Below are 57,671 nucleotides of genomic sequence, written 5' to 3' on the forward strand. Positions count from 1 at the left end.
GAAAATGATTGGGTGAAAATATCTGACAAGTGGTACTATGCCACAGCTTCAGGCAAGATTTCCCGCAATAAATGGGAAAAAATCAAAGGAACATGGTACTATTTCAATAGCGATGGTGTGATGGCAAGTAGCCAGTGGAAAAGTGACTACTATCTGAAAGATAGTGGCGCTATGGCGGAAAAAGAGTGGATTTTTGATAAATCCTACAATAGCTGGTTCTACTTGAAATCAGGTGGGGCCTATGCTTCCCGTGAATGGATTGGATCTTACTACCTTAAATCTGGTGGCTATATGGCCAAAAATGAATGGATTTTTGACAAAGATTACGATGCTTGGTACTATCTAAAAGATGATGGTCGATATGTAACAGGTACTTTTACGATCAAAGGTAAAGAGTATTCCTTCCAGAATAATGGGAAGTGGATCTCAGAGGCAAAATATTACAAAGTAAAACCGATTACTGCTTATGTTTATAGTGCTTCTGGTGAAAGATTGAGTTATGTATCACAGGGAACCATAGTTTCACTTGGGGATGCCCAATCTAAAAAAGATAGTCAAATACCAGTCAATATTTCTGGTTTATCCGGCTTCATGAATAAAAGTGATTTAGTAGCTATTGATAAAGATAGTGAATTTGTCCCTCATTATACAAGTGATGGCAAGTATTTTTACCATGAGTTGTCACCTTATGTAAGTCTCCGTGTTGCGCCACATAGCTCAGCTATGACTATTGGTAAGAAATATTATTCAACTGATGGAATTCATTTTGATGGCTTTACCATTGAAAACCCCTTCCTCTTTAGAAATTTGACTAAACCAAGTAATTACAGCGCAGCTGAATTGGATAAAGTTTATTCTTTGATGAATATTCGGGATAGTCGTCTCGCTGGTAAGGGTGCTATTTTTAAGGAAGCTGAGAAACGCTATGGTGTAAATGCTCTTTACTTGATGGCGCATAGTGCACTCGAGAGTGCTTGGGGACGGAGCCAGATTGCCAAGGATAAGAATAACTTCTTTGGAATTGCGGCTTATGATTCGAGCCCATATGCCTCGGCCAAGAAATTTGATGATGTGGACAAGGGGATTCTCGGTGCGGCTAAGTGGATTCGTGAAAATTACATTGACTATGGCAGAGACCACCTTGGAAACAAAGCGACAGGAATGAATGTTCGCTATGCTTCTGATCCATACTGGGGCGAGAAGATAGCCAGCATCATGATGACCATCAATAGCAAACTTGGTGGGAAAGACTAATCAAAAGAACTCAACGGTAACTACTGAAAAGTGGTTATCGTTTTGTTTTGGGCATTGAAGTGAAAATAGTATAATAACAGTCTCTTTAGTCTTGAATAATTAACAAAATGATAGTAGAATAAAAGAGGAGATGTTAATCTAATCACTATATAAAAATAAAGAAGATTTTTATGAAAAAGCTACTATCCTTCTCAATTGCCTTGTTTTCGATCACAACACTAGTTGCGTGTTATGGACATAAGGTAGAATCAAAGGTTCCAGAAGAAAAAGTCGAGCAGAAGCAAGTCAAGTTCGATGAAAAGTTGTTTAAAGAAGCTGGACTCTTGCCTTTTAAAAATGAGAAGCAACTAGAACTTGGGGAATTGGATTCTAAATCACGCGCAACGGGTGCTCATATTCAACTTAAGGACAGCGATAGAGTCTAAGTTGACTTATGATCCAGTTGGATGGCACAACTATAAATTCTTTTATGGTGATGGTAAAAAAGAAGCTTGGCTGATGAGTCAAGGGCATTTGATAGGGTATCAATTTAGTGGATTGAATGATGAAAAGAAAAACTTGGTTCCTATGACTAATTGGCTAAATGCTGGAACTTATTATGGTACAGATAATACTAATCAAGAAAGTATGCTTTACTATGAGAATCGATTGGACTCTTGGTTGGCCAATCATCCGAACTACTATCTTGACTACAAGGTGACCCCAATCTATCAAAAGGACGAATTGATCCCGAGACAGATTGAGTTGCAGTATGTGGGAATAGATGAAAAAGGCAAACTCTTGGAAATCAAGGTGGGTGGTAGTAAAGAAAAGGTTGATCAGTATTCAGTGACGCATGTCGTTTTAGACAATGTTTCAGCTAATGCGGAAATCAATTACTTGGACGGTACAGCTAAAAATACAGTTAAAAACAAAGAAGAAAAAGCTAAAAAAAGAAGCTGAAGAAAAGGCTAAGAAGGAAGCTGAGGAAAAAGCCAAAAAAGAGGGTGAAGAAAAAGAAGAAGCTGAAAAGAAAGAAATCAGAGAAGCCGGATTGCAGTGGTAGGATGAATTTAGTAGATATACAGTCCAAAAGCCGTTGAAAAACGGTATTTTGTTATAATTAAATTAAGAATGTAGAATTAAAGGAGAAAAATTTGATGAGATACATAACTCTTGGTCAAGATGACAAAGAATTATCAGAAATTGTTCTCGGAATGATGAGAATAAAAGATAAGCCTGTAAAAGAAGTTGAAGAGCTTGTAGAAACAACACTTTCTGTTGGAATCAATGCCTTTGACTTGGCAGATATCTATGGTGGAGGTCGTTGCGAAGAATTACTAGGTCAAGTGTTAAACAATCGTCCTGACCTGCGAGAAAAGATGTGGATTCAGTCCAAATGTGGCATTCGCATTGAAGAGTTTACTTATTTTGATTTTTCAAAAGAGTATATTTTAGAATCAGTAGATGGAATTTTAAAAAGATTGCAGGTTGACTATTTAGATAGCTTGCTTCTCCATCGACCAGATGCTCTGATGGAAGCTGATCAAGTAGCAGAAGCCTTTGATCTTCTTTATAAACAAGGTAAGGTCCGAGATTTTGGAGTTTCTAATCAAAATCCTATGATGATGGAGTTGCTTAAAAAAGATGTCAAGCAGCCGTTAGCTGTTAATCAGCTACAATTGAGTGCGGCTTTTACTCCAGGATTCGAATCAGGTTTTCATGTTAATATGGAAGATAGTCAAGCAACTATGCGAGATGGCAGCGTTTTTGAATATTGCAAATTACACGATGTGGTCATTCAAGCATGGTCTGTCTTACAATTCGGGTATTTTAAAGGGAACTTTGTTGGTAATGAGAAATTTCAAGCTTTGAATCAAGTACTTGATCGTCTAGCTTTTAAATATGGAGTAACCCCTTCAACTATTGCCATTTCTTGGATATTGCGTTATCCAGCAAAAATGCAGGCAGTCGTAGGTACAACAAATCCTAAGCATTTGAGAGAAGTTAGCCAAGCGGCAAACTTTAGCTTAACAAGAAAAGAATGGTATGAAATTTATCTTGCAGCAGGGAATAATTTGCCGTAAGTAGAAGCAGATTTAAATAAATCACAGTCAAAAAGCCGTTGGAAAACGGTTTTTTGTTATAATTAAATGAAGAATATAGAATTAAAGGAGAACATCATGACTTTTGAAGAAATTCTTCCTGGACTAAAGGCTAAGAAAAAATATGTACGAACTGGTTGGGGAGGGGCTGAAAACTACGTCCAACTTTTTGATACCATTGAGCAAAATGGTGTAGCTCTTGAGGTGACGCCCTATTTCCTAATCAACGTGTCTGGAGAAGGGGAAGGTTTTTCCATGTGGAGCCCGACACCTTGTGATGTTTTGGCAACGGATTGGGTAGAAGTGCATGACTAGACGTGTATTGATTACGGGAGTGAGTTCAGGTATCGGACTTGCTCAAGCTCGACTCTTTTTAGAGAATGGCTATCAAGTTTACGGTGTGGATCAAGTCGAAAAGCCAATCTTAGACGGTGATTTCCACTTTTTACAGATAGATTTAACTCTTGATTTAGATCCTGTTTTTGACTGGTGTCCTCAGGTGGATATTTTGTGCAATACTGCTGGAGTCTTGGATGATTACAAACCACTTTTGGAGCAAACAGCGCAGGAAATTCAAGAGATTTTTGAAATCAACTATGTGACTCCTGTTGAGTTGACTCGCTATTATTTGATGCAAATGCTGGAAAATAAAAAAGGAATTATTATCAATATGTGTTCGATTGCTTCGAGTCTGGCTGGCGGAGGTGGACACGCTTATACTTCTTCCAAACATGCCTTGGCTGGCTTCACCAAGCAGTTGGCTCTAGACTATGCAGAAGCTGGGATTCAGGTCTTTGGTATCGCTCCAGGAGCGGTCAAGACAGCTATGACTGCTTCGGACTTTGAACCAGGTGGATTGGCAGACTGGGTAGCTAGTGAAACGCCTATCAAGCGCTGGATTGAGCCAGAGGAAATAGCGGAGATTAGCCTTTTCCTAGCAAGTGGAAAAGCGAGCGCCATGCAAGGACAAATCTTGACAATAGATGGTGGCTGGTCTTTGAAGTAGGAGGAGTTGAATGGAAATCAAAAAACACTTTGGAGTCTATGGCATTTGCTTTGAAAATGGGAAGTTACTCTGCATTGAAAAAACGAGAGGCCCTTATCAACATCGTTATGATCTACCGGGCGGTAGTCAGCAACTTGGTGAAGGACTGACGGAAACGCTGATTAGAGAAGTTATGGAAGAGACAGGATATAAGCTTAAGGGTTACGCTAATCCTAGGATTTATGATGTGCTGGTTCAAGAAGATGGGCAAGACTTTGCAGTACATCATATCATGGCCTTTTATGATATAGTACTCGATTTTGAACACTCTCAAAATTCAATTTCTCAGGAGGTTCTTGATGGAAGTAATGATTCAGCAAATGTACTTTGGTTGAATTTGGAAGAAATTACTACAGAAAATGCATCGCCATTAGTTTTGAAGGTTAAGTCTGAATTATCAGGATTTCCAGAATTAGATATGACAAGCTATAGAAATTGGAAGGTGAAGTAGGGGGATAATGGAACTATTTAAAACATGGAAGAAAAATATGGTTCTCTATGGTCTTAAATCTCAAATCGGAACTGTCTACCGAAATAGTGATAGGACAACAAGCTTTTATGATGTTGGGAATTTTCTATACCTAGCAGGGGAGTTAGATTCTAGATTTTGGGAAGATTTTGTTAGAAAATATGGTTTAGATTATAAGATTATTATTTCAGAAAATACCAATTGGCAAGATTTTCTGCATCGGAAAGTAGGGCTAAATTCTTTTACTCGCTATTCTTTTAAAGATAAGGAAAATTTTCAAGTTGAATTTCTAAATGATCTAGTTACTGATTTAGAGAAAGGTTACAATATTGTGCCTATTGATAATCAGATTTATAACTGTTTTTCTGAGAAAGAATGGTCACAAGATTTACAGGGGGATTTTGAGTCCTATCAGGATTTTGTTTTAAAAGGTGGATTTGGCTTTGTGATTCTTAAAAATAATGAACTGATTGCTGGGATTTCCTCAGGCTTAGTCTACCGTGGAGCAGTTGAAGTGGAAGTTGCAACTAGACCAAACGAACAAGGAAATGGATTTGCTAAAAAGCTTGGTGCTACAATGATTCTAGAGAGTTTAAATAGAGATATGTTTCCACTTTGGGATGCTCATAACGAGGCTTCCAAAAAAGTAGCAGAATTTTTAGGATATGAGTTAGTTGAACCTTATGAAGCTTTTGAACTAGAGGAAAGTGTCATATAATGATATCTGATGTTGTATCTTTTAAGACGAGGTGAATGGCTATGAAAAACCAGCTAGCCCTTAGTGGCGAGAAAATCGCTGAAAAAGTTTACCCACAACTATTGCATCATGTTGGTATGATTCGTGGAGAATACTTACTGAGAGAGCTCAATCAAAGCATACTGTTATCAAGTTGTCAGCAATTTGTAAAAGATTATCTAGTTGCTATTTGCTCCTTGTACTCATATGAAGAAGTCTGGTATCGCTTTTCGGAATTAACGAATATAGAAGCTAATTATCTTGAGGGAACTGAAGAGCATTTTGATGAACGGCACCCCTTATTTGGGTATAGAGGAATCAGGCGTTCGTTGGCGTGTCCGAATGAATTTCAGGCTGAGGCACATGTCGTTACAGAAGTTTATCAAACAAATCCCAATCTGTCTGTTATTTTTCCTTTTGTCAATGATGCCGACCAATTAAAACAAGCTATTACAGTATTACGTCAGCATGGTTTTACTGGAAAAGTCGGCACAATGATTGAATTACCGTCAGCTTATTTTGACTTGGACAGAATAATAGAAACGGGTATTTCAAAGATTATAGTTGGAATGAATGATTTGACTTCTTTTGTTTTTGCGACTGTGAGAAACAGTCAATGGCATGATATGGAAAGTCCAATAATGTTAGATATGCTGAGAGATATGCAGGATAAAGCAAGTATGAAAAAGATTGACTTTGCTGTAGCAGGCTATCTGAATGCTTCTTTCATACAAAAAATGAATCAGATGGGTATCAAGTGTATTATCCACTACAGTTCTATTCCAGAGATTTTTAATTTAGAGATTGATCATCCAGACCATCTCAAACGTATAAAAGAAGTAAGTAAAAAATTACAAAGGAGCAACCCATGACACCGCAAGAAATGTGGAATGCGTATAAGCAAATTAACCCCGCGATTGGAGATGAGATAGATGCCTGGGCTTTTGGAGTGGAAGCCGATACCTTGGCAGATTTGGTTCTAAGAGGCGAAAAGACAGCAACCGCCTCAGCCTATGACCTCTATGCATTAGAAGACGAACCTCTTCCACAAGAAGGAACCTTCGATGTTATTTTAGACAGTCAAGATCAGGCTGTCTGCATTGTTGAAATAACAAAGGTTTCCGTTCAGCCCTTTCATCAAGTTTCTGCTGACCATGCCTACAAGGAAGGGGAGGGAGACAAATCTTTAGCCTATTGGCGTCAGGTTCATGAGGACTTTTTCACCGAGTGGATGAGGGAGGCTGGACTGACTTTTACACCTGACAGCAAGGTTGTTTTAGAAGAATTTCGCAAGGTCTATCCACAGTAGATTGCTAGAAGGAAGAAAGTTTTGGAAATCACCGTCCAATCCTTTTTTCTTAAGCAAAACATGATATAATAAGTTTGTTTGAAGAAGAGCAGCAGCTCTTAAACTTAGAATAGGAGAAAACTATGCAAGCAGTTGAACATTTTATTACGCAATTTGTTCCTGAACACTATGATTTATTTTTAGACTTGAGTCGTGAGACCAAGACATTTTCTGGGAAGGTGACCATCACTGGTCAAGCACAGAGTGACCGTATTTCCCTTCACCAAAAAGACTTGAAAATCGCTTCTGTAGAAGTTGCGGGTCAAGCTCGTCCATTTACAGTTGACCATGACAATGAAGCCCTTCATATCGAATTGGCTGAGGTTGGTCAAGTTGAATTGGTTATTGCTTTTTCAGGAAAAATCACAGATAACATGACAGGGATTTACCCTTCATACTACACAGTTGATGGAGTGAAGAAGGAAGTTTTGTCAACTCAGTTCGAGAGCCATTTTGCGCGTGAAGCCTTCCCATGTGTGGACGAGCCTGAAGCCAAAGCAACTTTTGACCTTTCTCTACGTTTTGACCAAGCAGAAGGTGAAGTGGCCTTGTCAAACATGCCTGAGATTGATGTTGAACACCGCAAGGAAACAGGTATCTGGAAGTTTGAGACAACACCTCGTATGTCTTCTTACTTGTTAGCCTTTGTAGCAGGTGATTTGCAAGGTGTGACCGCTAAAACTAAAAACGGTACCCTCGTAGGTGTCTACTCAACCAAAGCTCACCCACTATCTAACCTTGATTTCTCACTGGACATCGCCGTTCGCTCAATTGAGTTCTACGAAGATTACTACGGAGTTAAGTACCCAATTCCTCAATCGCTTCATATCGCCCTTCCTGACTTCTCAGCTGGTGCTATGGAAAACTGGGGTCTTGTGACCTACCGTGAAGTTTACTTGGTTGTGGATGAGAACTCTACCTTTGCCAGCCGTCAGCAAGTTGCCCTTGTTATCGCCCACGAGCTTGCCCACCAATGGTTTGGTAACCTCGTGACTATGAAATGGTGGGATGACCTTTGGCTCAATGAAAGCTTCGCCAACATGATGGAATACGTCTGTGTGGATGCCATCGAGCCAAGTTGGAATATCTTTGAGGACTTCCAAACAGGTGGTGTTCCAGCTGCGCTTAAACGTGATGCGACGGATGGTGTTCAGTCTGTTCACGTTGAAGTTAAACACCCAGATGAAATCAACACGCTCTTTGATGGCGCTATCGTCTATGCTAAAGGAAGCCGTCTCATGCACATGCTTCGCCGTTGGCTCGGTGATGCTGATTTCGCTAAAGGCTTGCATGCTTACTTTGAAAAACACCAATACAGCAATACAATTGGTCGTGACCTTTGGAATGCTCTCGGACAAGCATCAGGACGTGATGTTGCAGCCTTCATGGATTCTTGGTTGGAACAACCTGGTTATCCAGTTCTCACTGTAAAAGTTGAAAATGATGTCTTGAAGATTTCACAAAAACAATTCTTCATCGGTGAGCACGAAGACAAGAACCGTCTCTGGGTTGTCCCACTCAACAGCAACTGGAAAGGTTTGCCTGATACACTTGAAACTGAAAGTATCGAAATACCTGGCTACGCAGCTCTTCTTGCTGAAAATAAAGGAGCCCTTCGTCTCAACACTGAAAATACAGCCCACTACATTACAGACTATCAAGGAGACTTGTTAGAAGCTGTTCTTGCTGACTTAGAAACACTTGATAACACAAGCAAACTACAAATCGTTCAAGAACGTCGTTTGCTTGCTGAAGCAGGGCACATTTCTTATGCTGACTTGCTCCCAGTCCTTGATAAACTTGCTAAGGAAGAGTCCTACCTTGTGGTTTCAGCTGTTTCTCAAGTGATTTCTGCCCTTGAGCGCTTTATCGATGAAGGAACAGAAACTGAGAAAGCCTTTAATACACTCGTTGCTAAATTGGCTCGTCACAACTATGACCATCTTGGTTTTGAAGCTAAAGATGGTGAATCAGATGAAGACGAATTGGTTCGTCAGTTGGCCGTTTCTATGATGATTCGCTCAAATGATACAGAAGCTAGTCAAGTCGCTAGCCAAATCTTTGCAGCTCACAAGGAGAATCTTGCAGGCCTTCCAGCAGCCATCCGTGCACAAGTTCTCATCAATGAGATGAAACATCATGAGACCAAGGACTTGGTCGCAACTTATCTGGACCTCTACACTCATGCCACTGATGCGGTCTTTAAACGCCAGTTGGCAGCTGCTCTAGCATATAGTACAGATGATGATAATATCCAAACCTTGATTAGTTCATGGAAGGACAAATTTGTGGTGAAACCACAAGACCTTTCTTCATGGTACCTCCAATTCCTCGGACACCAAGCAACTCAAGAAACTGTTTGGGTATGGGCGCGTGAAAACTGGGATTGGATCAAGGCAGCTCTTGGAGGAGATATGAGCTTTGATAGCTTTGTTATCCTACCTGCCCATGTATTTAAGACAGAGCAACGCTTGGCAGAGTACAAGGAATTCTTTGAACCACAACTTTCTGACCTAGCTCTTAGCCGTAACATCCGCATGGGGATCAAGGATATCGCAGCGCGTGTTGACTTGATTAAGCGTGAGAAAGCAGCGGTCGAAGCTGTTGTAGCTCAATATGGCAAAGCTTAATTCATTCGAAATGTAAACAAAAACTCAACTTTCTATCTTAAAAGAAGAGAGAGTTGAGTTTTTTTTAAGGCAATTTTGGTATAATAATCATAACAAGGAGGAGTTTCTGATGATAAAAATCTTATTAGTAGAAGATGACCTAGGCCTGTCAAACTCAGTATTTGACTTTTTAGATGATTTTGCAGATGTCATGCAGGTTTTTGATGGAGAAGAAGGTCTCTACGAAGCTGAAAGTGGCGTCTATGACTTGATTTTGCTTGACCTGATGTTGCCTGAAAAAAATGGTTTCCAAGTCTTGAAAGAGTTGCGCGAAAAAGGAATTACGACACCAGTTCTTATCATGACTGCAAAAGAGAGTTTGGATGACAAGGGACATGGTTTTGAATTGGGAGCGGATGACTATCTCACCAAACCTTTCTACCTAGAAGAACTCAAAATGCGGATCCAAGCCCTTCTCAAACGTTCAGGTAAGTTTAACGAAAACACCTTGACTTATGGAGATATTGTCGTCAACCTTTCAACGAATGAAGTGAAAGTGGAAGATACTCCTGTGGAACTACTCGGAAAAGAGTTTGAGTTATTGGTTTACTTCCTTCAAAATCAAAATGTTATTCTTCCCAAGACGCAAATTTTTGATCGTCTATGGGGATTTGATAGCGATACGACGATTTCTGTTGTAGAAGTCTATGTCTCAAAAGTTCGTAAGAAATTGAAGGGAACAGCCTTTGCTGAAAATCTTCAAACCTTGCGTAGTGTCGGGTATATTTTAAAAGATGTTCAATAAACTAAAAAAAACATGGTATGCGGATGATTTCAGCTATTTCATTCGAAACTTTGGAGTGTTCACTCTGATCTTCTCTGCTATGACCTTGATTATCCTCCAGGTCATGCACTCGAGTCTCTACACTTCTGTAGATGAAAAACTCCAAGCCCTTAGTAGCAGTCCCCAAGCGGTTATCCAGTTAGCCCTGAATCGGGCAACTGAAGAGGTCAAGGATATTCAACCAGCAACAGCGGATGCCAACAAGGCTGAAATCAAGCCCAATGTCAGCTCCAATACGGAAGTCTTGCTCTTTGACAAGGATTTTAACCAACTCTTACTGGGCAATCGCTTTTTAGGTTTGGACAAGATCAAGCTGGACAAAAAAGAGTTGAATCACATTCGCCAAATCCAAGTTGTCAATAGCTATGGTCAGGAAGAAACCTATCGGATGATTTTGATGGAAACCAATTTGTCTTCCGTCTCGAGTAACGTCAAGTATGCAGCGGTTTTAATCAATACCAGCCAGCTCGAGCAAATCAGCCAAAACCACGAGCATTTAATTGTTGTAGTCATGGCTAGTTTCTGGCTCCTGTCTTTAATTGCCAGTGTTTACTTGGCACGCGTCAGTGTCAAACCCCTATTGGAAAGCATGCAAAAGCAGAAATCCTTTGTTGAAAATGCGAGTCACGAACTGAGAACGCCTTTGGCCGTTTTACAAAATCGTTTAGAGAACCTCTTTCGAAAACCAGAGGCAACAATCATGGAATCCAGCGAAAGTATTGCTTCGAGCCTTGAAGAAGTTCGCAACATGCGCTTCCTCACGACCAATCTTCTCAACCTTGCACGTCGCGATGATGGAATCAAACCAGAAATAGCAGAAGTTTCTCCGCAATTCTTTAAAACAGCCTTTTCTAACTATGAGTTGATTGCTTCTGAAAATGATCGAGTTTTTAACTATGAAAATCGGATTTATCGTCCCTTCATGACCGATCAGTTGCTCCTAAAACAGCTCATGACCATCTTATTTGACAATGCCATCAAGTATACCGAAGAAGATGGAAAAATTGAGTTTGTGGTTTATGCTACAGATCGCCACCTCTATCTTACAGTAACGGATAACGGAATTGGAATCTCAGCTCCTGACAAGAAGAAAATCTTTGACCGTTTTTACCGTGTAGACAAGGCGAGAACCCGTCAGAAAGGTGGCTTTGGCTTGGGACTTTCTTTGGCCAAGCAGATTGTTGATGCCTTACGAGGAACGATTAGCGTAAAAGATAACAAACCTAGAGGAACGATTTTTGAAGTTAAGATTGCCATCCAATCTCCTTCAAAACGAAAGAATAAATAAAAAAGACAGTTTTATAACTGTCTCAGATAACTAGAAAAGAGGTTGGTAGTAGTACCAACCTTTATTTTGAAAATTTTCGTTTCATCATCTTTCGTTGAAGTTGTAAAAGGGCGAAGCTTGTCCCCATTGCAGCGACAAAGGATAAAGCTGTATTTAGTTTTAAGGCCAAAAAGATAAAGCTAAAAAGCACCATAAAAATACAAAAACAAGCAATATTTACAAAAAATAAAATCTCTTTTAGGTTAGGGCCGACTGGGGCTTCATGTGTATAATCTTGATAAAGCGGAGTTTGTTTCGATTCGGGAATTTGTTCAAACTCATAAGCTTCTATTTTTCTTGCGGACATGATTCTCTCCTTAACAGTACCTAACTATTTTATCATTTTTTATGCAGAGAATTGTTACAGAATGGTTACAAAACTACTAAAGTCTCTTATCATTATCTAAGTCGCTCTTCTTGACACCTACTAGGGAAAGTGATAGCATGGATGTTACACTTAAAACAGATGACCTAACCTTCTCTATTATAAATATACTGAGAAAGGAAAGGATAACTTATATAAATTGATAGCAAGCTGAGGCTTTTTCCTAAGATGATTTGTTGAGTTGCTACCTGGATACTTTTGAAGAGTATTGGTAGGAGTTGTTTTGAATGGATGGAAGGACAGAGATTCTGTCTATTGGTCTGGGTGGCTTTTAAACTACCTCTGGGAAATGTTAAAGGAGATAAGCATGTATCTTGCTATCAAAGAAATAGTACGAAACAAACTTCGATATAGTTTGATTCTAACTACCATTTTTCTTATCGCTTTTATGGTCTTTTTTATGACCAGTTTAGCCCTTGGTCTCGTGCGAAACAATCGAGCCGCTATTGATAACTGGCAAGCGACGGGTGTGGTTTTATCTGACTACGCAAATGATAATTTGACGGCATCTTTTATTCCTGAAAAGGACTACAAGGATAAGAATTCAGAAGAGGCTGCTCCATTGGGCTATATGTTCGCTGTGACCAATCTAGTCGATGGTAGTGAAAAGGTCAATGTTTCCATTTTTGCTCAAGACTGGGACGCTTTTATCTCACCTAGTTTGACGGAGGGTCGTTATCCTGAAGGAGATGATGAGGTTGTCGTGGATCAGTCTTTTGAGAACTATGGGATTAAGCTAGGCGATGCCATTCAGCTCAATGGAAGCGAGGCAAGTTACAAGATTGTAGGCCTGACTCAAGGAAATAAATTTTTCACTGAGCCTGTTGTCTTTACGAGTCTGACAACTTATTGGACCTTACAAGGAACCTTGAAAGCCAATCGTTCTATCTCTGCCTTGGTATTGAAAAATGACATAGAAGAGGCTGGCGATGGACTGAAACAGATTTCCATTCCAAAAATGATATCGAAAATTCCTGGTTACACACCTCAGGTTAATGTATTTTCAGGAATGATTCTTGCTATGATTGTTATCACAGGCTTGATTGTGGGGATTTTTGTTTATATCATTACCATCCAAAAACTTGGACTTTATGGAATAATGCGAGCTCAGGGAATACAGATCAAAACCATTGTATTGTCTCTTTTCTGTCAAATCTTCCTCCTAGCTGGTATGGGGATTGCTTTAGCCTTGCTTGCTATTGGTGGAGTGATTTTAGTCTTACCAGCTACCTTCTTTTTCTACCCAAGTTGGATAGCCTACTCTGTCCTAAGTTTGGTAATTTGCTTGATGGCCCTTCTAGGTGGTGTCATTTCACTTCCACGCTTGCTAAAGGTGGACCCGATTACTGCAATTGCAGAATGATAAGGAGAATTGTATGACAGCATTGATTGAAATGACTCAAGTGACAAAAACCTACGGGGAAGGAAAGATGAAAGTCGTAGCCCTGCATGAGACGAATTTTCAGCTAAATGCGGGAGAGTTCGTGGCTATCGTTGGGCCTTCAGGTTCTGGAAAGACGACCTTTCTAACAACTCTAGGACAACTTCAGGAAGCATCGAGTGGAAAGATTCTAGTCAAAGGGAAGGAAACAGGCAGTTTGACGGAGAAGGAAAAAACAGATCTCCGTTTTAGAGAGTTTGGTTTCATTCTCCAGGCTTCAAACTTAATTCCTTTTCTAACGGTCAAGGAACAGCTGGATTTGATTGACAGACTAGATAAGGGAAAAAATAGTAAAAGTGACCGAAAAGAACTCTTTGACTTGTTGGATTTGGAAAAAGTTCAAGATCAGTATCCCAAAGCTCTATCTGGTGGTGAACGTCAACGTGCCGCGATTGCTAGAGCGCTCTATAACAATCCTAGCATTGTGCTTGCAGATGAGCCCACAGCCAGTCTAGACACCCAGCGTGCCTACCAAGTAACGGAGATGTTGGCTGCCATTGCCCATGAACAAGGTAGAGGAGTTGTTATGATTACTCATGATACTCGCCTTCTTGATAAGGTTGACCGTATTTATGTCATGAAAGATGGCCACCTAGTTGAAGAAACACATGCATAAAATAGAGTGAATGGTACAAGTTACTGTTCACTTTTTGATTGGGAAAGATAGAAACAAGTTTAACTTTTTGTGAAACTCTCAGTAACCATAGCTGATTTTTGAGAAATGTGGTATAATTTTTCTTATGGAAAAGATTATCATTACAGCAACTGCTGAAAGTATTGAACAAGTTGAACAGTTACTCGAAGCTGGCGTAGACCGTATCTATGTTGGTGAGAAAGATTTTGGCCTTCGTCTGCCAACGACTTTTAGTCATGACCAATTGCGTGAGATTGCTAAGTTGGTTCATGAAGCAGGCAAGGAACTGATTGTCGCGGTTAATGCCCTCATGCACCAAGATATGATGGACCGCATCAAACCTTTCCTAGACTTCTTGGAAGAAATCAAGACAGACTATATTACTGTTGGAGATGCAGGTGTCTTTTATGTGGTCAACCGTGATGGCTATTCCTTTAAGACCATCTACGATGCTTCAACCATGGTGACAAGTAGCCGTCAGATTAACTTCTGGGGTCAAAAGGCTGGCGCATCTGAGGCGGTTTTGGCGCGTGAAATTCCATCTGCTGAGCTCTTTAAGATGCCTGAGATTTTGGAAATTCCTGCTGAAGTGTTGGTTTACGGAGCCAGTGTCATTCACCATTCTAAACGTCCGCTCTTACAAAACTACTATAACTTTACGCATATCGATGATGAAAAGACGCGTAAACGTGACCTCTTCTTGGCAGAGCCGAGTGACCCAGAAAGCCATTATTCCATCTTTGAGGACAATCATGGTACCCACATCTTTGCCAACAACGACCTTGATTTGATGACCAAATTGACAGAATTGGTGGAGCATGGTTTTACTCACTGGAAACTTGAGGGACTTTACACACCAGGTCAAAACTTTGTTGAGATTGCTAAACTTTTTATTCAAGCGCGTGGCTTGATCCAAGAGGGGAATTTCAGCCATGACCAAGCCTTCTTGTTAGATGAGGAAGTGCGCAAGTTACACCCTAAAAACCGTTTCCTAGACACAGGATTCTATGATTACGATCCTGATATGGTTAAATAGGACACCAAAACCCGAAATAAAAATGTTCGGGTTTTTCCAGTGTATCCATGAAATAAAAACGGATACATGTTATAATAAAAATAGCTCTTTAATGGAGGTGTTTGAGTGGAAAATCTGAAGAAAATGGCAGGTATCAAGGCTGCTCAGTTTGTCAAGGCTGGTATGGTTGTTGGACTCGGTACTGGATCAACTGCCTACTATTTCGTAGAGGAAGTAGGTCGTCGGATCAAGGAAGAAGGTTTGCAGATTACTGCTGTAACGACTTCCAGTGTGACCAGTAAACAGGCTGAAGGTCTTAACATCCCTCTCAAGTCGATTGATCAAGTAGACTTTGTCGATGTGACGGTTGACGGGGCGGATGAAGTAGATAGCCAGTTCAACGGGATCAAAGGTGGTGGTGGTGCCCTTCTGATGGAGAAGGTTGTCGCAACGCCCTCAAAAGAATACATTTGGGTGGTAGATGAAAGCAAACTGGTAGAGAAACTAGGTGCTTTTAAATTGCCTGTGGAAGTAGTTCAGTATGGTGCAGAACAGGTCTTTCGTCGGTTTGAACGAGCTGGCTACAAACCAAGTTTCCGTGAAAAAGATGGCCAACGTTTTGTGACCGATATGCAGAACTTTATCATTGACCTAGCCTTGGATGTTATTGAAGATCCAATTGCCTTCGGGCAAGAATTGGACCATGTCGTCGGTGTCGTAGAGCACGGTTTATTCAACCAAATGGTGGATAAGGTCATCGTAGCGGGACGAGATGGCGTTCAGATTTTAACTTCAACAAAAGCAAACTAATTAAAAAAATAAGGAGACAGACTATGTCAAAATTTAATCGAATTCACTTGGTGGTACTGGATTCTGTGGGAATCGGTGCTGCACCAGATGCCAATAACTTTGTCAATGCAGGGGTTCCAGATGGAGCTTCTGACACACTAGGACACATTTCCAAAACAGTTGGTTTGAATGTGCCAAACATGGCTAAAATCGGTCTAGGAAATATTCCTCGCGAAACGCCTCTTAAGACTGTACCAGCTGAAAGCAATCCAACAGGTTATGCAACAAAATTGGAAGAAGTATCTCTAGGCAAGGATACCATGACTGGTCACTGGGAAATCATGGGACTCAATATTACTGAGCCATTCGATACTTTCTGGAACGGATTCCCAGAAGAAATCCTGACAAAAATCGAAGAATTTTCAGGACGCAAGGTCATTCGTGAAGCCAACAAACCTTACTCAGGAACAGCTGTTATCGATGATTTTGGACCACGTCAGATGGAAACTGGGGAGTTGATTATCTACACTTCAGCTGACCCTGTTTTGCAGATTGCTGCCCACGAAGACATCATCCCTTTAGATGAATTGTACCGTATCTGTGAATATGCTCGTTCGATTACCCTTGAGCGTCCAGCTCTTCTAGGTCGTATCATTGCCCGTCCATATGTTGGTGAACCAGGTAACTTCACTCGTACAGCAAACCGTCGTGACTTGGCAGTATCTCCATTTGCACCAACTGTTTTGGATAAATTGAACGAAGCTGGCATCGATACTTATGCTGTTGGAAAAATCAACGATATCTTTAATGGTGAAGGAATCAATCATGATATGGGCCACAACAAGTCAAACAGCCACGGAATTGATACGCTATTGAAGACTATGAGCCTTGCTGAGTTTGAAAAAGGATTCTCCTTCACAAACTTAGTTGACTTTGATGCCCTTTACGGCCATCGTCGTAATGCTCATGGTTACCGTGATTGCTTGCATGAGTTTGATGAACGCTTACCTGAAATTATCGCTGCTATGAGAGAGGACGATCTTCTCTTGATTACTGCGGACCACGGAAATGACCCAACCTATGCTGGAACTGACCACACTCGTGAATATATTCCACTTTTAGCTTACAGCCCTAGCTTTAAGGGAAATGGTGTCATTCCAGTCGGACATTTCGCAGATATCTCAGCGACTGTTGCCGATAACTTTGGTATTGAAACTGCCATGATTGGGGAAAGTTTCTTAGATAAATTGGTATAAGATGAAACGCTATGCTTTACTGGTAAGGGGCATTAATGTAGGTGGGAAAAATAAGGTTGTCATGGCGGAGCTTCGTCAAGAATTGACAGAGTTGGGTTTGGAGAAGGTTGAGACCTACATCAACAGTGGCAATATTTTCTTTACTTCGACAGATTCCAAGGCCCGATTGGTGGAAAAGTTAGAAACTTTCTTTGCAGTCCATTATCCATTTATTCAGAGCTTTTCGTTACTGAGTCTTGAGGACTTTGAAGCGGAACTTGAAAATCTGCCTGAATGGTGGACCAAAGATTTGGCACGAAAGGATGTCCTCTTTTACACGGAGGGCTTGGATGTGGCTCAAGTCATTGAGAAAGTTGAAAGTTTGGAACTGAAAGATGAAGTGGTTCATTTTGGAAGACTTGGGATTTTCTGGGGGAAATTCTCTGAAGAATCTTACTATGCAACTGCCTATCACAAGTACTTACTCAAGATGCCTTTCTACCGCCAAATCACCATTCGTAATGCTAAAACTTTTGACAAAATTGGTCAAATAATAAAGGAGACACAATGACATTTTTAAATAAGATCAAAGAAACAGCTGCTTTTCTGAAAGATAAAGGAATCCAAGCGCCTGAGTTTGGTTTAATCCTTGGATCAGGTCTAGGAGAACTTGCAGAAGAAATTGAAAATCCAGTTGTAGTAGACTATGTAGACATTCCAAACTGGGGTCGTTCGACAGTAGTTGGTCACGCTGGTAAATTGGTATATGGAGAACTTGCAGGTCGCAAGGTCTTGGCTCTTCAAGGTCGTTTCCATTTCTACGAAGGCAATCCTCTTGAAGTCGTGACTTTCCCAGTACGTGTGATGAAAGTTCTCGGATGCGAAGGTGTCATTGTAACCAATGCTGCAGGAGGTATCGGCTACGGTCCTGGTACTTTGATGGCTATCTCAGACCATATCAACTTTACGGGTCAAAATCCGTTGATGGGTGAAAACTTGGATGATTTTGGTCCTCGTTTCCCGGATATGTCCAAGGCCTACACGCCAGAATACCGCGTTACTGCCCATGAAGTGGCTAAAAAACTTGGTATCAAGCTTGATGAAGGTGTCTATATTGGTGTAACTGGTCCGACTTATGAAACCCCAGCAGAAATTCGTGCCTATAAGACACTGGGAGCAGATGCGGTTGGTATGTCTACGGTTCCTGAAGTTATCGTGGCAGCCCACTCAGGCTTGAAAGTTCTAGGAATTTCATGTATTACTAACCATGCTGCTGGTTTCCAAGAAGAACTCAACCACGAAGAAGTTGTGGAAGTGACAGAGCGTGTCAAAGGTGACTTCAAAGGCTTGCTTAAAGCGATTCTTGCTGAATTGTAATCATGTTAATAGAATTGAGGAGAATTTTTCGAAAGATTCCTTATAATCTTAGATTATTCATAGCAGTAATTCTGCAAGGAATAGTTTCGGGTTTATCTGGTATATTTCTCCATTATCTTTTAGAGATGGCGGAGTGGCTAGCTTTTGGTCATTCAGAGCATCATAATGGATTTTTGACAGATGGAGTTTCCTCCTCACGGATAGGACTAAGTTTAATAATCGTGGGTCTTAGCTCGTCCTTAGTCTGGTACTTCTTGCAAAAAAGGTCGAAGATTTATTCCATCAAAGCTCAGATGAAGGATGAGACTTCACAATACAAGCTTCATTTTTTAAAACAGCTATTTCATTCAATTTGGCAGATTATTGCAGTTGGAGGGGGAGCACCTATTGGCAAAGAAGCTGCACCACGAGAGATTGGAGCCCTATTTGCAGGTCCAATTGGAAAAATATGTATACTGTCTATGAAGGATCGAATCTTTCTCCTTGCTTGTGGTGCTGGTGCTGGTTTATCAGCTGTCTATCAGGTTCCTTTAACAAGTGCTTTCTTCGTTTTTGAGACTCTAGGAATTACTTTATCTATCAAGCGATTTGTCTTAGTCGGTTTGACTACCTATGTGTCTACCTATATAGCAGGCTTGGTTATTTCAGATCATGCTCTTTACCAGCTTCCAGCTATCACATGGTCATTAAAGGAAGTGTGGATTGTCCCTTTATTACTTCTTTTCTTAACTCCCCTAGCTTGGCTTTTTGGTCGCTTAAGTAAAAAAGTGTCTTCAAACAAGATAAAAGATCAACGAATACTTCTCACTTTGCCCTCAGTTTTTCTGTTTCTTGTTGGTCTGGCAAGTTACTTTCCACATCTACTTGGCAATGGACGCATGATGGCTCAGGAAATTATAAATGGTAGCGATGGTAAAACAGTGCTTCTCATGTTTTTCCTAAAAGCAGTGGTCGTTCTTATTATCCTTTGGGCAGGGGCCTATGGTGGTACTCTTACGCCATCTTTTGCCTTGGGGATGGCTGGAGCTGCTCTCTTAGCCATGATTCTAGGTTTGGACAGCCAGTCAAGCATTTTGCTTTTGGGATCGGTTTGCTTTTTATCTGTGACCTTGAGGGCTCCCTGGTCTGCAACTGGATTAGTAATTGGTTTCACTGGGTTAGGTTTAGATTCTCTTCCGTATCTCTTAGTAACGGCTTTCCTAGCTTATGGTTTTGCAAAAGTGTTAGACCGCTTTCCTTGGGCTAGTATACTGTGTAAGATGTCAAAGAATAAAGTAGTTAGGTAGGAAATACCCGTTTCTTCTAATCAAGGATTTATCTTAAAGGATTAAAAACTATTGTCAGTTTATCAATAACTGTTTGAAATAAAAATGAACTAGGCTCGTCGGAGTCATGATTGAATACGATTTTTCCTAGCTATGAAATATAAAAATAAATAAAGAAAGGTAGAGCGAAGTGTTCTAATTTGAACACGAGCGGAAAACTTTTCTAAAACATTGAAAAGTAGGGTAGTTTGGTTTTGAATTGAACCCGAGCTATTCTCCTATTTATTATCAAAATTAAGAAAGAAAGGAATTGAACCCACCCTAAAAGCAGTGGGAAAAAGATAGTTGGTCTAGCGAGCATCGCTCACTGCGCCCAACTCCTATTTTCCCTTCGCTTTTTGACGGGTTTGGTATCTTATATTATGTCTATCCATATTGCTGCTCAGCAGGGTGAAATTGCTGATAAAATTCTTCTTCCTGGGGATCCTCTTCGTGCGAAATTTATTGCGGAGAATTTCCTTGAAGATGCTGTTTGTTTTAATGAAGTGCGTAACATGTTTGGTTACACTGGTACTTACAAGGGTCACCGTGTATCGGTCATGGGAACTGGGATGGGGATGCCGTCCATTTCGATTTATGCGCGTGAGTTGATTGTGGACTACGGTGTGAAAAAATTGATCCGTGTGGGAACTGCTGGTTCTTTGAATGAAGATGTCCACGTCCGTGAATTGGTTTTGGCGCAAGCAGCTGCAACCAACTCAAACATCATCCGCAACGACTGGCCACAGTATGATTTCCCACAAATCGCTAGTTTTGACTTGCTAGACAAGGCCTACCATATCGCCAAAGAACACGGTATGACCACCCACGTTGGAAACGTTTTGTCATCAGATGTCTTTTATTCAAACTACTTTGAAAAGAATATTGAGCTTGGTAAATGGGGAGTTAAAGCTGTCGAAATGGAAGCAGCAGCACTTTACTACTTGGCTGCCCAACACCGCGTCGATGCACTTGCTATCATGACCATTTCTGATAGCTTGGTCAATCCAGATGAAGACACTACTGCAGAAGAACGCCAAAATACCTTCACCGATATGATGAAGGTTGGTTTGGAAACCTTGATTGCAGAGTAAATTGTAAAAGAAAATCCTGATTTCACTTGAAATCAGGATTTTTTCATAGATGCGATTTTTTCTGGGTCTGGTGTGACACGGAGGGTCTTTTGTCCTGTATAGGTTACAAAGCCAGGTTTTCCACCAGTTGGTTTGTTGAGTTTTTTCACTTCAATCATATCTACCTGAACTAGATTTGACAAGCGCCCTTTGGAGAAGTAGGCAGCTAGTTCGGCCGCATCTGTTTTAACTTCATCAGATGGGGCAAGATTTCCTGAGATAACGACGTGGCTTCCTGGAATGCCCTTTGCGTGGAACCAAAGTTCTTCCTTGCGAGCCATTTTAAAGGTTAGCTCTTCATTTTGCAAGTTGTTACGACCGACATAAATGATGGTTTTGCCATCGCTCGCCAGATACTGTTCTGGTTTTTTGCGTTTCTGGATTTTTTCACGTTGGCGTCTTCTAATGAAGCCAGTTTGGATCAATTCTTCACGGATTTCAGCGATTTCCTCCAGTCCAGCTTGGTTGAGGACGGTTTCCACGCTTTCTAGATAGAGAATGGTAGCCTTGGTTTCTTCGATTAGCTCAGTCAGGTATTTGACAGCTTCTTTGAGTTTCTGGTAACGTTTAAAATAGCGTTGAGCATTCTGGCTGGGAGTCAAGGCCTTGTCAAGCGCAATGATGATAGGCTGATTAGTGTAGTAGTTGTCCAAGGTAACCTGATCTTGGTCATTCGGCACTTGGTGGAGGAAGGTTGTCAGCAACTCGCCCTTTTGACGAAATTCCTCAGCATTGTCTGTCGCCAGTAACTCTTTTTCTTGTTTTTTAAGTTTATGTCGATTTTTCTGAAGTTCATTTTCAACACGACGAATCAGTTCACTGGCTTGCTGTTTGACGCGATCCCGTTCAGCCTTGTCCTTATAGTAGGTGTCCAGCAAGTCAGAAAGACTGGTAAAAGGCTCTCCCACCTGATTTGCAAAAGGAACTGGGCTGAAAGAAGTCTCCGTTAGGAAAGGCTTGGTTTCTTGCCCGAAGAAGTTTCGGAAAGTAGACAGTTTATCACTGACAAGAATGTTTTCCAATTCATTTGCCGTATCACGTCCCAGACCTTGAAAGAGACTTTGAAGATTTTTTGCTGTTAGTTCCTGTGTTTGCAAGATTTCAAAAAGTTTTTCATCCTGGATAGTAAAAGGGTTGCGGGATTCGGTACTTGGCGGAGCGATATAGGTCGAACCTGGAAGTAAGGTACGGTAGCTATTTTGTGAAAAGCCGACGTGTTTGATGACTTCGAGGATTTTATGGCTACTTTTATCGACAAGGAGAATATTGCTGTGTTTGCCCATGATCTCGATAATCAAGGTAGCTTGGATATGATCTCCAATTTCGTTTTTATTGGAAACCGTGATTTCCACAATACGGTCATTTTCCACTTGCTCAATCGACTCAATCAGGGCACCCTGCAAATACTTCCTCAAAACCATGATAAAGGTAGAAGGTTGGGCTGGATTTTCAAAGGTCGTTTGGGTTAGCTGAATGCGTCCAAAAACGGGATGAGCAGAGAGGAGCAGGCGATGGCTTTGGCGATTGCTGCGGATTTGCAAGACCAATTCTTGTTCAAAAGGTTGATTGATTTTCTGGATGCGACCATTGACTAACTCTCTTCGCAATTCCTCAATCATGTGGTGTAAAAAAAATCCGTCAAATGACATCGTTCTCTCCTTGTGATTGTATTCCATAGTATTATATCAAAAAGGTAGAATAAAATCATGGAAATATGGTATAATAAAGCCAAGTAAAGAGAATCGAGAAGCACATGTATATTGAAATGGTAGATGAAACTGGTCAAGTTTCACAAGAAATCTTGCACCAAACCCAAGAAATTTTGGAATTTGCAGCCCAAAAAATAGGAAAAGAAGACAAGGAGATGGCAGTTACTTTTGTGACCAATGAGCGTAGTCACGAACTCAACCTCGAGTACCGTGATACAGATCGCCCGACAGATGTCATCAGCCTTGAATATAAACCGGAATTGGACATTACTTTTGACGAGGAAGATTTGCTTGAAAACCCTGAATTAGCAGAAATGATGTCTGAGTTCGATGCCTATATTGGGGAACTTTTCATCTCTATCGATAAAGCGCATGAGCAGGCTGAGGAATACGGTCACAGCTTTGAGCGTGAGATGGGCTTCTTGGCAGTACACGGCTTTTTACATATCAACGGCTACGATCACTACACTCCGGAAGAAGAAGCGGAGATGTTCGGTTTACAAGAAGAAATTTTAACAGCCTATGGACTCACAAGACAATAAACGAAAATGGAAAAATCGTGACCTGGTATCCAGTTTAGAATTTGCCATCACAGGGATTTTGACTGCTATCAAGGAAGAACGCAATATGCGAAAACATGCAGTGACGGCTCTAGTAGTCATCCTTGCAGGTTTTGCTTTTCAGGTGTCACGAATCGAATGGCTCTTTCTCCTAATGAGCATTTTCTTAGTAGTAGCGTTTGAAATTATGAACTCTGCTATTGAAAATGTGGTGGATCTAGCCAGTCACTATCACTTTTCTATGTTGGCAAAGAAAGCCAAGGACATGGCAGCAGGTGCCGTGCTTGTGGTTTCCCTTCTTGCCGCAGTGACAGGTGCACTTATCTTTCTCCCACGCATTTGGGATTTACTATTTTAAACAATAAGAGGAAATTATGACATTTAAATCAGGCTTTGTAGCCATTTTAGGACGTCCCAATGTTGGGAAGTCAACCTTTTTAAATCACGTTATGGGGCAAAAGATTGCTATCATGAGTGACAAGGCGCAAACAACGCGCAATAAAATCATGGGGATTTACACCACGGATAAGGAGCAAATCGTCTTTATCGACACGCCAGGAATTCACAAGCCTAAGACAGCTCTTGGAGATTTCATGGTGGAATCTGCCTATAGTACCCTTCGTGAAGTGGATACTGTCCTTTTCATGGTGCCAGCTGATGAGCCACGTGGCAAGGGGGATGACATGATCATCGAGCGTCTGAAGGCTGCCAAGGTTCCTGTGATTCTGGTGGTCAATAAGATTGACAAGGTCCATCCAGACCAACTTCTGGCTCAGATTGATGACTTCCGTAATCAAATGGACTTTAAGGAGATTGTGCCTATCTCAGCCCTTCAGGGAAATAACGTTTCTCGTCTAATTGACATCCTTAGTGAAAATCTTGAGGAAGGTTTCCAGTATTTCCCAGCTGACCAAATCACAGATCATCCTGAGCGTTTCTTGGTTTCAGAAATGATTCGTGAGAAAGTCTTGCACCTAACTCGAGAAGAGATTCCTCACTCAGTTGCAGTGGTAGTTGACTCCATGAAGCGTGATGAAGAGACAGACAAGGTTCATATCCGTGCAACCATCATGGTCGAGCGTGATAGTCAAAAAGGTATCATCATCGGTAAAGGTGGCGTCATGCTTAAGAAAATTGGGACCATGGCCCGTCGTGATATCGAACTCATGCTAGGGGATAAGGTTTTCCTAGAAACTTGGGTCAAGGTCAAGAAAAACTGGCGTGATAAAAAGCTAGATTTGGCTGACTTTGGCTATAATAAAAAAGAATACTAAGTAGAGGTGGGCTCATGCCTGCTTCTTGTTTTTACAGAAGGAGGAACTATGCCTGAATTACCAGAGGTTGAAACGGTTCGTCGTGGCTTAGAAAAATTGATTTTGGGAAAGAAGATTTCGAGTATAGAAATTCGTTATCCCAAGATGATTAAGACGGATTTGGAAGAGTTTCAGAAGGAATTGCCTGGTCAGATTATCGCGTCAATGGGACGTCGTGGAAAATATTTGCTTTTTTATCTAACAGACAAGGTCTTGATTTCCCATCTGCGGATGGAAGGAAAGTATTTTTACTATCCAGATCAGGTTCCTGAACGCAAGCATGCCCATGTTTTCTTCCAGTTTGAGGACGGTGGAACGCTTGTTTATGAGGATGTACGCAAGTTTGGTACTATGGAACTCTTGGCGCCAGACCTTTTGGAAGCCTACTTTATTTCTAAAAAACTAGGGCCTGAACCAAGCGAAGAAGACTTTGATTTGCAAGCTTTTCAAACTGCTCTAGCCAAGTCTAAAAAGCCTATCAAATCCCATCTCCTAGACCAAACCTTGGTAGCTGGTCTGGGTAATATCTATGTAGATGAGGTTCTCTGGCGAGCTCAGGTTCACCCAACTAGACCTTCCCAGACTTTGACGGCAGAAGAAGCGTTAGCTATTCATGACCAGACCATTGCTGTTTTGGGACAGGCTGTTGAAAAGGGCGGCTCGACCATCCGAACCTATACCAATGCCTTTGGGGAAGATGGAACCATGCAGGATTTTCATCAAATTTATGATAAGGCTGGTCAAGAGTGTTCACGCTGTGGAACTCTAATTGAGAAAATCCAGCTCGGTGGACGAGGAACTCATTTTTGTCCTCAGTGTCAAAGGAGGGGCTGATGGGAAAAATCATTGGAATCACAGGAGGAATTGCCTCTGGGAAGTCAACTGTGACAAATTTCCTAAGAGAGAAAGGCTTTCAAGTGGTCGACGCTGACCAACTTGTCCACCAGTTACAAAGACCTGGTGGTCGTCTTTATCAGCTCTTAGTTCAGCACTTTGGGAAGGAAATTCTCTTAGAAAATGGAGAACTCAATCGCCCTCTCCTAGCTAGTCTCATCTTTTCAAATCCTGAGGAGCAAGAATGGTCTAAGCAAACCCAAGGGGAGATTATTCGTGAGGAATTGGCTGCTTTAAGAGACCAGTTGGTTCAGACAGAAGCGATGTTTTTCATGGATATTCCCCTGCTTTTTGAACAGGACTACAGTGCTTGGTTTGATGAAACGTGGCTGGTCTACGTGGATCGTGATATCCAAGTAGAACGTTTCATGAAACGAGATCATCTTTCTAAGGAAGTAGCAGAGTCGCGTCTGGCATCCCAATGGTCTTTAGAAGAAAAGAAAAAATTGGCGAGTCATATATTAGATAATAATGACAGTCGTGATCAGCTTGTGGCTCAAGTAGTGAAGTTACTTGAAGGAGGCGATAGCTGTGCAAGAGATTAGTTGGAAAGAGAATCTTCGTGTCGCCTGGTTCGGTAGTTTTCTAACGGGAGCCAGTATTTCCTTGGTCGTCCCTTTTATGCCTATCTTTGTAGAGCAGTTGGGAATCGAGAGTGACCAAGTTGCTTTCTATGCTGGATTAGCCATCTCAGTTTCGGCTGTTTCAGCAGCTTTGATTTCTCCTATCTGGGGTATTCTTGCTGACAAGTACGGTCGTAAACCCATGATGATTCGAGCTGGGCTTGCTATGACCATCACCATGGGAGGCTTGGCCTTTGTTCCAAATATCTATTGGTTAATCATTCTTAGATTACTAAATGGCGTATTTACAGGTTTCGTACCAAATGCGACAGCTTTAATAGCCAGTCAAGTCCCCAAGGATAAGTCTGGCTATGCTTTGGGGACTTTATCAACTGGAGTAGTAGCTGGAACCCTAACCGGCCCCTTTGTTGGTGGTTTGATTGCTGAAATTTTTGGTATTCGGAATGTCTTTTTATTGGTGGGTGCTTTCCTATTTTTAGCTGCAATCCTAACCATTTTCTTTATCAAGGAAGATTTTCAACCAGTAGCTAAGGAGAAGGCTATCCCAACGAAAGAATTATTTTCTTCTTTCAAGTACCCTAGGCTTTTAGTGAACCTATTTTTGACTACCTTTGTCATTCAATTTTCAGCTCAATCAATTGGCCCCATTCTAGCTCTCTATGTGCGAGATTTGGGGCAGACTGAAAATCTCCTCTTTGTATCAGGATTGATTGTATCCAGCATGGGATTTTCTAGCATGATGAGTGCTGGAGTTCTAGGAAAACTTGGCGATAAGGTAGGAAATCATAGACTTTTAGTTGCAGCGCAGATTTATTCAGTCATCATTTACCTTCTTTGTGCCCATGCAACCAGCCCCATTCAACTTGGCTTGTATCGTTTTCTCTTTGGTTTGGGAACGGGTGCTCTGATACCGGGGGTCAATGCTCTTCTCAGCAAAATGACTCCAAAATCAGGTATTTCAAGAATTTTTGCCTTTAACCAAGTCTTTTTCTACCTTGGGGGTGTTGTTGGTCCCATGACTGGTTCAGCAGTAGCAGGGCAATTCGGCTACCACTCTGTTTTTTATGCGACAGCAGCTTGTGTAGCTTTCAGTTGTTTATTTAACTTAGTTCAATTTAGATCGTTATTAAAAGTAAAGGAAATCTAGTGCGAGTAAAAATCAATCTCAAATGCTCCTCTTGTGGTAGCATGAATTATCTAACCAGCAAGAACTCCAAAACTCATCCAGACAAGATAGAAGTTTTAAAGTATTGTCCCAAGGAAAGAAAAGTAACCCTACATCTTGAATCTAAGTAGAATTTATGGTAAAATAATAGGGATTTTAAGGAGTTTGATATGTACAACCTATTATTAACCATTTTATTAGTATTATCTGTTGTGATTGTGATTGCGATTTTCATGCAACCAACTAAAAACCAATCCAGCAATGTATTTGATGCCAGCTCGGGTGATTTGTTTGAACGTAGTAAAGCGCGTGGTTTTGAAGCTGTGATGCAACGTTTGACAGGTATTTTAGTCTTTTTCTGGCTAGCCATTGCCTTAGCATTGACGGTATTATCAAGTAGATAAGAAATGGGCGAGACTAGGTCTTAGCCTATTTTTATTTTTAATGACACTTCTAAAGTTATCAATCAAAAGAAATTATAAAAATCTAGAAAGAAAACATGAAAGATAAAATTAAAGAATATTTAGAAGAGAAGGGGCGAGTGACGGTCAATGACCTAGCTCAGGCTCTCGGAAAAGATGGATCTAAGGATTTCCGTGAGTTGATTAAAACCCTGTCTCTGATGGAAAGAAAGCACCAGATTCGATTTGGAGAAGATGGAAGCCTTACCTTAGACCAGAAGAAGAAACATGAAATCACCCTCAAAGGGGTTTTTCATGCCCATAAAAATGGCTTTGGCTTTGTCAGTCTGGAAGGCGAAGAGGACGACCTTTTTGTAGGAAAAAACGATGTCAACTATGCTATTGATGGCGATACCGTTGAGGTGGTCATCAAGAAAGTCGCTGACCGCAACAAGGGAACTGCAGCAGAAGCCAAGATTATCGATATCCTAGAGCATAGTCTGACGACAGTTGTCGGCCAAATCGTTCTGGATCAGGAAAAGCCCAAGTATGCGGGTTACATACGTTCCAAAAATCAGAAAATCAGCCAACCTATTTATGTGAAGAAACCAGCCCTCAAACTTGAAGGAACAGAAGTTCTAAAGGTCTTTATCGACAAATACCCAAGTAAGAAACATGATTTCTTTGTCGCTAGTGTGCTGGACGTGGTGGGACACTCGACTGATGCTGGGATTGACGTTCTTGAAGTCTTGGAATCCATGGATATTGTCTCAGAATTTCCAGAAGCTGTTCTTAAGGAAGCTGAAAGTGTGCCAGATGCTCCGTCAGAGAAGGATATGGAAGGGCGTCTGGATTTAAGAGATGAAATTACCTTTACCATTGATGGTGCGGATGCCAAGGACTTGGACGATGCGGTGCACATCAAGGCCTTGAAAAATGGCAATCTGGAGCTTGGGGTTCACATTGCAGATGTTTCCTACTATGTGACCGAGGGCTCTGCCCTTGACAAGGAAGCCCTTAACCGCGCAACTTCTGTCTACGTGACAGACCGTGTGGTCCCAATGCTTCCAGAGCGTTTGTCAAATGGCATCTGCTCTCTCAATCCTCAAGTAGATCGCTTGACCCAGTCTGCTATTATGGAGATTGATAAACATGGTCGTGTAGTCAACTACACCATCACACAAACGGTTATCAAGACTAGTTTTCGTATGACCTATAGCGCTGTTAATGATATCCTAGCTGGCGACGAGGAAAAGAGACAAGAGTTTAAGAAAATTGTTCCCAGTATCGAACTCATGGCCAAGCTTCATGAAAGGCTAGAAAGCATGCGTGAGAAACGTGGTGCCCTTAATTTTGATACCAGTGAAGCAAAGATTCTAGTGGATAAAAAAGGTAAGCCTGTGGATATCGTTCTTCGTCAGCGTGGTGTTGCTGAGCGGATGATTGAATCCTTCATGTTGATTGCTAATGAAACGGTTGCCGAGCACTTTAGCAAGCTGGATCTACCTTTCATCTATCGTATCCACGAGGAGCCCAAGGCTGAAAAAGTTCAGAAGTTTATTGATTATGCTTCGAGCTTTGGTTTGCGGATTTATGGGACTGCCAGTGAGATGAGTCAGGAGGCGCTTCAAGACATCATGCGTGCTGTTGAGGGAGAACCCTATGCGGATGTATTGTCAATGATGCTTCTTCGCTCCATGCAACAGGCTCGCTATTCGGAGCACAATCACGGTCACTATGGACTAGCAGCTGACTATTACACTCACTTTACCAGCCCGATTCGCCGTTATCCAGACCTTCTAGTCCACCGCATGATTCGGGACTATGGTCGTTCTAAGGAAATAGCCGAGCATTTTGAACAAGTGATTCCAGAGATTGCAACCCAGTCTTCCAATCGTGAGCGTCGTGCTATTGAGGCAGAGCGTGAAGTCGAAGCCATGAAAAAGGCTGAGTACATGGAAGAATACGTGGGCGAAGAGTATGATGCGGTTGTATCCAGTATTGTCAAGTTCGGTCTCTTTGTCGAATTGCCAAATACAGTCGAAGGCTTGATTCACATCACCAATTTGCCTGAATTTTATCATTTCAACGAGCGTGACTTGACTCTCCGTGGGGAGAAATCAGGCACAACCTTCCGTGTAGGGCAGCAGATTCGCATTCGGGTTGAAAGAGCGGATAAGATGACGGGCGAAATTGACTTCTCTTATATTCCAAGTGAGTTTGATGTCATCGAAAAAGGCTTGAAACAAGCTGGGCGCAAAGACAGAGGACGTGGTTCAAGTCGTCGTTCAGACAAGAAGGAAGACAAGAGAAAATCAGGACGCTCAAATGATAAGCACAAGCATTCACAAAAAGACAAGAAGAAAAAAGGCAAGAAACCTTTTTACAAAGAAGTAGCTAAGAAAGGAGCCAAGCATGACAAAGGGCGAGGGAAAGGTCGTCGCACAAAATAAAAAGGCGCACCACGACTATACAATCGTAGATACGCTAGAGGCAGGAATGGTCCTGACAGGAACTGAAATCAAGAGCGTTCGAGCTGCTCGAATCAATCTCAAAGACGGCTTTGCCCAAGTAAAAAATGGAGAAGTCTGGCTGAGCAATGTTCATATCGCTCCTTACGAAGAGGGCAATATCTGGAACCAGGAACCTGAACGCCGTCGTAAACTCCTGCTCCATAAGAAGCAAATTCAAAAATTGGAACAAGAGACCAAAGGGACAGGGATGACTCTTGTTCCCCTCAAAGTCTATCTCAAAGATGGTTATGCTAAACTCCTTTTAGGACTTGCTAAAGGGAAACATGACTATGACAAACGGGAGTCGATCAAGCGACGTGAACAAAACCGCGACATCGCGCGTGTGATGAAAGCTGTGAACCAGCGATAAGAAGAGGAATAATAATGGAAAAATTAATTGCCTATAAACGAATGCCCTTATGGAATAAACAGACCATGCCAGAAATTGTCCAGCAGAAACACAATACCAAGGTCGGGACTTGGGGAAAAATTACTGTCTTGAAGGGGGCACTCAAGTTTATTGAATTAACCGAAGATGGCGAACTTCTAGCTGAACACCTCTTTGAGGCAGGTGCAGACAACCCTATGGCGCAACCGCAAGCCTGGCACCGAGTAGAGGCCGCAACAGACGATGTAGAATGGTACTTGGAATTTTATTGTAAACCTGAGGATTATTTCCCTAAGAAATACAATACCAATCCTGTTCATTCGGAAGTCTTAGAGGCCATGCAAACGGTAAAACCAGGAAGAGCCTTGGATTTGGGTTGTGGTCAAGGCCGTAACTCTCTCTTTCTTGCGCAGAATGGTTTTGATGTGACAGCTGTGGATCAAAATGAGCTATCCCTTGAAATCTTGCAAAGCATTGTGGAGCAAGAGGATCTAGACATGCCTGTCGGTCTTTACGATATCAATTCAGCTAGCATTGGGCAAGCCTATGATTTTATCGTTTCAACAGTTGTTCTGATGTTCCTACAAGCGGACCGCATTCCAGCTATTATCCAGAATATGCAGGAGCACACCACAGTCGGTGGTTACAATCTTATCGTCTGTGCCATGGATACGGAGGATTATCCTTGCTCAGTCAACTTCCCATTCACCTTTAAAGAAGGGGAATTGGCTTACTACTACAAGGATTGGGAATTGGTCAAATATAATGAAAATCCAGGCCATCTGCACCGTCGCGATGAGAATGGCAATCGTATTCAACTACGCTTTGCGACCATGCTAGCTAAGAAAATCAAGTAAATCAAACTTAACCCAGCGAATAGAAACCACTTTGCAAGGTTTCTATTCTTTTTGTTTGCGTTAGGTGATTGGGGCAAGCAGGATTTTATGCTATACTAGAAGTAGGAAAAATGAGCAGTAGAACTGTATTGCTGTCGCTCTCAGCGCAAGATGTTGTAGATGATGGAGGTGGTCCAATGACGAGTCTTTTGGTGGAACTGTATGATCGGCATGTATTGGAAAAGAATGTCTACCAAGCCTTTGTCAGTGATTGTGACGAGATTCTTTTTCTATCTTTGACGAAAATAAGCAATGAAGAGAAACTCTCTCTCCGTCATTTTATCCTGGATGAAGTCCCCCATATCCAACGAGTGACCTTTCTTCAGCTATCCTTAGAACAACTAGCGGACCAATTAGATTATTGCCTAGCAGGTTACGACCAAGTCCTTCTCGATGTTTTTGGCGGAGATTCTCTACTAGCCTTATCTCTCTATCAGTATGGATTGGATCGGCAGCTCCCCATCGTGGCGATGGATGTCGAGCGGGGAAAACAATACAAGTGGGTAGCTGGTCAGTTGGAAAAAGAAGATTTGGACATTCCTACCCTAAGCATCCAACAGTTGATAGCCTTGCGTGGTGGAAAAATGCTCAAATCAAAACGCCCTATCCACTCAGTTGAGCAAATTGCTGCCATCAAAAAATTAGCCAGCTCTGCCATTTCCAATCCCACCCACTGGTACCAAGTGACCCAATTTTTCTCTCTAGCAAAGACCAATGACCTTCATGCTGAAACTGAAAAGATACTGGAAAACAACGGCAAGTATTATCACTATCCAGAATCCCTTATCCCCTTACTAGTGGAAGCGGGGATGCTTTGTATTGAAAGCGAAGACAAGAAACGAGTAGCATACAGCTTTCCAAGTCAAGAAGCTCAAGTCTTTTGCCGCAACAAGGGACATATTTTAGAGGTATATCTCTATCTCTTGGCGCTGGAATCTCAGCTGTTTGATGAGTGCATGATAGGTGGTGAGATTGATTGGAATGGCATCTTTCCAGAGGCGGACAATGTTCAAAATGAGATTGATGTCATTCTGAGAAAGGGACGATCGATTACCTTTATCTCTTGCAAAATGACAGATTTATCAGTTGAAGCCATCAATGAACTAGAAGTCTATGCCAATCATTTTGCTGGAGAGAGTTGCCTCAAGTTAATTGTCTGTACGGGAAAAATCAATCCCGTTTATGCCAATCGCTGTCAAGAATACGGCGTGCTGGTCATTAGAAGCGAGCAGATTCCCAATCTCATTCCTATGCTAAAAAAATACTCTAAGAGACAAAAAAGATAAGAAATAGTATTATGAAAGGCTGGAATTCCAGTCTTTTTTGCTTCTTTTTCGAATAAATGAGAAAAGGAGGTAGACCATGTTTGTAGCTAGAGATGCCAAGGGGAATTTGGTGAATGCCCTCGAAAAAGATGTGACCAAGCAAGCTTATACTTGCCCTGCTTGTAGGGGCGGACTACGATTACGCCAAGGACAGAGTATTCGAACGCACTTTGCCCATGAAAGGTTAAGGGATTGCATCGCTATTTTCGAGAATGAAAGTCCAGAACACATGGGCAACAAAGAGGCCCTTTATCACTGGGCCAAGAAGGACAGTCAGGTCGCCTTGGAATATAGTCTGCCCGAGATTCAGCAGGTTGCGGATGTTCTCGTCAATGGGAAACTAGCACTAGAAGTTCAGTGCAGTCACTTGTCTCAAAAGCTTTTAGGTGATAGAAGTCAAGGATACCGCAGCCAGGGCTATCAGGTTATCTGGCTACTGGGAGAAAAACTCTGGTTAAAAGAGCGATTAACACAACTGCAAAGGGGATTTCTCTATTTTAGTCAAAATATGGGTTTCTATGTTTGGGAACTAGATCTCAAAAAACAAGTTTTGAGGCTCAAATATCTTCTGCATCAGGACCTACGTGGCAAACTTCATTTTCAGGTCAAGGAATTTCCCTATGGCCAAGGAAATCTCTTGGAAATTCTACGATTTCCTTATCAAAAACAAAAACTGCCTCGTTTTGAAGTTTTACAAGATTCATCCATCTGTCACTACATTCGCCAGCAGTTGTACTACCAAACGCCCTACTGGATGAAGAAGCAGGAGGAGGCCTATCATCAAGGGGACAATCTATTAAACCGTCAACTGGACGACTGGTATCCCCAGGTCAGACCAATAGCATCAGGAGATTTTTTGCAGATTGAAACGGATTTGACTAGCTATTATAGAAATTTTCAGGCCTACTATCAAAAAAATCCGAAAAATAATCGCCAAAAGCTCTATCCACCAGCCTTTTATCACTTATATTTCTCAAAAAATGTGGTAAAATAGAAAGGATGGAGGAATCTTATGGTATTACAACGACATGAAATAAATGAAAAAGATACATGGGATCTTTCGACAATCTACCCAACAGATCAGGCTTGGGAAGAAGCCTTGAAAGATTTAACTGAAAAAGTACAAACAGCATCCCAGTATGAGGGACATCTCTTGGACAGCGCAGACAGTTTGCTTGCGATCACAGAATTCTCACTTGACTTGGAACGCCAAGTTGAAAAGCTTTATGTCTATGCGCATATGAAAAATGATCAGGACACGCGTGAAGCCAAGTATCAAGAGTACTATGCCAAGGCAATGACCCTATACAGTCAGTTAGAACAAGCCTTTTCATTCTATGAACCTGAGTTTATGGAGATTAGCGAAGAGCAGTATGCGACCTTCCTAGAAGCTCAACCAAAACTCCAAGTTTACAAACACTTTTTTGACAAGCTCTTGCAAAAGAAAGACCATGTTCTTTCGCAACGTGAGGAAGAATTGCTTGCTGGAGCAGGAGAAATCTTTGGCGCTGCTAGTGAAACCTTCGCTATTTTGGACAATGCGGATATTAGCTTCCTATACGTGCTTGATGACGAAGGCAAGGAAGTGCAACTCTCACACGGTACTTACATCCGTTTGATGGAGTCTAAAAACCGTGAAGTGCGTCGTGGTGCCTATGAAGCCCTTTATGCGACTTACGAGCAATTCCAACACACTTATGCTAAGACCTTGCAGACAAATGTTAAGGTGCAAAACTACCGAGCAAAAGTTCGTAACTATAAGAGTGCTCGCCATGCAGCCCTCGCAGCAAACTTTGTTCCAGAAAGTGTCTATGACAATCTAGTAGCAGCAGTTCGCAAGCATTTGCCACTCTTGCATCGTTACCTTAAACTTCGTTCTAAAATCTTGGGGATTTCTGATCTCAAGATGTACGATGTCTACACTCCACTGTCTTCAGTAGAATACAGCTTTACTTATGAGGAAGCCTTGAAAAAGGCAGAAGAGGCCTTGGCAGTCTTGGGTGACGACTACTTGAGCCGTGTCAAACGTGCCTTTAGCGAGCGTTGGATTGATGTCTATGAAAATCAAGGCAAGCGTTCTGGTGCCTATTCTGGCGGTTCTTACGATACCAATGCCTTTATGCTTCTCAACTGGCAGGACAATCTAGACAATCTCTTTACCCTTGTCCATGAAACAGGTCACAGTATGCACTCTAGCTATACTCGTGAAACCCAACCTTATGTTTACGGAGATTACTCTATCTTCTTGGCAGAGATTGCCTCAACGACCAATGAAAATATCTTGACAGAGAAATTGTTGGAAGAAGTAGAAGACGATGCAACACGCTTTGCCATCCTTAATAACTTCTTGGACGGTTTCCGTGGAACAGTCTTCCGTCAAACTCAATTCGCTGAGTTTGAACATGCCATCCACCAAGCAGACCAAAATGGAGAAGTCTTGACAAGTGATTTCCTCAATAAACTCTACGCTGACTTGAACCAAGAGTACTATGGCTTGAGCAAGGAAGACAATCCTCAGATCCAATACGAGTGGGCACGCATACCTCACTTCTACTATAACTACTATGTTTATCAGTATTCAACAGGTTTTGCAGCTGCTTCAGCCTTGGCTGAGAAGATTGTCCATGGTAGTCAAGAAGATCGTGACCGCTATATCGACTACCTCAAGGCAGGTAAATCAGACTATCCACTCAATGTCATGAGAAAAGCGGGAGTGGATATGGAGAAGGAAGACTATCTCAACGATGCCTTTGCAGTCTTTGAACGTCGCTTGAACGAGTTTGAAGCCCTTGTTGAAAAATTGGGATTAGCATAAGATGGTAGAGTCTTATAGTAAAAATGCCAATCACAATATGCGACGTCCCGTCGTCAAGGAAGAAATCGTAGAACTCATGCGCCAGCGTCAAAAGCAGGTGACAGGTTCCTTGAAAGAATTGGAAGTCTTCGCTCGCAAGGAAAACATTCCCATTATCCCCCATGAAACAGTTGCTTATTTCCGTTTTCTCATGGAGACCATACAGCCCAAGAACATTTTGGAAATTGGGACGGCTATTGGCTTTTCAGCCCTCTTGATGGCAGAGCATGCGCCAAATGCCAAGATTACAACGATTGACCGTAATCCTGAGATGATTGGCTTTGCCAAGGAAAACTTTGCCCAGTTTGACAGTCGTAAGCAAATCACCCTCTTAGAGGGAGATGCAGTCGATGTTTTATCTAGTCTGACAGAAACTTATGACTTTGTCTTTATGGACTCAGCCAAGTCCAAGTACATCGTCTTTCTGCCAGAAATTTTGAATCACTTGGATGTCGGTGGAGTAATAGTTTTGGATGATATTTTCCAGGGAGGCGATGTTGCCAAGGACATCATGGAAGTCCGCCGTGGCCAGCGCACCATTTATAAAGGTTTGCAAAGACTTTTCGACGCAACTTTGGACAATCCAGGTCTAACAGCGACTCTAGTTCCGCTTGGAGACGGCATTCTCATGCTAAGAAAAAATGTGGAAAATGTGACCTTGCCAGAAATGGAATAAATAAAAAATAGTACAATCCTCCTGTATCAAGTAATAGGAGGATTTTTATGTCTCAAAACATCATCAATATCGGCTATGCACGCGTTTCAACTCATAAGCAAGATTTGGGCTTAGAGGTGCAAATCGAAGCTCTCAAGCATTGTGACCAGCTTTTTATCGAGTGTGAGTCTGGTTCAAATAATACACGCTCAGAGCTCGAAAAGGCTCTAAAATTGGCTCAAACGCTTTCGAAAAAAGGAATGCAAGTCACTTTCACCATCTACAAGCTTGATAGGCTCACCCGCTCCATGTTTAAATTGATGAAAATAATCGAGCAGCTCAACGAACATCAAATCCAGCTCATCAGCCTGTATGAAAAACTGGAAACCGACTCACTCATTGGTAGGTTACTTTGTATGATTTTAGGTTTTGTGGCAGAAAGTGAACTGGAAAATTTGCGATTTCGTACCCGTGAAGGACTTCGTAAAGCCAAGGAAAAAGGCGTCAAACTTGGTGCTAAGCGAATATCGAAAGAGAAGGAGGAGAGAATTATTCAGCAGTATTTAGCAGGGGAATCAAGCATCAGAACAATTGCAAAAAAAGAACGAATTTCGACCTCAACCATCTATAAAGTATTGGAACGCAACGATGTGGCCAACAATCGAAAAAAAGTTTCGCAAATTTCTTGCTAAAAACCAGACAAAATGCTACAATGAAGGCGTAAATATGTTTCGATTAACGACCGTTCGGCGAAACATTCAAAATAACAATGTGAATATTTCAGAAAATACGAATTTAACAAGGTTTTGAGCCTGTGTTGGATTTGTATTTTTTTTGTTTTTTAAGTGTATCGTTTAACGGTCCTTACGCGATACACCAAAACCCTTGTCGCTCAAGTGGTTGAGGTGAATTTTACGAAATACTAAAATAAAAAAATTAGGCTTTTTATAGTATTTGCTCACCTAAAAAGTAATACTACATTCCTAAGGAGGAAATTATGAAAACGAATAAAGTGACTAAACTTGGTATTTCTTTGCTTTCTGTTGCAGCTCTTGGCGTTGTTGCGCCAGCTTTGACCAATAACCCTGTTTTTGGGGTTTCTATTGTAAAAGCGGAAGAGCAGCAGAAACCGTTAAAATACCGTATTGATTACATCGGAGAATCAGGAGAAAAGGTTGCTCCGTCAGAATTTGGGGTTTTAAACCCTGGCGAAACGGTTAATATCTATAAAGATATTGAAGGTCACGAGGTAGTTTCACGTTTTGAGTGGCTACCTGGCTATAACATGGATTATGATACATTAAGTACATATTCTGGTTTCGTGGATGGATATAACTATATGTATCTTAAATATAAGAAGTTAGATCCAGCACCAACACCAAAACCGGACCAAGGACAAGATCCAGCTAAGCCAGACCAAGGTCAAGGTCAAAAAGATCCAGCACCAGCACCAACTCCGAAACCAGAAGTTAAGCCAGAGACCAAACCTTCAGAAACACCAAAACCAGAAGTAAAACAGGAAACAAAACCATCTGAAACTCCGAAACCAGAAGTAAAACCAGAACCAGCGCCTAAAGAAGAAGAAAAGCAGGAGCCCCTCAAATACCGCATCACTTATTATAATATTGAAACAAGAGAGACACTTGGTCAAATGACGGGCGTGATAAATCCCGGGCAGACTATCAATATCTATAAAAAATTTAATGGACATGATATAATCTCAAAGGATAGCTGGATGCCAAACTATGACATGACGTATGACATAGTTAATGAATACTTCTATGGCTCGGTAGACGGATACAATGATCTGCGCCTAGAATACAAGAAAGTAGAGGAGCCAACTCCGGAACCAGCGCCAACGCCAACTCCGACTCCGGAACCAGCGCCAACGCCAACTCCAACTCCGGAACCAGCACCAACGCCAACTCCGATTCCGACTCCGGAACCAGCGCCAACGCCAACTCCGACTCCGGAACCAGCGCCAACGCCAACTCCGACTCCGGAACCAGCACCAACGCCAACTCCGACTCCGGAACCAGCACCAACGCCAACTCCGACTCCGGAACCAGCGCCAACGCCAACTCCGATTCCGGAACCAGCACCAACGCCAACTCCGATTCCGGAACCAGCGCCAACGCCAACTCCGATTCCGGAACCAGCACCAACGCCAACTCCGACTCCGGAACCAGAAGTAAAACCGGCACCTAAACCTTCTGATACTTCAAAACCAGAAGTTAAGCCAGAGCTTAAACCACAAACTAATTCGAATACTGCTCCAACAGCTCATGTGAAACCTGTTGGGCAAACTTCAAACTCTAAAGCTGATAAACCTACTTCGAAAAAAGAAACTCCAGCTCTGCCAAACACTGGCGAACAAAATTCAATTCTTGGATTTGCAGGTTTCCTCCTTGCAAGTCTTGGTTTAGCAGGTTTGACTTACAAAGGGCGTCACTAAAAAAATTAACACATAATAAACAAGAACTTGAACGATTGTTCAGGTTCTTTTTGGAATGAAAAAAATTGAATCGTTAAAAATTTAAAAGCTACTATTTTTAGTCTTATTTAAGTTATCTGCTATAAAATATGGTATAATTATTGAGTTGGTCTAGAGAAATTTTTGACCGTTTTTAGAAAAAGGAGTAAACATGAAGAAAAAACTATTGGCAGGAGCCATTACCTTATTATCCGTAGCGACTTTGGCTGCTTGTTCAAAAAGTTCTGAAGGAGCTGACCTCATCAGCATGAAGGGCGATGTCGTCACTGAACATCAATTTTATGAACAAGTCAAAAATAACCCAACTGCGCAACAAGTTTTGCTTAATATGGCCATTGAAAAAGTTTTTGAAAAACAATATGGTTCAGAAGTAACTGATAAAGAAGTGGATGATGCTGTTGCTGAAGAGCAGAAGAAATACGGTGATAGTTATCAAAATGTTCTTTCACGTGCGGGTATGACTCCTGAGACTCGTAAAGCTCAAATTCGCACAAGTAAGTTGGTCGAATTGGCAGTTAAAAAAGCAGCAGAAAATGAATTGACAGACGAAGCTTACCAAAAAGCTTTTGAGTCTTATACGCCAGATGTAACAGCTCAGATCATCCGTATGGATAATGAAGACAAGGCCAAAGAAGTACTTGAAAAAGCAAAAGCAGAAGGAGCTGACTTTGCCCAGTTGGCAAAAGACAACTCAAATGATGACAAGACAAAAGAAAATGGTGGCGAAATCACTTTTGACTCTGCTTCAACAGAACTTCCAGAACAAGTCAAGAAGGCGGCCTTTGCCTTGGATGTGAATGGTGTCTCTGATGTTATCACAGCGACTGGAACACAAGCCTACAGTACCCAATACTACATTATTAAGCTAACCAAGAAAACAGAAAAATCATCAAACCTAGATGACTACAAAGAAAAATTGAAAACGGTCATCCTGGCTCAGAAACAAAACGATTCATCTTTCGTTCAGAGCGTTATCGGAAAAGAATTCCAAGCTGCCAATATTAAAGTGAAAGATCCTGTTTTCCAAAATATCTTTGCCCAATACGTTGGTGGTGCCGATTCAAATTCAAGCAGCAGCTCATCAGCAAAATAAAAAAGAAAATACAAACTTTATCTTGAAGTTTGTATTTTTTAGCAATCAGTTTCGACCAAAGAGCAAAATTCGAAGGATTGGAGGATAAGAGTTTTTTTCTTTCTGAAAAAATGGTATAATAGCAATCAAAACTAGAAAATAAAACGGAATTAGGAACAGTTTTCTCTGTTTCTATTAGAGTGGTGACATATGAAAATTAGTAAAAGGCACCTATTGAACTATTCCATTTTGATTCCTTACCTCCTTTTATCGATTTTGGGTCTAATTGTTGTTTACTCAACGACGAGTGCTACCTTGATCCAAGAAGGAAAAAGTGCTCTTCAGTTAGCTCGGAACCAAGGAATGTTTTGGGGAGTTAGTTTGGTTTTGATTGCCTTAATTTATAAACTGAAACTTGGTTTTTTAAGAAATGAACGCTTGATTTTTATCGTTATGTTTGTAGAGATGATTCTCCTAGCTTTGGCTCGGCTAATTGGAACACCAGTCAATGGTGCCTACGGTTGGATTTCTGTAGGGCCTGTAACGATTCAGCCTGCGGAGTACCTTAAGATTATCATTATTTGGTACCTAGCCCATCGATTCTCAAAACAGCAAGATGAGATAGCTGTTTACGACTTCCAAGTCTTGACTCAGAATCAGTGGTTACCTCGAGCTTTTAACGACTGGCGTTTCGTTTTACTGGTTTTGATTGGTAGTTTGGGAATTTTTCCTGACTTGGGAAATGCGACCATTCTGGTCTTGGTGTCGCTGCTTATGTACACAGTTAGTGGAATTGCCTATCGTTGGTTCTCGACTATTCTAGCTCTCTTGGCAGGGAGTTCAATGTTAGTCTTGTCTGTCATTCGCTTTGTTGGGGTTGAAAAGTTCTCTCAAATTCCGGTGTTTGGCTACGTTGCCAAACGTTTCAGTGCCTTCTTTAATCCTTTTAATGACTTGGCAGGCGCAGGACACCAGCTTGCAAATTCCTACTATGCCATGGTGAATGGTGGCTGGTTTGGACTTGGATTAGGAAATTCCATCGAAAAGCGTGGTTATTTGCCAGAAGCTCACACAGATTTCGTCTTTTCGATCGTCATCGAGGAGTTTGGATTTGTAGGAGCGAGTATGATTTTGGCACTCCTCTTCTTCTTGATTTTGCGAATCATCTTGGTTGGTATTCGAGCTAAGGATCCCTTTAACTCTATGGTTGCTATCGGTGTCGGGGGGATGATTCTGGTTCAGGTCTTTGTCAATATTGGTGGGATTTCTGGATTGATCCCTTCTACAGGGGTAACCTTCCCCTTCCTTTCACAAGGGGGAAATAGTCTCCTAGTCTTATCTGTAGCCATTGCCTTTGTATTAAATATAGATGCTAGTGAAAAACGTGCCAAACTTATCAGAGAATATGAAGGTCAAACTTCTGTTACTCTATAAGGATTGAATGGAAAGGAAAGTTTATGTCACTTCAAAAATTAGAAAACTATAGCAATAAAGCCGTCGTTCAAGAAGAAGTCTTGATTTTGACAGAGCTGTTAGAAGACATCACTAAAAATATGCTAGCGCCAGAGACTTTTGATAAAATCATGCAGTTGAAGGACTTGTCTACAAGCGAGAATTATCAAGGGCTCAATGACCTAGTGACCAGTCTTTCGAATGAAGAAATGATTTACATTTCTCGCTATTTCTCCATCCTTCCGCTTTTGATTAATATCTCTGAAGATGTGGATTTGGCTTATGAAATCAATCACCAAAATAATGTAGACCAAGACTATCTAGGAAAACTGTCAACAACCATTAAGATGGTGGCTGAAAAAGAAAACGCGGCTACAATTTTGGAGCAGCTGAATGTGGTTCCAGTTTTGACGGCCCACCCGACTCAAGTACAACGCAAGAGTATGCTGGATTTAACCAATCACATCCATACCCTCTTGCGTAAATACCGCGATGTTAAACTTGGCTTGATTAACAAAGAAAAATGGCACACGGATCTCCGCCGTTATATTGAGATTATCATGCAAACCGACATGATTCGTGAGAAGAAATTAAAGGTAACCAACGAAATCACCAACGTGATGGAGTACTATCAAAGTTCTTTCCTGAATGCTGTTCCACGTTTGACGGCTGAATATAAGAAACTAGCTAAGGAACAAGGTATCGAGCTCCAACATCCAAAACCGATTACTATGGGGATGTGGATCGGAGGAGACCGTGATGGAAATCCTTTCGTAACTGCGGAAACCCTCAACAAATCAGCCTTGACTCAGTGTGAAGTCATCATGAACTACTATGATGAGAAGATTTATAACCTCTATCGTGAATTCTCACTTTCAACCAGTATTGTGAATGTTAGTGACAAGGTTCGTGAGATGGCGCTCAAGTCTCAAGATAATTCCATTTATCGCGAAAAAGAACTCTATCGTCGTGCTCTTTTTGATATCCAAGCTAAGATGCAGGCAACCAAGGCTTATTTGATTGAAGACAAGGATCTTCAGCCAAGATATGCCACTGCGGATGAATTCTATCAAGATTTGTTGACTATTCGCGATTCTCTCCTTGAGAACAAAGGAGAATACCTGATTTCAGGAGAATTTGTCGAGTTGATGCAGGCAGTTGAAATCTTTGGCTTCTACCTTGCTTCTATCGATATGCGCCAAGACTCTAGTGTTCATGAAGCCTGTGTGGCAGAATTGTTAACATCTGCTGGCATCAACGACCACTATAGCGATCTCTCTGAAGATGAAAAATGCGCCCTCCTCTTGAAGGAGTTGGAAGAAGATCCTCGTATCCTCTCAGCCACTCATGCTGAAAAGTCAGAACTGCTTGAAAAAGAACTGTCTATCTTTAAAGTTGCGCGCAAGTTGAAGGATAAACTAGGTGAAAATGTCATTCGTCAAACCATCATTTCTCACGCAACCAGTGTATCTGATATGTTAGAGCTAGCCATCATGCTCAAGGAAGTCGGCTTGGTGGATGCCCAAAAAGCACGCGTTCAGATTGTTCCCCTCTTTGAAACGATCGAAGACTTGGATCATTCGGAAGAAACCATGAGAAGATATTTCTCTCTACCTTTGGCTAAAAAATGGATTGCTTCAAAAGACAACTACCAAGAAATCATGCTTGGCTACTCTGATAGTAACAAGGATGGTGGATACCTGTCATCATGTTGGACATTATATAAAGCGCAACAGCAACTGACTGCTATTGGAGACGAATTTGGCGTTAAAGTTACCTTCTTCCACGGTCGTGGTGGTACTGTGGGTCGTGGTGGTGGTCCAACTTATGAAGCCATTACATCTCAACCACTCAAGTCTATTAAGGACCGCATCCGTCTGACTGAGCAGGGAGAAGTGATTGGAAACAAATACGGAAACAAAGATGCTGCCTATTATAACCTTGAGATGTTGGTTTCTGCAGCCATTAACCGTATGATTACCAAGAAGAAGAGTGATACCAATACGTCAAATCGTTACGAAGCTATCATGGACCAAGTAGTGGATCGCAGCTATGATATCTACCGTGACTTGGTCTTTGGAAATGAACATTTCTATGACTATTTCTTCGAGTCAAGCCCAATCAAAGCTATTTCAAGCTTCAACATCGGTTCGCGTCCAGCAGCTCGTAAGACCATCACTGAAATCGGCGGTTTGCGTGCTATCCCTTGGGTCTTCTCATGGTCACAAAGTCGTGTCATGTTCCCTGGATGGTATGGCGTGGGTTCAAGCTTCAAAGAATATATTGATCAAGATCCAAAGAATATTGAGATTCTCCGTGACATGTACCAAAACTGGCCTTTCTTCCAATCTTTGCTTTCCAATGTAGACATGGTCTTATCTAAGTCTAACATGAACATTGCCTTTGAATATGCCAAGCTTTGTGAAGATGAAGAAGTGCAAGCCATCTATTACACTATTTTAGATGAATGGCAATTGACCAAGAACATTATTCTAGCTATTGAAGGCTATGACGAACTCTTGGCTGAAAACTCTTACCTAAAAGACAGTCTAAACTATCGTATGCCTTACTTTAATATCCTTAACTACATCCAGTTGGAGTTAATCAAACGTCAACGTCGTGGTGAATTGTCGGCAGACGAAGAAAGATTGATCCATACAACCATTAACGGAATTGCAACCGGTTTGCGTAATTCAGGCTGATATTCTACAAACTTCCTCTTTTTTCAAGGGGAAGTTTTTGAATTGTTTAAAAAATTCTAAAAATAGTATTGACAAGTAGTTGAAAAATGGTATAATTTAAACATTCAGAAAGTAATCATTGAAGTTTTTTAGAGAGTCTGTGGTTGGTGGAAACAGATAAATGAAAGTGACGAAATTGGGCTGAATGTTCTTAGGAATTTGAAATCATAAAAATTCGGTGAGCACACCTTACAGTGCAACTCGTGAATGCGAGAAAGAGCGATAGGGATATTCCCTATAATTGAGGTGGCACCGCGCATCGACGTCCTCACACAAGTTTTTTGTGTGAGGACTTTTTTGTTGGAGGAGACTTATGGAATTTAAACGATGGCATCGCTTGATGATGTGATTAAAAAAGTAATTTAAAAGAAATAAGGAGAAATAAAAATGAAACGTTTAATCGGAATTATTGTGGCACTAGTAGCTTTAGTTGGAGCTAGCTTGGTTTATTCTAGCCTGACAAAGCAGGAGGCAAAAACAGAAACGGACAACAAAACAGCTAAGGTTGGTGTCCTTCAATTTGTTAGTCACCCATCCTTGGACTTGATTTACCAAGGGATTCAAGATGGACTAGCTGAAGAAGGCTATAAAGGTGACCAAGTGAAAATCGACTTTATGAACTCTGAAGGGGATCAGAGCAAGGTTGCAACCATGAGTAAACAGTTAGTAGCAAATGGAAACGATGTTGTTGTTGGGATTGCGACACCAGCGGCTCAAGGTTTAGCTAGCGCTACGAAAGACCTACCAGTTATCATGGCTGCTATTACAGACCCAATCGGTGCTAACTTGGTCAAAGACTTGAAAAAACCAGGTGGCAACATCACAGGGGTATCAGACCACAACCCTGCTGAACAACAAGTAGAGTTGATAAAAACCCTCACACCAAATGTCAAAACAATCGGCGCTCTTTACTCAAGCAGTGAAGATAACTCAAAATCACAAGTTGAAGAATTCAAGGCTTATGCTGAAAAAGCAGGTTTGACAGTCGAAACATTTGCCGTTCCATCAACAAATGAAATTGCTTCAACAGTCAATGTTATGACCAGCAAGGTCGATGCGATTTGGGTTCCAATTGACAACACCATCGCATCAGCATTCTCAACAGTTGTTTCAAGCAACCAAACAGCTAAAAAGCCAATCTATCCAAGTGCCACTGCCATGGTAGAAGCAGGAGGATTAGCATCTGTAGTAGTTGACCAACACGATCTTGGAGTGGCTACTGGTAAAATGATTGCCAAAGTTTTGAAAGGTGAAAAACCAGCTGATACGCCAGTTAATGTCTTTTCAACTGGTAAGTCAGTGATTAACAAAAAACTAGCGCAGGAACTTGGTATCACCATTCCTGAGTCCGTCCTAAAAGCAGCAGGACAAGTGATTGAATAAAGATAAAGGAGGAGTTGGACACATCTCCTCCCATTTTTACTAAAGAAAGAAATGAGTGAAAGATTATGATTGTATCCATTATTTCTCAGGGAATGGTCTGGGCGATTCTAGGTTTGGGAATCTTTATGACTTTCCGAATTTTGAATTTTCCAGATATGACTACTGAGGGCTCTTTTCCTCTAGGGGGAGCAGTAGCTGTAACCTTGATAACGCAGGGAGTCAACCCATTTTTAGCGACCTTGGCTGCAGTAGGAGCAGGCTGCCTAGCTGGTATGGCAACAGGTCTCTTATATACCAAAGGTAAAATACCAACTCTCTTATCAGGGATTTTGGTTATGACTTCTTGCCATTCTATCATGCTGATGATTATGGGACGTGCCAATCTGGGGCTTCTTGGAACCAAGCAAATTCAGGATGTCTTACCTTTTGATTCAGATCTTAACCAACTCCTGACTGGATTGATCTTTGTAGCTCTTGTTATTGGCCTTATGCTCTTTTTCCTTGATACCAAACTAGGTCAGGCCTACATCGCTACAGGTGACAATCACGATATGGCTCGTAGCTTTGGTATCAATACAGGACGAATGGAACTTATGGGCTTGGTTCTCTCAAATGGGATCATCGCACTTGCAGGAGCCTTAATTGCTCAACAAGAAGGATATGCAGATGTTTCTCGAGGAATTGGAGTGATTGTCGTAGGGCTTGCTAGCTTGATTATTGGTGAGGTATTGTTCAAGAGTTTGACCTTGGCAGAGCGACTTATGACCATCGTTGTAGGCTCTATCGCTTATCAGTTCCTCGTTTGGGGAGTGATTGCTCTTGGGTTTAATACAAGTTATCTTCGTTTGTACAGCGCCTTGATTTTGGCAGTTTGCCTTATGATTCCAACCTTCAAAAGCAAATACCTGAAAGGAGTCAAGTTTAGCAAATGACAGCAATTGTAGAATTAAAAAATGCTACCAAAGTCATCACGAATGGCTTTGACGAGGAAAAAATCATTCTGAATGATGTTTCTCTTGAAATTTTTGAACATGATTTCATTACCATCCTAGGAGGGAATGGAGCTGGAAAGTCAACGCTTTTTAACACTATTGCAGGTACCCTACCTTTAACAAGTGGAAGTATCCGTATCATGGGTGAGGATGTGACGCATTTTTCACCTGAAAAGCGGGCTAAATACCTGTCTCGTGTCTTTCAGGATCCTAAGATGGGTACGGCTCCCCGTATGACAGTAGCTGAAAATCTCTTGATCGCCAAGTTTCGTGGTGAGAAGAGAGGACTCCTTCCTAGAAGGCTATCAAGTCACCGGGAGGAGTTTCAGACCACCATTGAAAAAGTGGGAAATGGCCTTGAAAAACATCTCGACACTCCGATTGAGTTTCTATCAGGTGGTCAACGTCAGGCCTTGAGTCTCTTGATGGCAACCTTGAAACGACCAGAGTTACTCTTGTTGGATGAACACACAGCAGCTCTTGACCCAAAGACCAGTGTGGCCTTGATGGAGTTAACAGATGAATTTGTCAGCAAAGACCATCTGACAGCTTTGATGATTACCCATCATATGGAAGACGCTCTTAAGTACGGAAATCGTCTCATTGTCATGAAAGAAGGTCGTATCATCCAAGACCTCAATAAAGAAGAAAAAGCTAAGATGAAAATTTCCGATTACTATCAACTTTTTGAGTAGATAATTTTTAAATCAAGCATCCTTAAAAACTTAGAAGTAGGCTTTTGCTTCTAAGTTTTTTGGTGAATTTTAAATATTACTGTTTTTTCCTATTCATCAGTTTTACTTTGGAGTATAATCAGTATAAGAATCTTAAACATTGATAAAAGTAAGGAGATAAAAATATGGCTTACACACAAGAAGATTTTCAAGAATGGATTTTTCAAATTGGATTTAAGATGGACTATTTTACTAGGGAGTTTGCCGAGGAACAAGGCCTTCATTTAGACTATAGCATGCAGTCTTTGGATGATTTGGAGGCTTGGATCTTGGCTCACTACGATGACCACCATGCTTTGATAGCAGACCGAAAGATGTTGGATTATTTGACCGTTTATATCGGTGAAACCTTCCGTAAGCACCTAGGAGGTAAATGGTTTATTGACCTTAAAAATAAAAAGAACGCCTATTATTCTATGCCTGTATTGACTGATCCATCCTATAGAGGAGTGGTATACAAAGCACCATTGACTTATGCAACGGCTTGCATTAGTAGAAAAGATGGTCAGTATATTAGCAGGATATTGAAAAATAACCTCGAAAATCAAGTGAAATAGGATTTTATTTCTTTTGTTTTTCTTTCAAATATTAGAATGATTTGCTCAGAAGATTCAGTTTTTCATGATAGTTGTAAACTTATGAAATAGTCTCATGTAAAGCGTATGAAATGGTTTACTTTTTTTCAGAAATAAGCTATACTAGTTAACGTAAAACTATGATAAGATGGAGGTATTGTGTATGGTTGACAAGCAAGTCATTGAAGAAATCAAAAACAATGCCAACATTGTGGAAGTCATAGGAGATGTGATTTCTTTACAAAAGGCTGGACGGAACTATTTAGGGCTCTGTCCTTTTCATGGTGAAAAGACCCCCTCTTTCAACGTTGTGGAAGACAAGCAGTTTTACCATTGTTTCGGTTGTGGGCGCTCAGGAGATGTTTTTAAGTTCATCGAAGAATACCAAGGTGTGTCCTTTATGGAAGCCGTTCAGCTCTTAGGTGAGCGCGTCGGTATTCAACTAGCTATGCCTGTACAGTCTCGTCCTCAACAGGCTTCCCCTCATCAAGCTTTATATGACATGCATGAAGAAGCTGCCCGTTTTTACCATGCAATCCTCATGACGACCAAGATGGGTGAAGAAGCAAGGGCTTATCTCTACAAACGCGGATTGACAGATGATGTTCTGAAGCATTTCCAGATTGGACTAGCTCCAGCAGAGAGAACCTATCTCTACCAACGTTTATCTGACAAGTTTGAGGAAAAGGATTTATTGGATTCTGGCTTGTTTTACCTGTCAGATGGCAATCAGTTTTATGATACCTTTTTCGGACGGATCATCTTTCCTTTGACCAATGACAAGGGGCAGGTTATTGCATTTTCAGGTCGTGTCTGGCAAGAAACTGATAGTCAGACTGCCAAGTATAAAAATAGTCGTTCAACTGCAATTTTTAACAAGAGTTATGAATTGTATCATTTGGACAAGGCTAAAAAGGGAACAGGTAAAATCACAGAACTCTATTTGATGGAAGGCTTCATGGATGTGATTGCAGCCTACCGTGCTGGTATAGAAAATGCTGTAGCTTCTATGGGAACAGCCTTAAGCAAGGAGCATGTTGACCACCTCAAACGCTTTACCAAAAAAATTGTTCTCAGCTATGATGGCGACAAGGCAGGGCAGGCAGCGACAGCCAAGGCATTAGAGGAGTTAAAAGATTTCTCAGTTGAGGTTGTTCGAGTACCTGATGCCATGGACCCAGATGAGTATTTGCAAAAGAATTCTGCTGAAGACCTGGCCTACCTCTTGACAAAGACTCGTATCAGTCCTATAGAGTTCTATATTCACCAGCTCAAGCCAGAAAATAGTGATAACTTGCAGGCGCAAATTGAGTTCATTGAAAAGATTGCTCCCCTAATCGCCAAAGAAAAATCTATCACTGCCCAGAATTCTTATATCCATATTCTGGCGGATAATCTACCTTCTTTTGATTACCAGCAGGTGGAGCAGATTGTAAATGAAAGTCGCATTGTTCAGAGGCAGGAAAGAGTCAAAGAGGAGCAACCTCCAGCAGCGATTAGTTTACCTGTAACGCGGCAACTGACAGCAGTCATGAGAGCAGAGGCTCATCTCCTCTATAGGATGGCTGAGAATCCAGTTGTGTTAAATGACTACCGATTAAGAGAAGATTTTTTCTTTGATACCCCAGAATTTCAGATTCTTTACGAATTATTAAGTGAGCAGGGAGAAATCGGATCAGAGGAACTGTCTCATCAGACTCCTGAGGTTGAAAATGCCTGGTACCATGTTCTTGGTCTAGATTTGCCAGCTGAGATGTCGCCTCAGGAGCTAGCGGAAGTCGAAGCGACTCGAAACCGTGCCCTCCTTAGCAAGGACAACTTAAGAATTAAAAAGAAAGTGCAGGAAGCTAGTCATGTAGGAGATACGGACACAGCCTTGGAAGAATTGCAACGATTGATTTCCCAAAAGAGAAGAATGGAGTAATAATGGCAACAAAACAAAAAGAAGTAACCACATTTGATGTGCAAGTAGCAGACTTTATCCGTAACCACAAAAAAACAGGAACAGCAACAGACGACGAAATCAACTCAAGTCTGGTTATTCCTTTTACCCTAGATGCAGACGGTATTGAAGACCTTTTGCAACGGATTCAGGATGCTGGAATTTCTATCACAGATAATGAAGGAAATCCAAGTGCGCGTGTGCTAAGTGCAGAAGAAGAGCCAGAACTCAGTGATGAGGACTTGATTGGTTCAACTTCTGCCAAGGTTAATGACCCAGTCCGTATGTATTTGAAGGAAATCGGGGTTGTTCCTCTCTTGACCAACGAAGAGGAAAAAGAATTGGCCCTTGCAGTTGAGGCTGGTGATATCGAAGCTAAACAACGTCTTGCAGAAGCCAACCTGCGTTTGGTTGTTTCGATCGCTAAGCGCTACGTAGGGCGTGGCATGCAGTTTCTTGACTTGATCCAAGAAGGAAACATGGGCTTGATGAAGGCTGTTGACAAGTTTGACTATTCAAAAGGTTTTAAGTTTTCTACTTATGCAACTTGGTGGATTCGTCAGGCGATCACTCGTGCCATCGCTGATCAGGCTCGTACCATTCGTATTCCTGTTCACATGGTTGAAACGATTAACAAGCTTGTCCGTGAACAACGTAATCTCCTTCAAGAATTGGGTCAAGATCCAACTCCTGAACAAATCGCTGAGCGTATGGATATGACACCTGACAAGGTGCGTGAAATCTTGAAAATCGCCCAAGAACCAGTATCACTTGAAACACCGATTGGTGAAGAGGACGATAGCCATCTTGGGGACTTTATCGAAGACGAAGTGATTGAGAATCCAGTGGACTATACAACTCGTATCGTCTTACGCGAGCAGTTGGATGAAGTCTTGGATACTCTCACAGACCGTGAAGAAAACGTTCTACGCCTTCGTTTTGGTTTGGACGACGGGAAGATGCGAACCCTTGAAGATGTTGGTAAAGTCTTTAACGTAACTCGTGAACGTATCCGTCAGATCGAGGCCAAGGCTTTGAGAAAACTACGTCAACCAAGTCGCAGCAAACCCCTTCGTGATTTTATTGAAGACTAAGAGTGAGGAATAACATGGCTTATACAGAAGAGCAAATTGAAACAATTAAAACACGTATTTTAAATGCCTTGGAAGAAGTAATTGACCCTGAGTTGGGGATTGATATTGTCAACCTAGGTTTGATTTATGAAATTCGTTTTGATGGTGAAACAGGTCACACTGAAATTGATATGACCTTGACAACTATGGGCTGCCCACTGGCTGACCTTTTGACAGACCAGATACATGATGCGATGACAGATGTGCCTGAGGTAACCAATACCGAAGTTAAATTGGTCTGGTATCCAGCTTGGACGGTTGAAAAAATGAGTCGCTATGCACGTATCGCCCTAGGAATTAAATAAAGACTAAGAAAAATGCGAGAGACGATTGGAAAATAGGGTAAATTCCTCCTTTTTCCTCTGGTCTCTCTTTCTTTTGCTGATTTTCTAGAAATAAAATGGTATAATGAAAGGTATGGAAAACGAAAAATTGCGTATTAATATGCTAAGTTCAAGCGAAAAAGTGGCTGGTCAAGGAGTATCAGGAGCCTACCGTGAGTTGGTACGTCTCCTACATCGCGATGCCCAAGATCAGTTAATTGTTACGGAGAACCTTCCTGTTGAGGCAGATGTAACTCACTTTCATACCATTGATTTCCCTTATTATTTATCTACATTTCAAAAGAAACGCTCTGGGAGAAAAATTGGCTATGTGCATTTTTTGCCTGATACGCTTGAGGGAAGCTTGAAAATTCCATTTTTCCTAAAAGGAATTGTCAAACGCTATGTGTTTTCTTTTTATAACCGAATGGAACACTTGGTCGTGGTCAATCCCATGTTTATCGAGGATTTGGTGGTTGCTGGTATACCGCGTGAAAAAGTAACTTACATCCCAAATTTTGTAAACAAAGAAAAATGGCATCCATTGCCAGCTGAACAAGTTTCAAAACTCCGTAAGGAAATGGATTTAGCGGAAGATCAGTTTGTCGTAGTCGGTGCAGGCCAGGTTCAGAAACGTAAAGGAATTGATGACTTTATCCGCCTTGCGGAGGAATTGCCAGAAATTACGTTTATCTGGGCTGGTGGTTTTTCATTTGGTGGGATGACAGATGGTTATGAACGCTACAAGAAGATTATGGACAATCCACCAAAAAATCTTATTTTCCCCGGAATTGTATCACCGGAACGGATGCGTGAGCTCTACGCTATGGCGGATCTATTCTTACTACCAAGTTACAATGAATTATTCCCCATGACCATCTTAGAGGCAGCTAGTTGCGAGGCGCCGATTATGTTAAGGGATTTGGACCTGTATAAGGTTATTCTTGATGGGAATTATCGTGCTACAAGTGATGTTTTAGAGATGAGAGAAGCCATTCTCGAATACAAAGATCATCCTGAAAAGTTGAAAGACTTGAAAGAAAAAGCTAGAGAGATTTCTAAAGAGTATTCCGAGGAGCATTTATTGGAAATCTGGTTGAAGTTCTATCGGGAGCAGGCGGCTCTAGGCAAGAAGTGAGGTAATCTATGCGAATTGGTTTATTTACTGACACCTATTTCCCTCAAGTTTCTGGGGTTGCGACCAGTATTCGAACCTTGAAGACAGAACTTGAAAAGCAAGGGCATGCAGTTTTTATCTTTACAACTACCGATAAAGACGTGAACCGATACGAGGATTGGCAAATTATTCGCATTCCGAGTGTCCCTTTCTTTGCATTTAAAGATCGACGATTTGCCTATCGTGGTTTTACAAAGGCGCTTGAAATCGCCAAGCAGTATCAACTTGATATCATTCATACCCAGACAGAATTTTCACTAGGTTTACTAGGAATTTGGATTGCGAGAGAATTGAAAATTCCAGTTATTCATACCTACCATACCCAGTATGAAGACTATGTACATTACATTGCTAAGGGCATGCTAATTCGTCCGAGTATGGTAAAATATTTGGTGCGTGGCTTCCTTCATGATGTAGATGGCGTAATTTGCCCTAGTGAGATTGTTCGGGACCTTTTATCTAAATACAAAGTCAAAGTTGAAAAGCGTGTTATCCCAACTGGAATTGAGCTAGCTAAGTTTGAACGACCTGAGATCAAAGAGGAAAACTTACAAGAACTCCGTTCGAAGTTAGGCATTCAGGAAGGCGAGAAAATGTTACTGAGTCTTTCTCGTATCTCCTATGAGAAGAATATCCAAGCAGTCATAGCCGCCTTTGCACAGGTTTTGAAAGAAGAAGACAAGGTGAAGCTGGTTGTTGCTGGTGACGGTCCTTATCTGGACAGTCTGAAAGAGCAAGCAGTGAAATTAAACCTGCAAAAACATGTGATTTTTACAGGAATGATTCCTCCAAGTGAGACAGCCTTATACTATAAGGCTGCAGATTTCTTCATCTCTGCCTCTACTAGTGAAACCCAAGGATTAACTTACCTAGAGAGTCTAGCCAGTGGAACGCCTGTCATTGCTCATGGCAATCCTTATCTGGATAATCTGATCAGTGACAAAATGTTTGGAACCCTCTACTATGGAGAGCATGATCTTGCTGGTGCAATCTTGGAGGCCTTGATCGCCACTCCAGATATGGATGAGCAGAAGTTGGCTGACAAGTTGTATGAAATTTCGGCTGAGAATTTTGGGAAACGAGTTCATGAGTTTTATCTCGATGCGATGATTTCAAATAAATTTGAGCAGGAACTACGTGGCGACGAACCCATGACACAGCGATTCTTAAAAACTATTTTGTACCTACCTCAGCAGGCTGTTTCAGCTCCAGTTAAAGAGTCCAAACGAATATTAAAGGCTTCTAAAAAGCAATTGTCTAGCATCCGGGATTACTGGAGAGATTAGTAAAAATATAGGAGAATAAAATATGGCAAAAAAATTTATGAGAAGTGGTAGAGATCAAAAAATTGGAGGCGTTTGCGCAGGTGTAGCCCACTATTTTGATATTGACCCTACCATTGTCCGTGTGATTTGGGGCGTTCTTGCCTTTTGTTATGGGGCAGGGGTACTTGCTTACTTGATTTTATGGGTAATTGCACCTGTTTCTAGCGAATATTAAAAGAGAATCAGAATAGAACAAAGAGAAATACAAAGGAGTCCAGATGGCTTTTGGAGATAATGGAAAACGTAAAAAAACAATGTTTGAAAAAGTAACGCTTTTTGTCGTGCTAATTATGTTGTTTGTAACCCTTGCTGGTATCTTTGCAACGGCGCTTGGAGCTTTTAGCAGATTCTAAGCAAGTTGCTAAGATAAGAACAATAACTAATGACTGGATTTTCCAGTCCTTTTTAAAGTGAGAAGAAAATATGAGTATGTTTTTAGATACAGCTAAGATCAAAGTCAAGGCTGGTAATGGTGGCGATGGCATGGTCGCCTTTCGCCGTGAAAAGTATGTCCCGAATGGCGGTCCTTGGGGTGGTGATGGTGGACGTGGAGGTAATGTCGTTTTCGTTGTGGACGAAGGCTTGCGTACCTTGATGGATTTCCGCTATAACCGTCATTTCAAGGCCGAATCTGGTGAAAAAGGGATGACCAAAGGAATGAATGGACGTGGTGCAGAAGATCTTCGTGTTCGCGTACCACAAGGAACGACTGTACGTGATGCAGAAACAGGTAAAGTCATTACAGACTTGATTGAACATGGTCAAGAATTTATCGTGGCTCATGGTGGTCGAGGTGGTCGAGGAAACATCCGTTTTGCGACACCAAAAAATCCTGCACCTGAGATTTCTGAGAATGGGGAGCCAGGTCAAGAACGTGAGTTGCAACTGGAACTGAAAATCCTGGCGGATGTTGGCTTGGTCGGTTTCCCATCTGTAGGGAAATCAACACTTTTAAGTGTTATCACATCTGCTAAACCAAAAATCGGCGCCTACCACTTTACGACAATTGTGCCAAATTTAGGTATGGTCCGTACACAGTCAGGTGAATCGTTTGCCGTAGCAGACCTTCCAGGTTTGATTGAAGGAGCTAGTCAAGGTGTTGGTCTTGGAACCCAGTTTCTCCGTCATATCGAACGTACACGAGTTATCCTCCATGTCATCGATATGTCAGCTAGCGAAGGACGTGATCCTTACGAGGACTACCTAGCTATCAATAAAGAATTGGAATCCTACAACCTTCGTCTCATGGAGCGTCCTCAGATCATCGTAGCCAATAAGATGGACATGCCTGAAAGTCAGGAAAATCTTGCAATCTTCAAGGAAAAATTGGCAGCAAACTACGATGAGTTTGAAGAACTTCCAGCAATCTTCCCTATTTCTGGTTTGACTAAGCAAGGTTTGGCAACTCTTTTGGATGCGACAGCCGAGTTGTTAGACAAGACACCAGAATTCCCGATTTATGATGAATCCGATATGGAAGAAGAAGCTTACTATGGCTTTGATGAGGAAGAAAAAGCCTTTGAAATTAGCCGCGATGATGATGCGACATGGGTGCTTTCTGGTGAAAAACTCATGAAACTCTTTAACATGACCAACTTTGACCGTGATGAGTCTGTCATGAAGTTTGCTCGCCAGTTACGTGGTATGGGGGTTGACGAAGCTCTTCGTGCGCGTGGAGCCAAGGATGGAGATCTGGTCCGAATTGGTAAATTTGAGTTTGAATTTGTAGACTAGGAGATTGATATGGGAGATAAACCGATATCATTCCGAGATGCAGATGGAAATTTTGTTTCTGCAGCAGATGTATGGAATGAAAAAAAACTAGAAGAATTGTTTAATCGTCTCAATCCCAAACGTGCTCTTAGATTGGCACGAGAAAAAAAAGGCAATGAGAAGGCTGATAGAGAAGAAAAATAGCCTATCAACATTGATAAAACAAAACCCCGTGATTGTATTCATCACGGGGAATTTTTTAGTCATTGAAGAAAAATGGTGGCGCAAATTTTTTAAGAATTTCAAAGCAAGTCTGTGCTTCTTCAGCGTTTTCACAGATAAGAAGGCAGACATCATCACCACATACGGTGGCAATGATTTGTTTAAAATTGAGAGCATCGAGAACAGCTCCAAACGATTGGGCAAGGCCTGGCAAGGTTTTGAGGACAACCTGATGCTGGACAGGGCGTAGCATGACCAAGCCATCTTCCATATAGTTTTCCAAGCGTTTTTCCCACTTGGAGATGGAGCCAGTATTTAAAACATAATAAGAATGATCTGCTTCGCGAACCTTTGATAGATTCATGGTTTTGATATCGCGTGAGAGAGTGGCCTGTGTGACTTGGATGTCGTTTTCAGCTAGTAAAGCTTGCAACTCTGCCTGTGTATGAATCTTATTTTTAGCTACAAGTGCACGGATGAGTTGGTGTCTATGTTCAGATTTATTCATATGAGGCTGGCTCCTTTTATGAGGGGATGGTGATAGAAGACTGTGTTAAATCAATAGTTAAGTGGTAGTCTGTATTATCTCGAATTGTAATTTCAAAGTCGGTTGTATAGAGAACAAGGCGAAGTGTGTCACCTTTTTTCAGCTTGTAAATCGTAGGTTGTAGGGCAAATTGGATTTCCATCCATTCATCTGCAGTAATATCCTCTACTAACAGTAAGTCATTTCTATTTTGTAAATTAAGGTATCCTTTGGTGATGACACGTTGGGCGCTTGGAGTAAATGGCAGTTCGCAGAGATTTTCTAACATGTGGTAGCGACCGTTGTCAATGGTTCTAGCACTTAAAACAGCTGGATAAGGCTGCAGATATTTCTTTTGTCCAAGTTCTAGCAGTTGGGCTGATAATAAGCCCTTGTTTGTACTTGATTTGACACGAAGTTTCAGCTCCACTCGACCATTTAAGTGAATGTCTTGAGTTACTGGAAGGTCAATGGTGATTTGATTGGCTTTTCCTTGGTAAAGTTCAGTGTTGAAGGTCTGGTAAGTCTTGCCATAACGTTCAAAATCTTTTTGATCATACTGGTTTTGAATCACTTTTTCTTCAGTTCCAAGAGAGAAGGTATGCAGTTCATCCTGCTTGCCAAAGTCACCAAGCCCCTGCCATGTTTGCGGTACAGTATTGTCTTGCCAGATGACAGTAGGAAGTTGATAGTCTGTTGTAAGTCCTAACAATTTCTTGCTTAAGAGGGCATTCATGGATTCGCGGAAGTCAATTGACTGCCAGTTATTCATATAAACATGAGCCCCATGATGGAAAAAGAGGTGCTTGCGAATATTGTCAGGAAGAGCATGAAACATCTGGTAAACATGAAGTGGTTTGACGTTCCAATCCTGGGAACCATGCGTAAAGACGACCTCAGCTTGAACCTTGTGAGCATTGAGCAGATAGTTGCGGTCATGCCAAAATTGATTGTAGTCACCAGTCTTGCGATCAAGAAGCCCTTTTACCTTTTCTAAGTCTGCCTGATGAGCTTCATTACCACGGATATAGTCACCAGCTAGGAGATTGCGGGAGTAGGTCAATTCAGCAAGTGAGTCAAAATCCTCACCTGGATAACCACCAGGGCTGGTCACAAGACCATTTTCCCGATAGTAGTTATACCAAGAGGAAATTCCTGCTTCTGCGATGATGACTTCTAAGCCATTAACACCAGTGGTCGCAAGACCATTAGACATGGTCCCTAGATAAGAAATTCCTGTTGTTGCGACTTTTCCGCTTGACCAGTCAGCCTTGATTTGACGTTTGCGTGTGTGATCCGTGAAAGCACGGCAACGGCCATTAAGCCAGTCAATCACATTTTTATATGCTTCAATCTGCTGGTAGTCCCCATTGGTCATGAGACCTTGGGAATCCTTGGTTCCAACACCCGATACATAGAGATTGGCAAATCCTCTTGGGAGGAAGTAATCGTTGAGAGTGTAAGAACTATTGATGTGAGCTAGCTTTTCTTCAGTTTCAGAGACGGTTTCTGCTTGACCATGAGGCTCGACAAAATCAATCTCAGGCTCCTCAAGTTCAATAATGTGGGCAGGTTTGACCT

General features: G+C 41.5%; 57 protein-coding genes, 1 pseudogene and 1 other annotated feature (1 of these 59 cut by a window edge). Of the genes and pseudogenes, 54 read left to right on the top strand and 4 right to left on the bottom strand.

Annotated features, from left to right (window positions below; translation table 11 throughout):
• The 12 genes and pseudogenes from E2R31_RS04955 to E2R31_RS05010 all read left to right on the top strand — a co-directional run.
• The coding region (locus E2R31_RS04955) for an N-acetylglucosaminidase (protein WP_243701292.1) at window positions 1–1,254 on the top strand (1,254 nt) is incomplete at its 5' end.
• Between the two features lie 170 nt (window positions 1,255–1,424).
• Window positions 1,425–2,281, top strand: a pseudogene (locus E2R31_RS04960) (DNA/RNA non-specific endonuclease); the annotation flags it as partial.
• A 112-nt stretch (window positions 2,282–2,393) separates the two neighbouring features.
• Window positions 2,394–3,320, top strand: coding sequence for an aldo/keto reductase (locus E2R31_RS04965; protein ID WP_132973161.1), 927 nt, complete (start codon window positions 2,394–2,396; stop codon window positions 3,318–3,320).
• A 96-nt stretch (window positions 3,321–3,416) separates the two neighbouring features.
• Window positions 3,417–3,653: a DUF2829 domain-containing protein gene (locus E2R31_RS04970; protein WP_000141913.1), complete on the top strand. Its 237-nt coding sequence runs from the start codon at window positions 3,417–3,419 to the stop codon at window positions 3,651–3,653.
• A complete protein-coding gene (locus E2R31_RS04975; RefSeq protein ID WP_132973163.1) occupies window positions 3,646–4,344 on the top strand; it encodes a 3-oxoacyl-ACP reductase in 699 nt (232 codons plus the stop codon). Before E2R31_RS04970 ends, E2R31_RS04975 begins: the two co-directional genes overlap by 8 nt.
• A gap of 10 nt (window positions 4,345–4,354) precedes the next feature.
• Window positions 4,355–4,834, top strand: coding sequence for an NUDIX hydrolase (locus E2R31_RS04980; RefSeq protein WP_084947761.1), 480 nt, complete (start codon window positions 4,355–4,357; stop codon window positions 4,832–4,834).
• A 7-nt stretch (window positions 4,835–4,841) separates the two neighbouring features.
• On the top strand, window positions 4,842–5,570 hold the full coding sequence (locus tag E2R31_RS04985; RefSeq protein WP_084947764.1) for a GNAT family N-acetyltransferase: 729 nt from the start codon (window positions 4,842–4,844) through the stop codon (window positions 5,568–5,570).
• 41 nt (window positions 5,571–5,611) lie between these two features.
• A complete protein-coding gene (locus tag E2R31_RS04990) occupies window positions 5,612–6,460 on the top strand; it encodes a putative PEP-binding protein (protein WP_132973165.1) in 849 nt (282 codons plus the stop codon).
• Window positions 6,457–6,897 (top strand): ASCH domain-containing protein, encoded by a 441-nt coding sequence (locus E2R31_RS04995; RefSeq protein ID WP_132973167.1) that lies wholly within the window; start codon window positions 6,457–6,459, stop codon window positions 6,895–6,897. Before E2R31_RS04990 ends, E2R31_RS04995 begins: the two co-directional genes overlap by 4 nt.
• Before the next feature lie 122 nt (window positions 6,898–7,019).
• Window positions 7,020–9,566, top strand: coding sequence for a M1 family metallopeptidase (locus E2R31_RS05000; RefSeq protein ID WP_132973169.1), 2,547 nt, complete (start codon window positions 7,020–7,022; stop codon window positions 9,564–9,566).
• A gap of 109 nt (window positions 9,567–9,675) precedes the next feature.
• The gene (ciaR, locus tag E2R31_RS05005) at window positions 9,676–10,350 is read left to right on the top strand and encodes a two-component system response regulator CiaR (RefSeq protein WP_000590630.1); all 675 of its coding nucleotides are present in this window, start codon (window positions 9,676–9,678) and stop codon (window positions 10,348–10,350) included.
• Window positions 10,340–11,677 carry a sensor histidine kinase gene (locus E2R31_RS05010; protein WP_132973171.1) on the top strand — a complete coding sequence of 446 codons (1,338 nt, stop codon included), beginning with the start codon at window positions 10,340–10,342 and terminating at the stop codon, window positions 11,675–11,677. Before ciaR ends, E2R31_RS05010 begins: the two co-directional genes overlap by 11 nt.
• Before the next feature lie 61 nt (window positions 11,678–11,738).
• On the opposite strand, the gene E2R31_RS05015 is transcribed toward E2R31_RS05010, so the two are convergent.
• Entirely contained in the window at window positions 11,739–12,023 is a 285-nt protein-coding gene (locus E2R31_RS05015) for a DUF3270 family protein (protein ID WP_132973173.1), read from the bottom strand.
• A 385-nt stretch (window positions 12,024–12,408) separates the two neighbouring features.
• On the opposite strand from E2R31_RS05015, the gene E2R31_RS05020 reads away from it, so the two are divergent.
• From E2R31_RS05020 to deoD, 9 genes are all read left to right on the top strand, one after another.
• A complete protein-coding gene (locus tag E2R31_RS05020) occupies window positions 12,409–13,464 on the top strand; it encodes an ABC transporter permease (RefSeq protein ID WP_132973175.1) in 1,056 nt (351 codons plus the stop codon).
• A 13-nt stretch (window positions 13,465–13,477) separates the two neighbouring features.
• A complete protein-coding gene (locus E2R31_RS05025; RefSeq protein WP_084947782.1) occupies window positions 13,478–14,158 on the top strand; it encodes an ABC transporter ATP-binding protein in 681 nt (226 codons plus the stop codon).
• A gap of 124 nt (window positions 14,159–14,282) precedes the next feature.
• Window positions 14,283–15,212: a peptidase U32 family protein gene (locus E2R31_RS05030; RefSeq protein ID WP_044020909.1), complete on the top strand. Its 930-nt coding sequence runs from the start codon at window positions 14,283–14,285 to the stop codon at window positions 15,210–15,212.
• Between the two features lie 105 nt (window positions 15,213–15,317).
• Window positions 15,318–16,001, top strand: coding sequence for a ribose-5-phosphate isomerase RpiA (gene rpiA / locus E2R31_RS05035; RefSeq protein WP_132973177.1), 684 nt, complete (start codon window positions 15,318–15,320; stop codon window positions 15,999–16,001).
• Window positions 16,002–16,024: 23 nt separating this feature from the next.
• Window positions 16,025–17,236, top strand: coding sequence for a phosphopentomutase (locus tag E2R31_RS05040; protein WP_132973179.1), 1,212 nt, complete (start codon window positions 16,025–16,027; stop codon window positions 17,234–17,236).
• 1 nt (window position 17,237) lies between these two features.
• Entirely contained in the window at window positions 17,238–17,786 is a 549-nt protein-coding gene (locus tag E2R31_RS05045; RefSeq protein ID WP_132973181.1) for a DUF1697 domain-containing protein, read from the top strand.
• The gene (locus E2R31_RS05050; protein WP_049518558.1) at window positions 17,783–18,592 is read left to right on the top strand and encodes a purine-nucleoside phosphorylase; all 810 of its coding nucleotides are present in this window, start codon (window positions 17,783–17,785) and stop codon (window positions 18,590–18,592) included. Before E2R31_RS05045 ends, E2R31_RS05050 begins: the two co-directional genes overlap by 4 nt.
• A gap of 2 nt (window positions 18,593–18,594) precedes the next feature.
• Window positions 18,595–19,878 carry a chloride channel protein gene (locus E2R31_RS05055; RefSeq protein WP_049518560.1) on the top strand — a complete coding sequence of 428 codons (1,284 nt, stop codon included), beginning with the start codon at window positions 18,595–18,597 and terminating at the stop codon, window positions 19,876–19,878.
• A gap of 401 nt (window positions 19,879–20,279) precedes the next feature.
• Window positions 20,280–20,990, top strand: coding sequence for a purine-nucleoside phosphorylase (gene deoD / locus E2R31_RS05060; protein ID WP_132973183.1), 711 nt, complete (start codon window positions 20,280–20,282; stop codon window positions 20,988–20,990).
• A gap of 32 nt (window positions 20,991–21,022) precedes the next feature.
• On the opposite strand, the gene pavA is transcribed toward deoD, so the two are convergent.
• Window positions 21,023–22,678 carry an Rqc2 family fibronectin-binding protein PavA gene (pavA, locus tag E2R31_RS05065; protein ID WP_132973185.1) on the bottom strand — a complete coding sequence of 552 codons (1,656 nt, stop codon included), beginning with the start codon at window positions 22,676–22,678 and terminating at the stop codon, window positions 21,023–21,025.
• 104 nt (window positions 22,679–22,782) lie between these two features.
• Between pavA and ybeY the strand changes: the two genes are divergently transcribed.
• The 33 genes from ybeY to E2R31_RS05235 all read left to right on the top strand — a co-directional run bounded on the left by ybeY (window position 22,783) and on the right by E2R31_RS05235 (window position 55,546).
• Window positions 22,783–23,280: an rRNA maturation RNase YbeY gene (gene ybeY, locus E2R31_RS05070; protein ID WP_132973187.1), complete on the top strand. Its 498-nt coding sequence runs from the start codon at window positions 22,783–22,785 to the stop codon at window positions 23,278–23,280.
• Window positions 23,261–23,656 (top strand): diacylglycerol kinase family protein, encoded by a 396-nt coding sequence (locus E2R31_RS05075; protein ID WP_132973189.1) that lies wholly within the window; start codon window positions 23,261–23,263, stop codon window positions 23,654–23,656. The genes ybeY and E2R31_RS05075 overlap by 20 nt, the downstream gene beginning before the upstream one ends.
• A 16-nt stretch (window positions 23,657–23,672) precedes the next feature.
• Window positions 23,673–24,572: a GTPase Era gene (gene era / locus E2R31_RS05080; RefSeq protein WP_132973190.1), complete on the top strand. Its 900-nt coding sequence runs from the start codon at window positions 23,673–23,675 to the stop codon at window positions 24,570–24,572.
• Between the two features lie 48 nt (window positions 24,573–24,620).
• Window positions 24,621–25,445, top strand: coding sequence for a DNA-formamidopyrimidine glycosylase (gene mutM, locus E2R31_RS05085; RefSeq protein ID WP_132973191.1), 825 nt, complete (start codon window positions 24,621–24,623; stop codon window positions 25,443–25,445).
• Complete coding sequence (gene coaE / locus E2R31_RS05090; protein WP_132973193.1) at window positions 25,445–26,050, top strand: dephospho-CoA kinase; 606 nt, start codon at window positions 25,445–25,447, stop codon at window positions 26,048–26,050. Before mutM ends, coaE begins: the two co-directional genes overlap by 1 nt.
• Window positions 26,037–27,236: a multidrug efflux MFS transporter PmrA gene (gene pmrA / locus E2R31_RS05095; RefSeq protein WP_132973195.1), complete on the top strand. Its 1,200-nt coding sequence runs from the start codon at window positions 26,037–26,039 to the stop codon at window positions 27,234–27,236. Before coaE ends, pmrA begins: the two co-directional genes overlap by 14 nt.
• Window positions 27,236–27,385, top strand: a complete 150-nt coding sequence (gene rpmG, locus E2R31_RS05100; RefSeq protein ID WP_007519517.1) for a 50S ribosomal protein L33 — start codon at window positions 27,236–27,238, stop codon at window positions 27,383–27,385. Before pmrA ends, rpmG begins: the two co-directional genes overlap by 1 nt.
• Window positions 27,386–27,424: 39 nt before the next feature.
• Entirely contained in the window at window positions 27,425–27,658 is a 234-nt protein-coding gene (gene secG, locus E2R31_RS05105) for a preprotein translocase subunit SecG (protein WP_000282517.1), read from the top strand.
• Between the two features lie 95 nt (window positions 27,659–27,753).
• On the top strand, window positions 27,754–30,108 hold the full coding sequence (gene rnr / locus E2R31_RS05110) for a ribonuclease R (RefSeq protein ID WP_132973197.1): 2,355 nt from the start codon (window positions 27,754–27,756) through the stop codon (window positions 30,106–30,108).
• On the top strand, window positions 30,071–30,538 hold the full coding sequence (gene smpB, locus E2R31_RS05115) for an SsrA-binding protein SmpB (protein WP_132973199.1): 468 nt from the start codon (window positions 30,071–30,073) through the stop codon (window positions 30,536–30,538). Before rnr ends, smpB begins: the two co-directional genes overlap by 38 nt.
• 14 nt (window positions 30,539–30,552) lie before the next feature.
• Window positions 30,553–31,413, top strand: a complete 861-nt coding sequence (tehB, locus tag E2R31_RS05120; protein WP_132973201.1) for an SAM-dependent methyltransferase TehB — start codon at window positions 30,553–30,555, stop codon at window positions 31,411–31,413.
• Between the two features lie 176 nt (window positions 31,414–31,589).
• Entirely contained in the window at window positions 31,590–32,738 is a 1,149-nt protein-coding gene (locus tag E2R31_RS05125; RefSeq protein WP_084946426.1) for a PDDEXK family nuclease, read from the top strand.
• A gap of 76 nt (window positions 32,739–32,814) precedes the next feature.
• Window positions 32,815–33,771: a competence protein CoiA gene (locus tag E2R31_RS05130; RefSeq protein WP_084946179.1), complete on the top strand. Its 957-nt coding sequence runs from the start codon at window positions 32,815–32,817 to the stop codon at window positions 33,769–33,771.
• Between the two features lie 18 nt (window positions 33,772–33,789).
• Window positions 33,790–35,592, top strand: a complete 1,803-nt coding sequence (gene pepF, locus E2R31_RS05135; protein WP_132973203.1) for an oligoendopeptidase F — start codon at window positions 33,790–33,792, stop codon at window positions 35,590–35,592.
• Window position 35,593: 1 nt separating this feature from the next.
• Complete coding sequence (locus E2R31_RS05140) at window positions 35,594–36,307, top strand: O-methyltransferase (protein ID WP_132973205.1); 714 nt, start codon at window positions 35,594–35,596, stop codon at window positions 36,305–36,307.
• Between the two features lie 47 nt (window positions 36,308–36,354).
• On the top strand, window positions 36,355–36,978 hold the full coding sequence (locus E2R31_RS05145; protein ID WP_093585050.1) for a recombinase family protein: 624 nt from the start codon (window positions 36,355–36,357) through the stop codon (window positions 36,976–36,978).
• A 305-nt stretch (window positions 36,979–37,283) separates the two neighbouring features.
• A complete protein-coding gene (locus tag E2R31_RS09830; RefSeq protein ID WP_165941792.1) occupies window positions 37,284–38,741 on the top strand; it encodes an LPXTG cell wall anchor domain-containing protein in 1,458 nt (485 codons plus the stop codon).
• Between the two features lie 190 nt (window positions 38,742–38,931).
• A complete protein-coding gene (prsA, locus tag E2R31_RS05160) occupies window positions 38,932–39,873 on the top strand; it encodes a peptidylprolyl isomerase PrsA (RefSeq protein ID WP_093585053.1) in 942 nt (313 codons plus the stop codon).
• Window positions 39,874–40,062: 189 nt separating this feature from the next.
• Window positions 40,063–41,286 (top strand): cell division peptidoglycan polymerase FtsW, encoded by a 1,224-nt coding sequence (ftsW, locus tag E2R31_RS05165; RefSeq protein ID WP_132973211.1) that lies wholly within the window; start codon window positions 40,063–40,065, stop codon window positions 41,284–41,286.
• A gap of 23 nt (window positions 41,287–41,309) precedes the next feature.
• Window positions 41,310–44,006, top strand: a complete 2,697-nt coding sequence (ppc, locus tag E2R31_RS05170; RefSeq protein ID WP_132973213.1) for a phosphoenolpyruvate carboxylase — start codon at window positions 41,310–41,312, stop codon at window positions 44,004–44,006.
• 96 nt (window positions 44,007–44,102) lie between these two features.
• Window positions 44,103–44,318 (top strand) — a binding site (T-box leader).
• 108 nt (window positions 44,319–44,426) lie between these two features.
• Window positions 44,427–45,428, top strand: coding sequence for a tryptophan ABC transporter substrate-binding protein (gene trpX, locus E2R31_RS05175; protein WP_132973216.1), 1,002 nt, complete (start codon window positions 44,427–44,429; stop codon window positions 45,426–45,428).
• Window positions 45,429–45,493: 65 nt separating this feature from the next.
• On the top strand, window positions 45,494–46,360 hold the full coding sequence (locus E2R31_RS05180) for an ABC transporter permease (RefSeq protein WP_132973218.1): 867 nt from the start codon (window positions 45,494–45,496) through the stop codon (window positions 46,358–46,360).
• Complete coding sequence (locus E2R31_RS05185) at window positions 46,357–47,115, top strand: ABC transporter ATP-binding protein (protein ID WP_000125426.1); 759 nt, start codon at window positions 46,357–46,359, stop codon at window positions 47,113–47,115. The genes E2R31_RS05180 and E2R31_RS05185 overlap by 4 nt, the downstream gene beginning before the upstream one ends.
• Before the next feature lie 164 nt (window positions 47,116–47,279).
• On the top strand, window positions 47,280–47,711 hold the full coding sequence (locus E2R31_RS05190; protein ID WP_084947835.1) for a hypothetical protein: 432 nt from the start codon (window positions 47,280–47,282) through the stop codon (window positions 47,709–47,711).
• Window positions 47,712–47,892: 181 nt separating this feature from the next.
• Window positions 47,893–49,653: a DNA primase gene (dnaG, locus tag E2R31_RS05195; protein ID WP_084947838.1), complete on the top strand. Its 1,761-nt coding sequence runs from the start codon at window positions 47,893–47,895 to the stop codon at window positions 49,651–49,653.
• A gap of 2 nt (window positions 49,654–49,655) precedes the next feature.
• Complete coding sequence (rpoD, locus tag E2R31_RS05200; RefSeq protein ID WP_000201892.1) at window positions 49,656–50,765, top strand: RNA polymerase sigma factor RpoD; 1,110 nt, start codon at window positions 49,656–49,658, stop codon at window positions 50,763–50,765.
• Window positions 50,766–50,779: 14 nt separating this feature from the next.
• A complete protein-coding gene (locus E2R31_RS05205; protein ID WP_000331930.1) occupies window positions 50,780–51,109 on the top strand; it encodes a metal-sulfur cluster assembly factor in 330 nt (109 codons plus the stop codon).
• A 112-nt stretch (window positions 51,110–51,221) separates the two neighbouring features.
• Complete coding sequence (locus E2R31_RS05210) at window positions 51,222–52,265, top strand: glycosyltransferase family 4 protein (RefSeq protein WP_207918320.1); 1,044 nt, start codon at window positions 51,222–51,224, stop codon at window positions 52,263–52,265.
• 8 nt (window positions 52,266–52,273) lie between these two features.
• A complete protein-coding gene (locus tag E2R31_RS05215) occupies window positions 52,274–53,590 on the top strand; it encodes a glycosyltransferase family 4 protein (RefSeq protein WP_132973220.1) in 1,317 nt (438 codons plus the stop codon).
• Between the two features lie 22 nt (window positions 53,591–53,612).
• Window positions 53,613–53,804 (top strand): PspC domain-containing protein, encoded by a 192-nt coding sequence (locus tag E2R31_RS05220; protein WP_001074503.1) that lies wholly within the window; start codon window positions 53,613–53,615, stop codon window positions 53,802–53,804.
• Window positions 53,805–53,847: 43 nt separating this feature from the next.
• Window positions 53,848–53,982, top strand: coding sequence for a DUF4044 domain-containing protein (locus E2R31_RS05225; protein ID WP_000863854.1), 135 nt, complete (start codon window positions 53,848–53,850; stop codon window positions 53,980–53,982).
• 70 nt (window positions 53,983–54,052) lie between these two features.
• Window positions 54,053–55,363 (top strand): GTPase ObgE, encoded by a 1,311-nt coding sequence (obgE, locus tag E2R31_RS05230; RefSeq protein WP_132973222.1) that lies wholly within the window; start codon window positions 54,053–54,055, stop codon window positions 55,361–55,363.
• Window positions 55,364–55,372: 9 nt separating this feature from the next.
• Complete coding sequence (locus E2R31_RS05235; protein WP_038805106.1) at window positions 55,373–55,546, top strand: hypothetical protein; 174 nt, start codon at window positions 55,373–55,375, stop codon at window positions 55,544–55,546.
• A gap of 55 nt (window positions 55,547–55,601) precedes the next feature.
• On the opposite strand, the gene E2R31_RS05240 is transcribed toward E2R31_RS05235, so the two are convergent.
• Together E2R31_RS05240 and E2R31_RS05245 are read right to left on the bottom strand one after the other, a co-directional pair.
• Window positions 55,602–56,072 (bottom strand): arginine repressor, encoded by a 471-nt coding sequence (locus E2R31_RS05240; protein WP_001043006.1) that lies wholly within the window; start codon window positions 56,070–56,072, stop codon window positions 55,602–55,604.
• Window positions 56,073–56,088: 16 nt separating this feature from the next.
• A protein-coding gene (locus E2R31_RS05245) for a Xaa-Pro dipeptidyl-peptidase (protein WP_132973224.1) crosses the window boundary here: on the bottom strand, window positions 56,089–57,671 show its 3' portion. It continues 691 nt past the right edge of the window; the window shows 1,583 of its 2,274 coding nt (coding positions 692–2,274); the start codon falls outside the window, past its right edge — the gene reads right to left on this strand; its stop codon occupies window positions 56,089–56,091.

Origin of the sequence: Streptococcus downii (assembly GCF_004353325.1) — a bacterium.
Lineage (GTDB): Bacteria > Bacillota > Bacilli > Lactobacillales > Streptococcaceae > Streptococcus > Streptococcus downii.

Bases quoted from the DNA above. Each gene is read 5' to 3' on its own strand.
- E2R31_RS05205 (WP_000331930.1), top strand. From the start codon at position 50,780: ATGGCTTATACAGAAGAGCAAATTGAAACAATTAAAACACGTATTTTA.
- E2R31_RS05215 (WP_132973220.1), top strand. From the start codon at position 52,274: ATGCGAATTGGTTTATTTACTGACACCTATTTCCCTCAAGTTTCTGGG.
- E2R31_RS05045 (WP_132973181.1), top strand. From the start codon at position 17,238: ATGAAACGCTATGCTTTACTGGTAAGGGGCATTAATGTAGGTGGGAAA.
- E2R31_RS05055 (WP_049518560.1), top strand. From the start codon at position 18,595: ATGTTAATAGAATTGAGGAGAATTTTTCGAAAGATTCCTTATAATCTT.
- E2R31_RS04995 (WP_132973167.1), top strand. From the start codon at position 6,457: ATGACACCGCAAGAAATGTGGAATGCGTATAAGCAAATTAACCCCGCG.
- E2R31_RS05240 (WP_001043006.1), bottom strand. From the start codon at position 56,072: ATGAATAAATCTGAACATAGACACCAACTCATCCGTGCACTTGTAGCT.
- E2R31_RS04965 (WP_132973161.1), top strand. From the start codon at position 2,394: ATGAGATACATAACTCTTGGTCAAGATGACAAAGAATTATCAGAAATT.
- E2R31_RS05030 (WP_044020909.1), top strand. From the start codon at position 14,283: ATGGAAAAGATTATCATTACAGCAACTGCTGAAAGTATTGAACAAGTT.
- rnr (WP_132973197.1), top strand. From the start codon at position 27,754: ATGAAAGATAAAATTAAAGAATATTTAGAAGAGAAGGGGCGAGTGACG.
- coaE (WP_132973193.1), top strand. From the start codon at position 25,445: ATGGGAAAAATCATTGGAATCACAGGAGGAATTGCCTCTGGGAAGTCA.
- E2R31_RS04975 (WP_132973163.1), top strand. From the start codon at position 3,646: ATGACTAGACGTGTATTGATTACGGGAGTGAGTTCAGGTATCGGACTT.
- E2R31_RS05075 (WP_132973189.1), top strand. From the start codon at position 23,261: ATGGACTCACAAGACAATAAACGAAAATGGAAAAATCGTGACCTGGTA.
- ftsW (WP_132973211.1), top strand. From the start codon at position 40,063: ATGAAAATTAGTAAAAGGCACCTATTGAACTATTCCATTTTGATTCCT.
- E2R31_RS05010 (WP_132973171.1), top strand. From the start codon at position 10,340: ATGTTCAATAAACTAAAAAAAACATGGTATGCGGATGATTTCAGCTAT.
- mutM (WP_132973191.1), top strand. From the start codon at position 24,621: ATGCCTGAATTACCAGAGGTTGAAACGGTTCGTCGTGGCTTAGAAAAA.
- E2R31_RS05220 (WP_001074503.1), top strand. From the start codon at position 53,613: ATGGCAAAAAAATTTATGAGAAGTGGTAGAGATCAAAAAATTGGAGGC.
- ppc (WP_132973213.1), top strand. From the start codon at position 41,310: ATGTCACTTCAAAAATTAGAAAACTATAGCAATAAAGCCGTCGTTCAA.
- E2R31_RS05145 (WP_093585050.1), top strand. From the start codon at position 36,355: ATGTCTCAAAACATCATCAATATCGGCTATGCACGCGTTTCAACTCAT.
- E2R31_RS05210 (WP_207918320.1), top strand. From the start codon at position 51,222: ATGGAAAACGAAAAATTGCGTATTAATATGCTAAGTTCAAGCGAAAAA.
- E2R31_RS05000 (WP_132973169.1), top strand. From the start codon at position 7,020: ATGCAAGCAGTTGAACATTTTATTACGCAATTTGTTCCTGAACACTAT.
- E2R31_RS04985 (WP_084947764.1), top strand. From the start codon at position 4,842: ATGGAACTATTTAAAACATGGAAGAAAAATATGGTTCTCTATGGTCTT.
- deoD (WP_132973183.1), top strand. From the start codon at position 20,280: ATGTCTATCCATATTGCTGCTCAGCAGGGTGAAATTGCTGATAAAATT.
- E2R31_RS05225 (WP_000863854.1), top strand. From the start codon at position 53,848: ATGGCTTTTGGAGATAATGGAAAACGTAAAAAAACAATGTTTGAAAAA.
- E2R31_RS04990 (WP_132973165.1), top strand. From the start codon at position 5,612: ATGAAAAACCAGCTAGCCCTTAGTGGCGAGAAAATCGCTGAAAAAGTT.
- pavA (WP_132973185.1), bottom strand. From the start codon at position 22,678: ATGTCATTTGACGGATTTTTTTTACACCACATGATTGAGGAATTGCGA.
- E2R31_RS05185 (WP_000125426.1), top strand. From the start codon at position 46,357: ATGACAGCAATTGTAGAATTAAAAAATGCTACCAAAGTCATCACGAAT.
- E2R31_RS05125 (WP_084946426.1), top strand. From the start codon at position 31,590: ATGACGAGTCTTTTGGTGGAACTGTATGATCGGCATGTATTGGAAAAG.
- E2R31_RS05020 (WP_132973175.1), top strand. From the start codon at position 12,409: ATGTATCTTGCTATCAAAGAAATAGTACGAAACAAACTTCGATATAGT.
- rpoD (WP_000201892.1), top strand. From the start codon at position 49,656: ATGGCAACAAAACAAAAAGAAGTAACCACATTTGATGTGCAAGTAGCA.
- E2R31_RS09830 (WP_165941792.1), top strand. From the start codon at position 37,284: ATGAAAACGAATAAAGTGACTAAACTTGGTATTTCTTTGCTTTCTGTT.
- E2R31_RS05235 (WP_038805106.1), top strand. From the start codon at position 55,373: ATGGGAGATAAACCGATATCATTCCGAGATGCAGATGGAAATTTTGTT.
- E2R31_RS05140 (WP_132973205.1), top strand. From the start codon at position 35,594: ATGGTAGAGTCTTATAGTAAAAATGCCAATCACAATATGCGACGTCCC.
- E2R31_RS05015 (WP_132973173.1), bottom strand. From the start codon at position 12,023: ATGTCCGCAAGAAAAATAGAAGCTTATGAGTTTGAACAAATTCCCGAA.
- smpB (WP_132973199.1), top strand. From the start codon at position 30,071: ATGACAAAGGGCGAGGGAAAGGTCGTCGCACAAAATAAAAAGGCGCAC.
- ybeY (WP_132973187.1), top strand. From the start codon at position 22,783: ATGTATATTGAAATGGTAGATGAAACTGGTCAAGTTTCACAAGAAATC.
- E2R31_RS05180 (WP_132973218.1), top strand. From the start codon at position 45,494: ATGATTGTATCCATTATTTCTCAGGGAATGGTCTGGGCGATTCTAGGT.
- E2R31_RS05025 (WP_084947782.1), top strand. From the start codon at position 13,478: ATGACAGCATTGATTGAAATGACTCAAGTGACAAAAACCTACGGGGAA.
- E2R31_RS05190 (WP_084947835.1), top strand. From the start codon at position 47,280: ATGGCTTACACACAAGAAGATTTTCAAGAATGGATTTTTCAAATTGGA.
- obgE (WP_132973222.1), top strand. From the start codon at position 54,053: ATGAGTATGTTTTTAGATACAGCTAAGATCAAAGTCAAGGCTGGTAAT.
- E2R31_RS05040 (WP_132973179.1), top strand. From the start codon at position 16,025: ATGTCAAAATTTAATCGAATTCACTTGGTGGTACTGGATTCTGTGGGA.
- E2R31_RS04980 (WP_084947761.1), top strand. From the start codon at position 4,355: ATGGAAATCAAAAAACACTTTGGAGTCTATGGCATTTGCTTTGAAAAT.
- E2R31_RS05050 (WP_049518558.1), top strand. From the start codon at position 17,783: ATGACATTTTTAAATAAGATCAAAGAAACAGCTGCTTTTCTGAAAGAT.
- prsA (WP_093585053.1), top strand. From the start codon at position 38,932: ATGAAGAAAAAACTATTGGCAGGAGCCATTACCTTATTATCCGTAGCG.
- pepF (WP_132973203.1), top strand. From the start codon at position 33,790: ATGGTATTACAACGACATGAAATAAATGAAAAAGATACATGGGATCTT.
- ciaR (WP_000590630.1), top strand. From the start codon at position 9,676: ATGATAAAAATCTTATTAGTAGAAGATGACCTAGGCCTGTCAAACTCA.
- era (WP_132973190.1), top strand. From the start codon at position 23,673: ATGACATTTAAATCAGGCTTTGTAGCCATTTTAGGACGTCCCAATGTT.
- E2R31_RS05130 (WP_084946179.1), top strand. From the start codon at position 32,815: ATGTTTGTAGCTAGAGATGCCAAGGGGAATTTGGTGAATGCCCTCGAA.
- secG (WP_000282517.1), top strand. From the start codon at position 27,425: ATGTACAACCTATTATTAACCATTTTATTAGTATTATCTGTTGTGATT.
- tehB (WP_132973201.1), top strand. From the start codon at position 30,553: ATGGAAAAATTAATTGCCTATAAACGAATGCCCTTATGGAATAAACAG.
- E2R31_RS04970 (WP_000141913.1), top strand. From the start codon at position 3,417: ATGACTTTTGAAGAAATTCTTCCTGGACTAAAGGCTAAGAAAAAATAT.
- dnaG (WP_084947838.1), top strand. From the start codon at position 47,893: ATGGTTGACAAGCAAGTCATTGAAGAAATCAAAAACAATGCCAACATT.